Origin of the sequence: Ferroplasma acidiphilum (assembly GCF_002078355.1) — an archaeon.
Classification (GTDB): Archaea; Thermoplasmatota; Thermoplasmata; order Thermoplasmatales; family Thermoplasmataceae; genus Ferroplasma; species Ferroplasma acidiphilum.
Map to the genome: position 1 here is coordinate 1,383,081 of NZ_CP015363.1, position 57,671 is coordinate 1,440,751.

Sequence of the window (57,671 nt, forward strand, 5' to 3'; positions counted from 1 at the left end):
CAAATCTGGGAATCACAAGGCCTATTTTGTCCTTTTTATAATACTCAAATAAAAGTTTTTCTATATTATTCCTTAAAATACCTTTTTTGCCGTTTGCATTTAATGGATGCTCTTCATTTACAGGCAGATAATCAAATTTTCCATAGCCATAAACATTACCTGGAAAAACCACTGTTGAATTTGATGTTTCAGCACCCTTTAAAATATTCTCGGTTGAAATATAATAATTTTGCCAATTCTTATATGGAAAATTATTGGCTATGTATATTACTGATGCGCCTTTTAAATCCTTTATAATTTTATCCATGTTAAAAATATCTGATTTCACAATATCAACATCTTTCGGGAATAATTTTAATGCTTTTTCCTCATTTCTAACTATAGCACGCACATTTATTTTATTTTTTAAAAGTATTTTTGTTACAGCATAGCCATAGGCACCTGTTGCACCGATAACAACATGCAGGCCATTATCTATATCGTACTTATTATTCATAAAACTGAATGAATAGTTAGTATTAAAACTTATTGTTTAGAAATGATTTAATATTCTAACTTAATATATCATAATGCCTAAAGTTATTCAGGATTACAGGGAAATGGCAAAGGAAAAGATTATCGAATCTGCATCAAAGTTATTTTTTCAGATGGGATATAATAATGCAGGAATGGAAAACATAGCCAGAGACATGGGTATAACAAAAGGTACATTATATTTATATTTTAAAAATAAGGAAGAACTTTTAAATAAAACGTGTAAGGTAAATATGGATTTACTGGAAACAAATTTAAAAAAATCGGTTTCAGGGAATATGATTACAGGCATAGAAAAATTTTTTGCAGATGAAATGAAATTACCGGATTATAAAAAATTTTACTGGATATTTGCATTAAATGAAATAAATGTAAACAATAATATAAAAGAAATAATAGAAAATAGCTATAAGAGGTATGTAAAATATATATCGGATTTAATTGAAAATTTGAAACAGGATGGCACCATCTCAGAAAGCATTAATTCTACAGATCTCGCCAGAATATTAATAGCATTTCATAACGGTGTTCTCATAAGTATTATGCAGGGCCTTGATAATCCCACAGCAACATCTATTTTTAACTCTGGCATAAGAAGTTTATTTGGCAATCGCTCTTAATAATTATTTTATACTTATTAAGAATAGAATTAATTAATATTATATCGCCGTTTAATCAAACTGTTATCCGATAGGTAAGTGTTGATCTGGTGTAAATAATTGTAGCTTTCCAGCTATATCTTTCAACTATATATGACGGGGAAATCTGTGGCTAGTTACTAATAAATATATAGGTATAGAAAGAGAAAATACACCCGGTATCCCTATAGTTATTAAATTAATCATAAGCATAGAGTGCGAAATAATTTGAGGACGGTTGCCTGTGGAAGGAAGCAAAAGAGGTAAAATTAAAGAAAAAAACAAGAAAATAAAAAGTAGATAGACCCACATTGCAAGATTATGCCTCACAGAGTTATGGCTTAATTTATCTCTTAAATATTCTAGATAAAAAATAATATCTATACCTACAAATCCTATGATTGCGACAGGGAATATACCTGTATAAAAGTTATATTTAGCACTTATAATATTACCTATAGAGCCAAGGTATGCTAATCTGTAAAACATAATAATAAATAAAAAAGTAAGGACTACAATAGAAATTATTATGTAATTACTTATTTTTTTAACATTTTTTGTATTATTATTCATATTATATCACCATGGAGGAGATAGGGTTGGCCAAACGCTGCTATGTGGCAATAGACTTGGTACCTGTAGATCAGGGGGAGCCGTTGTTAAAAATGGAAAATAAGCCCATTGCCCTGAATATGTTAAATTTCCATTGAAATTGTATGCACGATTTGAATGTGCACCGAGTTCCCCATATATGCCTGTATCCCAGAAATCCCACCAGTTTCCTACTGAAACATCAAACTCAACATAGGGTATAGTAGTACCCTGACTTGAAATATGATCATTTGTAAATACAGCCCATGCTGCCACAACTACTGCTTCCAACGCAACTGCAACCGCTGCTACTTCCGGTGCAGCTATAAGGGCTGTATCCGTTGCTATTCCCGCATCAGTAGTTATAAGGCCAAGCATGATATAATAATTTCTCGCACCTATGGAACCATAAAAAGTATCCGAATCATAAAACACATATGCGTTTCCCCATCCATACGATTTATGATAAGTATGCGGATCGAAAGTGATCAATCTGGCATGGCTGCCGGTAATCATATACATTGAATTATTTGGTATCCATGTATTTTGATTGCTTTTATAAATAATAGATTTTATGTATACGCTATTTCCTGTTGTTTTAATATATTCATTGTAATTAGAACCTAAAATTTCAGTAATTTTATTCGTGTACTTATGTGCTATGCTAATGTTGCTTATTGAGAGCTGTGTGTATATTTTATTATTAACGGCTGCATAACTACCAGTAACCGGTTTCCCGCTTAATGACGGGCTTTTTGCTAAATTAACTGCCTTCCAATTTAAATCACCTTTTGCAAAATTGTTTTGTTCAAAATTATTGTATGTATTACCGTTCACAGCATAATTGCCAATGGCAAGTTGTGGCGATATTTTATTAACTGCTGCATTGCCATGAACTGTATGCATATTGTCTGCTGCAGGGACAAATGCAATCATTACAAATATTAGGGCTATTAATACACCTATTATTACCTTCTTTTTATTCATAATGATATTAATACATGAATATATATATATATTTCGGTAACAATATTAATATATAATATCTAGAATTGAGTTCCTTGTATAATGATTTTATCCATAACTCCATTATGGCAATGATCAGGGAATACTGTGAGTTCTTTGTGGGTCAATCCACCGTATATAGTATGTATATCCCTTTTCATATTCAAGTATAAAAATAATGTATATTGTGCAAATGCACCGATAATAAGCAAGGCTGTTGGAATATGGAAAGGGAGAGTGTGAACTGGTCTGGAGGTTATATGATATATGTTGGAATAGATATAGCTAAAAAGAAGTTTGATTATTGCATTATAAACAGTGAAATGAATTTAATAAAAGATTGTGTCCAGAATTATGTGTGTTTATAAAGGGTACCTCCTATTGAACATTTCTTTTATTTCATCATTGCATTTATAATATCCGTTCATCTTCCTGAATGCATGCTTTGAATTGTATTCTATTGATTTATAGTAAAATACCTTCATTGCTGAATCCTCATCAGGGAATGATGATATTGTTTTTACCCTTCTCCTTACCTCTCCATTAAATCGTTCAATAGCATTGGTAGATTTCAATGATCTCCATATACTGGAAGGATAATTATAGAATCTTAATAGCTTTCCCAGATTCTTTTCAGTATTGTATATTACCTTAGGATACTTGTTCTCCCATTTGTATTTAAAATCATTGAATTTTATAATAGCTTCTTCTTTATTATCACATTTAAACATCTTATTCGCATCTATTGTTATTTCATCAATATCTTTCTCCCTTACATTTGATTTTAATCCTCTTGCATAGTGTATTGTACACAATTGAAACTCTGATCGGGGATATATTTCCATTACTTCCTCATCCAGATTCTTTATTCCATCTGCTACAATTAACAATGGCTCTTTTAATCCTCTATTATACAGGTCTTCCAGTACATCCTTATATGTATTATGTGATTCTTTAACTGTTAAATAGAATCCCAGTAACTCATATTCTCCTGTTTCTTTAATTCCTAATGCAAATATAACAGGCTCTTTATCCACATTTCCCCTTCTTAAATAGAAGAATAATCCATCTAAAAATACTGCTATATACCTTTTATCCAGTGGCCTGTTAATAAACTTATAAACCTCTTCTATGGTTAAATCTGTTATTCTTGATACTGTGGATTTAGAATATTTATTTCCTAATATATCCTCCATTATACCTGCTATTCTCCTTGTAGATATGCCATTGGAATACATTGATACTATTAGGTCCTCCATTCCTATTGATCTGTTATAGGGTTCTATTACCTGTGTATGGAAATTGCTTTCCCTGTCTCTTGGTATGTTTAACTGTTTTATTTCACCATACTTTGTCTTTAGATCTCTCTTATATTTTCCATTCTTTATTCCTGGATTATTTTCTAAATATGCATTTAACTCTATTTCCATTAATTTCTCTATTCTTTCCTTTATTGCATTTCTCAATAATTTATCTATGTCTATGTTCTCAATATCCGATATGTTTATATCTGTATTTTCCATATTTTATTACCTCCCTGAACAAAAGAGGTATCCTTCTCTGTTATTTAATGATTGAATTCATTGATAACAGAGGGGTTTATATTTACACATAATTACATACACAACCAATAAAAAGGGGAATACTGATAAACAATAACTATGGCTTCAGTGAATTTCTAAAGATAATAAAGAATTATAGAAATATAAAAATAGGAATGGAATCAACAAGTATATACCATGTGAATTTATACAATTATTTAATAGAAAACAGTCGCAGTGCAATAATATTAAACTCTCTGGAGACAAAATTATTGAAGAGTTCAAGGATAAGGAAGAATAAGACAGATAAAATAGATGCAGAAGCAATAGCAAAATATATTATCATACGTAAAAACAATATAATTACCATGGATAAAAATACTGAGAATACTTACACAAATCTTAAGGAATACGTATACACATACATAAGAATAAACAGGAAAATAACAATGGCAAAGAACCAGTTAATAGTAGATATGGATCTATTATACCCCGGATTAACCGCGGTGGCCAATGTTAATTCCAAATATTTCATGGAAATAATAAGCAACATAGATCAAATCATTGAAAATAATTATAAAATAAAATATATCAGTGACAGTAAACACAGTGAAATAAGAAATATCTTAATAAACAGCAATACTAATAATGCAGTCAAATACGACATAGATATAAACATTGAAACACTGGAATTATTGAACAAGCAGTTAATGAAAACAAAAAATATCATAGAAGATGAGTATAATAGTATGGATTCCAAAATAAAGACAATTCCAGGAATAGGGACTATAACAGGTTCTATAATATTGTCATCTATAGGAGACATAAACAGGTTTGATTCTATTATAAAGCTAAGGGCCTATTCAGGTATGGATCCAGTGGTTAAACAATCTGGGGATTATAATATTACATCAAAAATATCAAAAAGGGGAAACCCGTTAATAAGGTATGCACTGTATTTATCAACTGTATCTGCTATTAGATTTAATCCAGTAATTAAAAGATATTACACAAGGAAGAAGAATGATGGCATGAAAGGAAATAAGCTATTAATTGCGTGTTCCAACAAATTACTGAATATCATATACTCCGTATTGAAGAATAATAAGGATTTTGAAGATCCTCTGAATAATATAAATTAAAAAATAATTAAAGAAAATACGTATTTTTGAATATCAATAGCGTAAGCTATAGAAGTTATGAATATTTATATGTAAAAAGTAAAATTAATATAGTATACTATATAAACATTATAATATAGAAAAAAGAGTTAAAGAAAAGGTGAAGTTAAACAATAAAAAAATAAAATACATAATCAAACAGAAAGAAAAAGGAGAATCATCTAAGAAATTAGCAATTATTTATGGAGTAACTGTAAGGTACATAAATAAGATCTATTTCAATTATTTAGAATATGGAAAAGAAGAATTATATAAAACAGGAAGAAAGAAAAAGAATATAGACAGCAATACAGAGGAATTAATAATTAACATAAGGGATAATTATCCTTTATCAGGGCCATTGCCGATAGAGAAATACCTTAAGGATAAGGGTATACAAATATCGCATAATATTATATACAGAATACTGTTAAAATACAATATGGTAAATGAGGATATTAATAAGAAGAACCAGAGAAAATACCTGAAGTATGAGAGGGAACATTCTAATTCACTATGGCATATGGACTGGACCAAGTACAGTGATAGTGAGAAATTGATAATAATAGAGGATGATGCTTCAAGGTTCATAGTAGGAATGGGAATATACAGTGAGGAAACTATTGATAATACAATAGAAACCTTGGAAATAGCTATAGATTTATATGGAAAGCCAGAAGAGATATTGACAGACCATGGAACACAGTTCTTTTCAAATGGTAAGAATGGAATACCCGGTGATAAGAACAAGTTCCAGGAATATTTAGATAACAATAATATAAAACATATAGTTGGAAGAATAGATCATCCACAGACTAATGGGAAACTGGAAAGATTAAACTACACAATTAAAAGGCTAAGGCCTTATTTCAGTACCTGGGATGAAGTTGTATATTACTACAATTATAAGAGAAGGCATATGTCATTATCCATAGATGACAGGCCTGTTGTAACACCAGCTATGGCATATGAAGAAAAGGGAGGTAAGTTAAATGTTAAAGAACAATAAATATATAAGGGAACTAATTTCGGGATATCACAGTAACAATATTAATAAATAATTTACTATTTAATAATTTACCGGTCAATTTTTATAATTTTATTCAAAAAGAAAGGTATATTGAGCGATAGTCATAGAAAATTTTATGGTCTGCTATTATGTGCTAAATTAATCTGTTACCTAAATTTGTCTTCTAAAAAAACAAATTATGTATGAAATTGTTTTATTAGAAAACAATTTTATATTATTGTTGTATTGCATACATATGGAAGGCAGCAAATTAGCTTTCAGAAAAGTGATATCAGAATGGTTACTTGCGAGTGTACCTGAAGCACATAAAAGAAATATTAATGTGTCAATGGATTCAAATAAAATTATCACAATTATAGGCCCGAGAAGATCAGGAAAAACCTATTTTTTGTATTATTTAATCAATGAATTATTGAAAACAGAACCTAAAAACAATATATTATACATAAATTTTGAGGACGAAAGATTGATGAATGTAACAATTTCAGACATGGATAATATAATTCCTTTGTTCATTGAACTTGCAAACCCCTCAAAAGATAAAAAAATATACCTGTTCTTTGATGAGATACAGAATATAAAATTCTGGGAAAAATATATAAGAAGAGTTTATGACACATCAAAATACAAAATTTTTATCTCGGGGTCATCTTCTAAATTATTAAGCAGGGAAATTTCCACTTCATTAAGAGGGAGAAATATTGAGTATACTATAATGCCACTGAGTTTTCAGGAATATTTAGAATTTAATAGAATGGAATATTCAAATTTAGCAGGATACACCGATCAGCGAGGATATATACTGTCAGAACTCAATAATTATTTTAAATATGGAGGTTATCCCGAGGTTGCCCTTGAGAAAAATGATAATAATAAATTAATGATATTGAAATCATATTACAATACAATATTTTCCATGGATATGGCTGAACATTTTAATATCTCTGAGGTGAATGTTCTTGATGCATTTATGAAGTATTCAGTATCTATATATTCTAAATATTTCAGCATATCAAAGATTTACAATACATTTAAGTCTGTAGGTTATAAAATCAGCAAAAATAAATTACTGGAATTTTTATATGATTCCCGGGAAATATTTTTTCTGTTTAGCCTGAATATATACACCAGATCTGAAAACAAAAAAATGTCATATAACAAGAAGATATATTCAGTTGACCCTGGTATTATATACGCACTGAAAAATGAAATGTCCATAACAAGATTGATGAAAAATATAGTTTTTCTGGAACTTAATCATAGATGTATTGAAAACAATCTGGATGTTTCGTACTGGAAGGAATATGGAAAAGCAAATGGAAAAGAGGTTGATTTTGTAGTATCAGATTCCTTAAAAATTGTAGAATTAATACAGGTTACATACGCTTCAGACGCAAGTGAAATTGACAAAAGAGAAATATCTGCATTATTATCAGCTGCAAAATACTTTGAAGCGCATAAATTATCAATTATCACATGGGATTTTAAAGGCGTTATAATAGAAAACAATGAAAAAATAATATTCGTTCCTTTATGGGAATGGCTGCTTAATTTGAATTAACAATAAAATTTTTAGAATTAAAAATATTGCAAAGATAGTTAGCCAAGGTTTTAGCGGCAAAATCCAGATTTTTCCCTGATAAGGCTGAGAAACTCTTCTGTATCCATCATGCTGGTAATTGCTCCTATATCACCTGTGGAGGGACGGTCAGAATCAAGAGGTCTGACTATTTCCCTGATTTTCTTATATATTGAGAGAGTTGCCGGGGAAGGCTCATGCTTTCTGAATTCCAGTGATTGGGCTCCAAGAAGGTATTCTATTGCTATTATAGACTTCACATTTTTGTTAATTTCAATAAGTTTCAATGCTGCATTGGTTCCCATGCTTACATGGTCTTCCTGGTTGGCTGAGGTAGGAATTGTATCAGCGGAATTCGGGTGTACAAGCGTTTTGTTTACATTGCACAGGGCTGCTGCTGTGTACTGCGGGATCATATAGCCGGAATTCAGTCCATAATCCTTTACAAGAAATGGAGGCAGCCCGCTCAAATTTGTATCCACAATCCTTGCCAGGCGCCTTTCTACCATATTACCAAAATCCGTCATGGCGATTGCTACAAAATCGGAAACCATAGCTACAGGCTCCCCGTGGAAATTTCCCGTGGAAATGTATTCATTCCCCAGCAATAATGGGTTATCTGTTGCGGAATTTATTTCTGTTGTTAAAACCTTTCTGGCGTACTGGAGTGTATCCCACACGGCACCGTAAACCTGGGGAGTACACCTCAGAGAGTATGCATCCTGTACCTTGCTTTTATTTGCATTTTCTATAATCATGCTGCCATTGAATAGTTTCCTGAAGGCTTTTCCTATCATTTGCTGGCCTTCATGTGGACGGGATGCCAGTGCCCATTCTGTGAAAGCCTTATCAGTTCCGGATAAACCTTCAAATGCCAGTGCAAATGATCCAAGGGCTTCAGAAACAAGTTTCTCTGATCTTTTTATTTCCAGAGCCAGTATGCCGCATATCACAGATGTGCCATTTATCAGTGCAACGCCTTCTTTTTCACCATAACTGTATGGTTCTTTTCCAAGTGATTTGAATACCGTACCTGCATTCTGGATTTTTCCTTTGTAGAATACGTCACCTTCACCCATAAGTGCAAGGCCAATATGGGCCAGTGGTGCGAGGTCCCCACTTGCCCCCACAGAACCGTACCTGGGAACAGCGGGAATTATATTATTGTTCAACATGAATAGCAGAAAATCAATCATATTCTCCGATACACCGGAATAACCCTTCACCAGTGTGTTTGCCCTTACCAGCATAATAGCCCTTACAGTTTCAATATCCAGTGGTTCCCCTATCCCTGAAGAATGGCTACGTATAAGGTTTGTCTGAAGCTGTACTATATTTTTCCTGTCCACATTTACATTAAGGAGTGATCCGAATCCGGTATTAACACCATATACAGGCTTGCCGGAATCCAGTATTTTCATCAATGATTTTTTTGAATACTGTATCTGCTTTATTGCAGACTCAGCTATGCCTACTTTTTCGCTGCCACTTGCAACAGCATTGACATCCTCTATACTCAAATTGTTACCGTCAATGTAAATCATAATGTTTACAATGCTAAATTATATATTAAACTACGCCAGATGACGTAATAGTTAATTTATTCACTGTGGACAAGTTTCCCTTCCCCGAAAACCATTGCAGGATATGCGTCCAGTTCAAATGGGTCTTTATTCCAGATGCTAAACGATGCGAGTTTTCCGGGCTCAACTGTCCCAAGATTATCGAGCCCGAGTATTTGAGCAGGCCTTGATGAAACATATGATATGCACTGTTCCTTTGATGCACCGAATCTCATGAAATGCCTTGTTGTAAGGAAAAGGTTCCGCTGCAATATTACAGGATGATCCGAAATAAGGGCAAAACGTACACCTGACTTCTTCACCAGTTCGGCGTTTCTCCACGTTTCGTGCTTCAGTTCTACCTTATATGGATGTGAATCCAGAGGACCATATACCAGGGAAAGGTCTCTTTTCTTGATTTCCTCGAATATTTTCTCACTGTGGAAATCCATTCCATGGTTGATTATGGGCTTTATTCCAAACTGGTCAACAAGTGACATCAGGAATAATGCATCATCTTCCTTATGGAGATGGCACATTATTTTATATTCACCACTTATTAATTTTATGAAAAATTCTGTTTTCGGGTCTATTTCATCTATAGTTTTCTTTCCATTGCTCATAAGATTCGCAGCTTTCTGTGCTGCTAAAAAGTTTTCCCTTATTATGGCTGCAACGCCCATTCTTGTAGTTGGCCTTGTGCCTTTCCATTCCGTGGTGCTTCTGGGATTGTATCCAAGTGCCATCTTAACGCCTATATCACTGACAAAAGCATCCTTTGTATTCTTTTCAAAATTCCTTATCAGGGAACCCATGCCACCTAGAATGTTCCCGCTCCCGGGCAAAACAACGGAATATATCACATTGCTTTCAACAGATTCTGTGAACGCGTGATCATCCATGTATACTCCATCAATGGCCCTGGCAAGTGGAAGCATAGAATCCAGCTTATCATTTGCTTCACTCTCATATGGCGGCTCACCTGCCCTGTCCAGCCCTATATGACTGTGCGGGTCAATGAATGCAGGTGTTACAACGCCTTCACCTATGATTTCTCCATAGGGCTTTGTTTCAGTAACCTCTGTGATTGTATTGCCTTCAAAACAAACATAAACATTCTTCTGTTTTTTATTTCCATCATAAAGCACATTTGCCTTAACTGCCTTCATAGTAGAATATATGCAAATGCAATTTAAATTTAATCCATTGTTTTCATTTCATGCTTGCTCATAAATTTTAAATAACCATACCTGATATATTTTACATGAGTTTTGACCTTATACTGGATGATGGAAATGTATTTTTACATGGCGGATTAAAAAGGACATCCATAGGAATTATTAACGGAAAGATAGCAGTTATAGGCAACTTAAATGATTTCAAGGGCAATACAAAGAGAATTAACTTATCCGGAAAACTGGTTATTCCCGGTGGTGTTGACCCGCATACACACATAGAAGGCTATTCCAGTGCCGGAACAATAAAGAATGGCACAGAATCAGCAGCTATAGGCGGCACAACAACAGTGCTGGATTTTTCACAGGCAACTAAAAATGAGGATACGGTGGCTGCAGCTGCTTCTAAAATAAAGAGGTTTTCCGATAGCAGTTCACTGGATTTTACCATAAAGCCCATGATGGTAACAGAAGATTTCCAATCTATAGAGAGGCTTGAATTAATATTTTCACAGTTATCCAAACTCGGGATAATGGCTGTCAAAATTTTCACCACATACAAGAATCTCGGGAGGTACGCTAATAATTATCAGATTCTGCAGGGAATGAACACTGCTAAAAAGTATGGCATAATGGTTCAGATTCATGCAGAAAATAATGATTTCCTTGAAGGAAATATGGAAGCTCTTTTAGCGCAGGGAAAAACTGACCCTAAATACCATGCCATAAGCAAACCGCCGGTGAGCGAGGACGTTGCCGTTGCTGATTCAGCTGTGATGGCAGGAGATTCCGGTGCAAAGGTATACTGTGTCCATCTTTCAACAAAAACATCGCCTGAAATTATAGACAGTGCAAGAAAGCATGGCGTGAATATATATGGAGAGACCTGCCCTCAATATTTAATCCTGGATGATAGCTTCCTTGATAGGGAAGATGGCAATTTATACCTCTGCAGCCCCCCATTGAGAAAAAAAGAGGATATTAATGCAATGTGGAATGCCATATCATCAGGAAAAATACAGGCAGTGGGTTCAGACCATGTGCCATTCCTGGCATATCAGAAAAAGAAAGGAATACCATTTAATAAGGTGCCAAATGGCATACCAGGCATAGAAACCAGATTGCCCCTACTATTTTCCGAAGGCGTGCAGAAAGGGCGCATAACACTTGAAAAGTTTGTTGATGTAATAAGCACATCCCCAGCGAAAATTTTCAATCTGTATCCTCAAAAAGGTACTATTTCAATAGGAAGCGATGCTGATTTAACTGTAATAGATACTGAACTTGAACACAGGCTAAGGGCTGAAGACCTGCATATGGGAACTGACATTGCCATATACAGCCACATGAAGACAAAGGGATGGCCTGTACTTACAATCTCTGGCGGAGAGATAGTTGCTGAGAATGATGTGTTCACAGGGAAAGGAAAGAAAGGCCATTTTCTGGGAAAGGAGGCGATTTAAACGAATAACATGGAAAGAATTAAGAAAATGCTGATTGAACAGGGATCAATAGGCAGGGAAAACGGAAAAGCAATATCAGAATATAAAGAATTAACTATAAATGACGGGGTAACCAGGCCAGCAGGAACGGATAGTGATAAAAGTACAAGGGATTATTTTGTTGACCTGTGTAAAAAGAACGGATTCGATCCATTTGTAGATATTTTCGGGAACATATTTGTTACGTTAAATGGAAGCAATCCTGATCTGGGAAAAATAATGATGGGTTCCCATCTGGATTCCGTTGTCCAGGGTGGAATGTTCGATGGAGCCATGGGGGTTTTCAGTGCTTTTGAAGTCCTTTTGAGGTTAAAGGAATCAGGATACAGAAACAACAGGGATATTGTTGCAGCAGCATTTACCGGCGAGGAGGGATCAGCATTCCATCAGCCTATGCTGGGAAGCAATGGTTTCACGGGAAAGATCAGCAAAGCAAATCTTTGGGCTTTGAAAAATAGGGATGGAGTTGATTTTAAATCAGCCATGCAGAGAATAGAATACCTTGGTGATTCTGAGTTCCCCGGGAAACCGGAATACTATCTTGAATACCATATCGAGCAGGGGCCTGTACTGGAAGAAAAGGGAAAGGAGATAGGCGTTGTAACTTCCATAACAGGGCAATGTGTGCTTTCTGTAGAAGTTAATGGCATACAGGGACATTCCGGGACTACACCAATGGAAATGAGAAGCGATGCACTGGTAAGGGCAGCCGGGATAATTGCCATGATAGATAAAATTGCAAGGGAAGCATCTAAGAAATACAACAACCATAGTGTAGGCACCGTTGGAGAATTATCGGTGGAACCTGGAAGGTTCAATGTAATTCCAGGCCATGTAGCAATGAAAATAGATTTGAGGAGTGAACACAGCGAAAGCCTTGCGTACATGAAGAAAAAAGTCCTGGAAGAACTTGAAACTAAAAGAAATGGCGTTAATATAAAGTACAGTATAGTTGCAGAGGTAGAGCCCTCTATAATGTCAGATAAGGTAATGGATGCAATAAGGGCTTCAATAAAGTCACTGGGATTTAGCAGCATGGAGATGCCAAGTGGTGCAGGGCATGATACCATACCTATGTCTAAAATAGCTGAGGCTGGGATGATATTTGTACCCAGTATAAAGGGCTTAAGCCATACACCGCTTGAATGGACAGATTTCAAAGATGTTGAAAATGGATTGGAAGTCCTATTAGGAGCTGTTAAAAATCTGGATAAAAACTAAGCATGGATTTATTAAACATATTTTATTCATAATTATATATTAGAAAACTAAATATATTAATATGATTATAATTGTTTATGAAGTATATCAAATATCTTGGGTTTTCAGCTATTGCTGCGGCATGGATAACTATTTTTGCAGCTATTAGTGTTAATCCGTGGTTTAGAATTCAAAAAAATGCATTAAGCGACCTGGGTGGAACAAATACTATTTCAAATTTTTTTCAGCATCAGGCTCCGGCAGACCCTTATATTTATAATGTAGGATTGATGGTAACAGGGCTGCTTATTGCATTATTTGCCATTGCGGCAATTGCAAACTCCAGGAATAGCATTGAGAATACAGGGTCTGCATTCTTCATAATTGCAGGGTTGTTTCTAGCGTTAATAGGAATATACCATGAGGGTACTTATCCCCATGACTTTGTTTCCATATGGTTTTTTATAATTGCTTCTATAGCATATGCTACAATCGGAATTTCACTGTTATTTACAAAATTCAGAAAAGTAGGAATTGCAATTTTGATTATTCTTCCAGTATCATGGGTCCTGTTTATTGAAATACCATGGCAATCTGTTGCCGAGGATGAAATATTCGGAGTTATTGTGATTGACATAATGGTTTTGCTCCACATTTATACATTCCAGAAATTGAAAAATAATAGATGAATTTTATTTGAGATTTGAAACACTGTGGATAATGTACATTATTTTTTGTAAATTGTAAATAGCCTTACTGACTGTTGATTTCCTCCATATTAATATATTTTCTTCCTGTTACATACTCTTCATTTGTGTCTATCATTATTGAGCCTGCCAATCTCATTGCAGAATCATCAGATGGAAATGCACCTATTTTCTTAGTCCTTCTTTTTATTTCTTCATTTAGCCTCTCTATAGTATTGGATACCCTTAGCCTTCTAAGTCCCTGTATATTCGTATTGAATGTTCTGTAGTTATACAATGAATCATAGTATCTGTCAAACATACTGGAACATTTATCTAATCCTCTATCAAAAAGCTTATCCTGCAGTACAGGGAGTATATCAGGATTATCAAGTGCCTGCTTTATAAGCAATGATATATCATTCCATTGCTGCTTTCCCATTAATTTCCTTAAGTTCCTCATAAAGTGTACATGGCAGTATTGCCATGATGATCCTGGAAATGATTGTTTAACTGCTTCCCTTATACCCTTATTGCCATCTGATATTACCAGTTCAACACCATTTAATCCCCTATCCTCAAGATCATCAAAGAATAGTTCCCACTCTATTTCAGTTTCAGAATCATATATACTTGCTCCTAATATCTCCCTATATCCATCACTGTTAATTCCTACACAGATATATATGGCCTTATTCCTGTATCTTCCATTATCCCTTATTTTAAGGTATGTTCCATCTATGTATATGAATTTATAAACTCCATCTATCTTCCTTTCAAGGAATTCATTAACTGTTTTGTCAAGCCATGAGGATAATGATGACACATAGGATGGTGATACCTGCACATCTAAGGATTTTATTACTTTATTAACGCTTCTTGTAGAAACTCCACTTAAGTATGATTCCAGTATTATGGATTCTACAGCTCTCTCTACCCTTGAATAATTGTCAAATACAGCTGTATGGAATGATGTTTCCCTGAACTGTGGCTTGTCTAATATAACCTTTCCATCTGTTGTCAATAATGATCTCTGTTTATACCCATTTCTATAGTCTTTCCTGTTACTATTTCTCTCATACCTGGATGCGTTGATCTGTTCCTCTGCTTCTTCATTCATGAGGTCATTAAGGAACCATTTCTTTAAATCCCTCATATTCTCCCTGTTCAATCCATAACTTTTTATCTTTTCTTTTAATACTTCTAATTGGTCTTGCACTTTTTTCACCCCAATCTAAATTGTGCAAGGCCATTTATAATTTACAGACAATTACTTACACTATCACTGTGATTTTCTTATAATTATAATGCATTGAGAAACCGGGTATATTAACTATGAAAATAGAAGTGAGCTACCTCATGCTAAAGCATAGAGGCTTCCTGCTTCATTGACCATGCTTAACTTCACATAGGGGCTTATATTAAGCCCTTCAAAGCCAGAGGCAATAATCTCCACAGGCGTTAATTCCCTATGCTCCATAGGTACATTTATATTTATATTATATTTCTTAAAATAACTATTTAATTTTTTATTTTTAATTTTTAATAATTCATTTAATTTTATTATTCCATAATAAATCATATTCAATGAAGAATTATAATCCCTATCAATTATAAAACCACAGTTATGGCATTGATATATCCTTTCATCTAATTTTATATCATATTTATTATGGCATTTAGAGCATTCCTTTGTGGTAGGAATAAAACGATCTATAAGTATAAGTGTTGATGCCTTATGTTTAAGTGCATCTATTATTCCACCTATGCCTGTAGATTCTATTTTCTTTCCGAATAGCCTTCGCCATCCGGATATATTGTCGTTCTGTGTTATTACTATATCATAATTGGATGTTAGATAATGGACTATTTTGTTAATAGTGTCTTTTCTTTTATCTGTTGTTTTAGCTTGTTCTCTGTTTAATCTGTTTTTAGTTTTATAATAATTCCTGGATTGTTTTTTACTGAGTTTATTCTTTGAACCTTCTGCATATTTAGCTTTCCTTGACAATGACCTTTGCAATCTTATTTCTTTTTTGGATTTTGGTATATTATAGTTTAATATTGATCCATTAGAGCATGTCAACTGGTTCTTTATTCCTAAGTCAAATGATATTATTTTTTGATTATTGACAGGTTTTTCTAAAATGTATTTATTTTTATACGCTGTTATGTTGATATAATAATTATTGTTATTATTGATTAACAATGCATTTGCCGGTTCATAATAGCATTCTAAATTATCCAGGCCATTTACTTTTAACAACTGCTTTATATTCTGTATTTTAATATAATTATTATTTATTATTTTATATGTTATAGTATATTGATTCAATGGTATTGATGTTATAAATGATTTAAATTTCAATTTTCCTATCTTAAATCCCTTTTCTTTTAATTTATGAAGACCTCTTATATTGTCTATTCCCCTGTTAATAATTTCCTCCTTCATCTGTGATGATAAATATTTCAATTCCCTTGTTTCATAATGGTCTTTAACATATACATTTACATTCTTTATTTTAGAATCTATATTAAAAATATCATTGTTGAATTCTTTGTTTATAACATAATTATATAGCCATTTAGCTTCTAAAAAGATTGTGTTTAATGCCTTTATAGTATTATTATTTAATTTATCATTGTCTATTTTTAGTTTAAGAATTATTACATCCTGTGTTTTTCTTCTTTCTTTTGTTATTCTTAATGAATTTTTAATTTTGTTTCTCTTTGCTTCTATCATACTTTCTTCTATTAATTTTATTATATCAATTTAATATATAAATTATTTCCATTTATTTCTTTATTTCCAGAAATTCATCCACATCGTAAACTCAGTGGCTTTCTTTCTGGTAGAATGATTTGTAAAATAAAGGCTTAAATCAATAGTACATAATATAGATAAGGCCCTGGTAATTTTGGCCGTCGTTACAGTTTATTTATAAATTTAATCTCAACACCTTTTGTCCCTATTATTTTTAGAAATTCCAATGTGCCGGTTCCTTCTGCCAGGACGATACTTGACCCGTTGGTTAGGGAAATTGAGTAGGATGTAACAGAGATGGTGTGACTGAGTAGATATGTAAATATTGCTATAACCACCACAAAGAAAAACACACCAATTGACAATCCAATATAGCCAAATGCGAGAAATAGCAACATGAGGAGAAACCCTACAATAATCAGAATAATGCGTAGAATATTTATACTTCGAAAACCACCACGCCCGGTTATTACATTCAAACTTGCAATAGAACTATAATCGACATCTTTTTCTTCCTTGCCATTAAACAAAACAAGTTTTGTTTCAGTTGCAATAATTTTTTTATTCCCATGTATATATTCTGCTAATACATCATTATATTGACCCTGTAAATTATCTGTTCCGGGTTGCATAATTCCACAATGAGGCTTTTGGTTATAAATTTTTAGGAAATGTTTTTTAGTATACTATTCCGAGAAATTATTTGAATTCATTGACAATGGGAATTTTAATTATGTATGGTAAATTGCAAATGTGCCTAGATTTTCAAATAATAAAAATTAGAGGGTAAACTTTCCAACTTCTTCAAGCATATCCGGTTTTTTAGCCCTGTAATAAAAATAGAGCACTATAATGAACACAAAGTATATGCCAGAAATATATGAGGCGTAGTTAAGTGGTGGCGCCGGGGCAGGGTATACAACGTATACAATAGCAACTACAAGAGCTATTGCTACTGCCCAGGGTATTATTAAATGCTGTATTATTCTCAAAGTTCCTTTTCTTCTATGGTAAACCCCAAGGCCGATTCCAGCTATTGCATGGTTTGAAAAACTGAAAATTGAGTTGCTTATTATAAGGAATAAGCTGGCTGTTAGAGGGCCGAGAATGAGGCCTGATACTATTGCTATGGTTATGCTCAGCAGGCCGGTGAATATAACAAGGTTCCCTGGCACTTTGTGTTTATTAATACTGGTGAAAACTTTTGGAAATAAGATTTTATCCCTTGCATATGCATAGGATGTTCTCACAGTGCTTGTCTCGAATGCAACCCCTGATGAATTAAAACTATTAATGATAAATAAGACAAATACTGCAGCAACCGCCAGGCCAAGATATTTTGTATAAACATAAATTCCAGGATCTGATAGGTTTGCATACTGGAACATATTGGTAACGCCGTAGACAACGGACTGGGCATAGGAACTAATTATTATAACTGCCCCTATTAACCCGGCAAGTATACCCAGTGCGAGGGGTATGTTTTTCTTTGGATTTTTAGTTTCCTCTGCTACCGGTACCACAGAATTCAACCCACCAAATGTAGCGATTCCAAGAATCATTTCAATTGCAATATCGGTATAGTTGAAATGCACTGCTGCAGCTGTGAATGGTACATATGAGTTATGCGGGCCGGCAATTACTATAAGGGCTATTGATGTCCCTATAAGAAATATAAATTCAGCAAGGCCAGTATAAAGAACGTATTTTAAGGACAGTTTAACACCGAAGAAATTCAAGACTGTTGTCTCTCCAATAATTATAATTGTTAATGGTATCCAGATCCATGGATATGCTGCAGCTAGTGATGGATCCAGTGCGTAAAGGAAGGCGGTTAATCCTAACATGGCGAATCCTGTATATCCAAGGAGGTAATAGTAATAATAGGAAATACCACCATAAAAAGACAGGAATTTGCCCCTGTCCCCGAAGGCTTTCCTGTGGAATGCTGCCCATGAATATGCGGATGCAACCTCCTTTGACCATTCATATGTCACCAGAGTCATGCCACAATAAATGATAAAGGCAAGAACTATAACAAGCGTCATTGAAGAGCCAACAGCCCCGGCAATTCCTACAAAAAATAAGGCAGTAACAGCAGCCGGGCCATTGGTTCCAAGCCCCTGGGCCAGTGCCTGCCACATGCTTAATGTATGGGTAGCAAGGCCGGATTTTGAATCCAGATTGTCCATCAGAATACAACTACAATTTATATATAAATTTATCGCAATATATATGGAACATGGAACACCTCAGATATTCTGATAGAATGTTATTATCATAGAAAGTTATACCCACAGATGGATGTTTATGAAGCCATAAAAAAAAGGAGAGATGTAAGGTCGTGGTTTTCTGATAAACACATAGACAATAGCAGCCTGGGAAGAATATTGAAAGCAGGAAATTATGCACCTTCGGTGGGATTATCACAGCCATGGAACTATATTTTAATCAGGGATATAGAAACGAGAAAGAAAATTAAGGCAGTTGTAGAAGAAAAGAGAATGGATTTTTATAATTCTCTCCCGGATGAAAAAAAGATAAAATTCCAAAATATAAAAATTGAAGGAATTTTAGAATCGGATCTTAATATGGCCGTAACATGCGATGTTTCCAGAAAAGGCCCCGACATACTGGGAAGGGCTACAATGCCGGAAATGTCGGAGTATAGTGTCGTGTTGTCAATAGAGAATATGTGGCTTGCTGCCAGAGCAGAGGGGATTGGAATGGGATGGATCAGTTTCATTGACCCTGATATGGTAAAGAAAATCTTGGGTATTCCTGAAAGTATTAAGCTTGTAGGATATCTTGCAGTGGGCTACCTTTCCGAAGACCATGATATACCGGAACTGGAGGAAAAGAAATGGGAAAAAAGGCTGGATGTTTCTAATTTTGTATACATGGACAAATGGGGAGAGAAGCCTGATCCAGAAACAATTGATAAACTGAAAAATTCATGGATTTGAGGAAAAATAATCATAAAGTATGCGGTATGTTAACCCGAACACGATATAATCCCTGAATTTATATGTTTCATTTTTATGCATAAGTTCTTCCCGCGTTGCCCAGAAATACTTTGAGATTTCATTGTCCGGATGTATTGCTGTTTCAGTGGAAAAACACTCATATGCCTCTACACTCACATTTCCATTCAAAGTATGGTATATTCCCAGTGACCTTTTAACAGTGATTGGCAGTCCTACCTCTTCCATGGTTTCCCTTATTGCTGCCTGTTCACAGCTTTCATTCCTTTCCCTGTGCCCTCCAGGAAGTGCCATCTGCCCTGACCATGGGTCTCCATCCTGTTCAGCCCGTTTTATTAACAGAAATTTATCACGGTTAAATATAAGGGCTACGGCTGCCATGCATTCCATAGATTATTATGAAAAATGTATATTTAACAGTATTCAAAAGGTGGAAATGCCCGGAGTAAGCCTCCTTCTGTTAGCCTTTCGGTTGGCAACATTCGACTATGCGTCTTACCTGAATCTAGCAGCTGTAGTCAACGATTCAATTTAGACTTGCTCCCTGCAGGGAGAGTTCTCATCAGCACTCCATGAAACGTCATTTTTTCAAATCATCCTTCACATGGAACCGTTTATTTCTTGTCTCTTAACCATGCCTCTCGGCATACCGGCTTTCACCGGTTGCAGCCAGCTGTGGAGGGGGGACTTTCCTCACCTTTCGGCGTCAGTTGCCCTCGGGCTTTTCCACCAGTTTATCGCTGCAAAAGATTTAAACTTATCAGGATTGCACGCATTCGCTATCGTATGTTGCATCATTGCGATATCCGAATATTTCCCGGAATACAAACAGTGTTATTACAATTCCCGAAAAAGAAGCAATGGCCACCACCAGGGTTGAGTACCCCATCCCTATGGCTGAAAACATAATGGGAAATATGGAAATAGATAGAAATGAAGGGAGCTGGTAAATGAAATTGGAGATGCCTACAGCTTTGCCCCTCATGTCTGAATCGGCAACCAGAGCCTGTGAAGTAGTTATTGGCTCATTATTCCAGTGGTTTCCCCATACAAATATCATCATGGATACCGGCAAAACAATATATATATTAAACAGAAGTGCCAATCCTGATATGACAAGCCCGGCAAACGATAGTGCAAAACCTGAATAACTTAATTTTCTCAGACCTATTTTAGGCAAAATCTTCGGGCCTAAATAGCCAGCAGGAATTCCTATAGAATAAATGCCGATAATGATAAAACGGTCATTAATTGCACCGGAGATTCCAAATTTCAATATTATATAAGGAATGAAAAAGGCAAATGTCCCGACCTCAATCCCGCTTGCGATTCCACAGCACCAGCTATACATAGATGTTCTCCACTGTACCCGGTTATGCCTTAATTTCCGGAAGAAATCAATGTAAGTAGCTTCTTTATTGCTAGCTTTCCATATATCTGATTCCGGTATTCTTTTATAGGACAGAAGAAGGAACAGTACTGGAATTATCTGGATCAGTATGGCAATTTTCCATATTGCTGTGGCTTTTAAGCCAGAAATTAGTAGAATTACCACGCTTCCATTTAAACCCAGTATAGCCACGCTCGCCATGAGTGTGTTATAAGCCCCTGTAACCTCACGGTGCCCGGGTTTTTCTGTCTCCATAATATATGAGTAAACGTTGGCAATATCTGCACCTGCAGGAATTCCTGCAAGAAACCGGAATATAACCAGCATTGTCAAATTAATTGAAAGTGCGGATAGTATTGCAGAGATGAGGAATAAAATGAGATTGAAAAAGAACAGTTTCCTCCTGCCAAAGCGGTCTACCATATACCCTCCAAGTACTGACCCGATAGATGCTCCTCCTATAGTTGCACCTGTAACAAGACCCAGCATCGTTGTTCCAAATCTTAAGCTGTGTTCCACAAATATGCTTATCATGGGGATAGAGAATATGTTCCATTCATCGATAAAAAGTGATGTTAGCATAATTTTTGATATGCCACTATTGCCTTGTGGATATTCGGTTTCCATGAAAGCTAAGTCAATAATGTTAAAAGAAAATGTGCAAAGGTGCATTTTGTGCACCGGTAGAAAATTTTTATATCTTTATCTTCCTGTATTTTACAAAGAATATAATATCATAGGAAAGCTTCAGGGCTCCACCGGCGAAAAACATAAAGGGTGGAAATACTGTCATCACAGCACCCACAATCCCGGGTCCGGGAATCAGGGCACCATTCCGCACTGCTGAAAATATAGAATTGCTATTTACCCGGTAATTCTCTTCAATAACAGTATTTATAAGGGTATCCCGAGCCGGCACATCCATCTGGCTTGTTGTCTGCCTGAGAAACAGGAATATTTCACTGATAGCAAGTACGTGTATAACAGGCACAAGCATTAAAAATATGTTGCTCACCGAATGTGTGTATACCATGGTCCTTATAAGACCTATTTTTGATGAAATTAAGGGAGAGATCAGAATAGATATTGTGGTTATAATATTGACTGCAACAAAAATCAAACCGGCTGTGCTCAGGGATATGTGGTATACGTATTTGAAATACAGTGAAATCATTGATACTGTTACCATGCCGCCGGCAAATGAGTCCATTGCAAAGAGGTATGATAGTGAAAACACCCTCTTTTTTGTTTCTACATCCAGATCCTTTCCCTTCATCCTTTTATGCTGCGGGAACCTTATAAATAGGTACAGTACAAACTGGCATAGTGCCACAAGTGTGAGTAAAAGGAATACTATCCTGTAATCGATGTTCACATAAAAGAATAGGAATAATGAAGCTATTATTGATGCCCCATAGGAAAAAAAGTTATAGAGTGAAAATGCCATTCTCTTGCTTTTCATATCCGTTTCATAATGAGCCATAGCATACTGTTCTATTGGCTGGTTCGGGCTTATGTCCCTGCCTGAAAGGGAAATTGAGCCAAGCATTAGGGAAAAGATAAAGACATAAAAATTCATGAATATAAAATTCAACAGCAGGGCTATGGCCAGTGCGGCGGAAATTGCATACATTTTGAGCCAGTTCTTAATATTCAATGCGGGAAATACGTAAATTATCAGTGTTGAGAATGCAATGCTGAATAATACTATGATTCCAACATCAAAAACATTTACAAATTTTGACAGGTAGAAAGGGGTTATAACTGCTAGCATCGATAGTATAAATGACCTCGATGCCTTTGAAACTGAAATAAAATAACTCTGGGCCTTCATATAAATCGTTAATGGTTAGTTCAATTCACCCATACGGTTTTTATATTCGTAAACTCAAGTATTCCATATCTGGATAGTTCACGTCCGATTCCGCTTTTCTTCGTCCCGCCAAATGGCAATCTCGGGTCGGAAGCAACAATTTTATTGATTGATACTGTACCTGATTCTATGTATGGAACAAGTTTTTCTGCATTATCCGGGTCTCCCCATATTGAGCATCCGAGCCCGTATGGAGTATCATTTGCAAGTTTTATTGCTTCTTCTATATTCCTGAACCTGCTCAACATTGCAACAGGCCCGAAAACCTCTTCCCCATAATCTTTATCCATTTTTACCAGTGCTGGCCTTATTACATTTCCAAAGTTATCCCCGGTAGAGATTACAGTTCCCATAGATTTCAATTCCTTAAGTTGCTTTGTTATTATATCTTTCTGTGATACAGAGGATAGTGGGCCAATATATGTGTCTTTATCCAGCTGGTCTCCCACTTTTACCCTGCTATATTCCTCCAGCATTCTTCTGGAAAATTCATCGTATATAGAATCATTTATAAGGAATCTTTTAGAGGCAATGCAACTCTGGCCATTATTCTGCAGTCTCGCGTAAACGGAGTTTTTTACTGCTTCATCTATATTTGAAGAATCCAGGACAATATAGGGATCTGAACCACCCAGTTCCATTACAAATTTCTTTATGTTTTTTCCTGCTTCAGCAGCTATTATAGACCCTGCAGCTGTAGACCCTGTAAATGAAACACCGTCTGAGAATTTAATGGCATCATCTATTATTTTGCCTGTTGTTATTGTAGACCTAAATGTATCAAGATTAAACAACTCCTGGATTTTCAAAGAAGACCCGCTTACTATGGAAGCGTGCTTGAGAAGAACAGCGTTCCCTGCCAGCAATGCGGGAATTGCAGCTCTTGCCACCTGCCATAATGGGAAGTTCCATGGCATTATTATGATTATAACCCCAAGTGGGTCAAATCTTATATAGGATTTTTTTGCCTCTGTATGTACATATTCATTTTCCAGGGACTTTTCGCCATTTTCAATGTAATAATCAAAGAGCCTGAGTGTTTTCTGTACTTCTGCAATGCTCTGGCTTATAGGTTTTCCCATCTCGGATGACATCAATGTTGCAAGGCTTTCAGCATTTTTTTCAAAATTTTTCTTTGATTCTTTCAGCATGTCAATTCTTTTATCAATATCTACCCTCCATTTGAGCTGGTTTTCCTTTAGAGTTCTCATAGTCTCCTTAACATCTTCAATGCTAGCTACATCATACCTGCCAAGTTCTTTTTCTGTAAAAGGGTTAAATGTTGATATTTCCATATATAAAAATGGATATTGATTACTTTACCTTTTTGGTGCCGGCACATGACATTATTTTGTCGGCAGCTATATTTGATTATTACACTAAGTAATAATACTGCAAAATTAATTATAAAAGTATTTCATTACACACCATGATTGGAGCTATTCTTGCAGGAGGGTATGGCAAACGGCTGAAACCTATAACAGACCATATACCCAAGGCACTGGTGGAAATTAAGGATAATTATACCATAATGGACAGGCAGCTTTTTGATTTTAAAAATATAGGAATCACTGATGTTTATATCCTTTCCGGATACCTGAGCGAGGTTATAGAAGAACGTTATAAAAATTATAAAGATATGAATATCCATTATCTCAGGGAAGACAAACCTATGGGAACTTTATTTTCACTCTCAAACCTCATGAAAAATATAAATGAGGACGCCATAGTAAGAAATGGAGATACTGTTACCGACATAAATTTCAGGAGCTTTGTGGAGTTTTCGAAATCGAGGGCTTATGATGTAATAATGTATGTAACTAAAATGCAGAGCCCTTACGGGATAGTAGAATTTTCAGGGGACAAGGTTGACAATTTCAGGGAAAAGCCTGAACTTAACCATTATATCAATGCAGGATTATACTATATAAAAAAATCTGCATTTGAGACATTTTTCAGAAAATATATGGAAAAGGATATTGAAAAAAGTGTTTTTCCGTACCTTGTAAACAATAACAGGATGGGTGTGTACTGCGAGGACGCCCTCTGGTTTGGCATAGACAGTGAAAAGGATTTAGGAACCATAAAAGAATTATACAAAGGCAGGGAAGACACATCATATGGATATTTGAAAACATTATATTTTGATAAGAGTAAAAGTATAGTCGAGTACTATATCAGATCCGGTGAAAACGTTGAAATTCAAGCTGGAAAAATATTGAAAATAGATTCCGGGACAGGCTATATTGAGAATGACACAGATCAAAAATATTCTAAGGGGCAGGTAATAAGAACTGGGGATACCACATTATTGTATGCATATGAGAATACAATAATGGAAGAGATATCCATATAAAAATATATTAGAAATCGACCATCATACTATATAAAGTATATTCATAATATTTAATAACATGTTATTAATGATATTGGCATGACAGTTAGCAGGGAAGAATTGTTTAAAGCCATTGACAACATTTATGGTAGAAAAGGAATGTCTAAAAAAGATTCAGAAGATCTCTGCGACTTTATCCTTTCTTTTTTTGGATATGAAGATTATATAATAGACAATGTTCTTTCGGCTGCTGAAAGGGATGTTTTTTACAATCTTGAGGAATATGGAATAGTAACAACCCACAGGGAGGAAATTAATATAGTGCATGGAAAGGCATGGCGTATCAACCAGTGGTACCTGGACAAAGCCAAAATAAATAGGCTGGCAAAAGAAGAAAAAAAGGAAGATTCCGAAAAAAATATATACGATTCAATATTCAAAAACATGTAAATGGTAATTTTTATACTTTATTTTAGAGTTATTAATATAGCATTTTCTTATTGACAGCAACTTTAATATGTAAATCTATTATGTAAAATTAGTGTGAATGCTATGAAAGCCATATAAAAAATAATCTATACTAATAATCAATCTATATTTATCTATATGAAACTGAATATACATACTATATGCTATTGATTTCACACGAAGAATTCATAGTATTTTCTGATCATTGACATACTGGAATGATAGTTAACATTATTATACAAGGAACTTAATTCTCGATATGATACACTTATGACCTTAAGCAAAGTTTTAAATATAGCACAATGTTACATTTTATATGGAACCAAAATATTTAATAGGGCTTCAGAACAAAAAAAGTATGAGGGATTATGCTAATAAGAGCTTTGGATTCTTTATTCTTCTTGTACTTGTAAGTGCTTTTCCGGTTTTTGTTATGCTATTCGATGCTGTAGCATATTCTTTCGGGTCACCGTTTATAATAAGCTATTTACATGCCCCTGCATATTTCATTGGCATAATGCTTTCTTCATATGCTGGTGGAATAGCATTATTTAGCTTCATAGGTGGATACCTTTTTGATAAAATAAATGTTAAATTGGTTCTAATTATAGCTATTCTACTGTTTTCAGTATTCAGTGTAGCTACCGGGTTTGTTACAAACCTTTATGAGCTTTTCATTTTCAGGTTTCTGGTAGGTGCGGGCATCGGTACATTCCAGCCAGTTGGCATAACAATGTTAAGCGATTTATTCTATTCCACTAAAGGAAAGGCTGTTGGTGTATACACTGTCTTCTTTTCAGCAGGAGAAGTAGTAGCACCATTAGTTTTCCCTATATTTCTGCCGGCCTTTAAGATACCTTTTGAAATATCTGGTATACTATCAGCTATTGCCATAATTCTTGTTATGCTCTTCGTACCTAATGTATATAAAAAGAAAGATAGGGTAAAAGTATTTATAAAACAATTATTGAATAGAAACTCCATAATACTACTCATCGCCATGTTTGTATTTGGAATTGCGGTATTCGCGGGTTTTGATACATATTATTCCTCTTATTTAATACATTATGTACATCTCGGCAGCACATTAGCTGGAATTGTGTATGCTTTTGGGGGTGTTGGGGGGGTAATACTTTCATTTCCCATTGGCATGTTCGGCGATAGAACAAATCGTAGATTTGGTATGATATTGAGTGGTATTTTATTTGTAATAGGCTCTCTGGGCATGTTTTATTTTGCAAGGACTGCACTTACTCAAGGAATATTTGTTTTTATTTTTGGAGCGGGATTCGGGACTTTTGAGAATATAGCAGTGGCTTTTGGTCAGGATTACACCCCAGATACCACCGCAGGAATGATTGGTGGAGCGGTAATGGGTGTATACAACATAGGAGCCATAGTAGGTGGTCCTCTATTTGGATATGTTCTATCTATAGGAGGTTACCTTGAGGCAGGAGTTCTTACAGTAATTGTGCCATCTATAATACTGCTAATTGTGATTACCTTTACAAAAAGACCGGTTTACAAGAAAGATATGCCCCTAAAACCGGATTATATTAAGTAATATAATATTTATAATTATATTAAATAATTTTGTTGTAACTAATATATCATACAGAATTCTAATATTTATACCTAATAATCTGCAATTTAACATAGTGTAAATTATTTCTGCATAATAAATAATTTTTATTAATAGACTTATCCAATTGTTATCAGCAGTTTCATATTTCATATGTTCTCCTGAATATTGTATCTATTGTATTGTAATTCCTTGCATATATCTTTTGATACATTTTATGTGCTGCTGAATTTCTTATTGTATTTACAACATCATTTGAACAGCATCTCGACAAAATATGTATTTTAAACTTTTATCAGTTAACTTTACTTTTCCATTAATTCTTCTGTATATCATGGCGTTTATATTGGAACTCAATTCGTGATATGATAACAATTATAGTCTTCCTGTTGTTCCTTTCACAGCCCATCCAAGCTGGTTTTTATCGTATGGACCCATAGTATGGACTTGCATTTTTTCAATAATATCCTCATTTATTTCGAAACCAAGGCCAGGGATATTATCCACAATTTCAAAATATCCATTATTTAATCTGAAATTGCTCTTTTTTATTATAGATTTTTTCCAGTCTGGCCAGAATTTTTCAAAGCTTTCCTGTATGAGGAAATTAGGAATTGTAAAATCCAAATTTAAGGATGCCTGGTTCTGTACAGGTCCATATGCATTATGGTATGCCACTTCAACACCGAAAGTCCTTGCCATGCCGGCTGCCTGGTGACCTTCCATAAGGCCAGTGAAATTGGAAATATCGGGTTGTATTACATCCACAAGATCGTCCTTTAAGTATGTCATGAGGATGTTCTTATTAAGTATTCTCTCACCGAGAGCTACCTTGACATTTGTATGTTTTCTGAATCTTTTTAATCCTTCAATCTGATCTGGATGCACAGGCTCTTCCATGAAGAAAAGATTGTATTTTTCCAATCTATTTGCTGCTGCAATGGCAGAATTTGCATTAAACCTTCCATGGCATTCCAGCAATATATCAAGGTCTGGATATTTGCCCCTTATTTGCTTTATTATATCCTCGGCGTTATCCAGATGTTTTTTGTCAAGGTTGTCAAAGGCGTCCATGAACGGATCGAATTTAACTGCGCCAAAGCCCAGTGAATGCGTTATTTCTATTTTTTTAAAATAATCATCTGCCGTTACACAATTATCGTACCACCCATTTGCATATGCCCGTACTTTTTCATTAACTTTGCCACCAAATATTTTATACACTGGCAAATTATTAATCTTCCCAAAGATATCCCAGGATGCCATCTCTATTGCACTCAGGGCAGCAGTTGTCTGCATGGAAATAGAGAGCCAGTATTCTTCCCTGTACACACGTTCAATATTTTTACTTATATCCGTTACCTCTTCTCCTATAAATTTTCTTGCTACTTCCTTTATCTCCTCATAAACTGAAAGTGCCATCAGTTCAGTTGGAGCTTCCCCCCAGCCTTCGTAACCATCGTCCGTAACAACTTTAACTAAAAGAAGTAGAGATCCCCACGGGCTCGATGAATTGCCTGTAGGCTCTCCAATTTCTATTACTTCAATATCCTTGATTTTTGACATAAGTATATATATAGAAAATTTATTTAAATTTTCGGTGAAATTAAGGTTTGCCGTATTATTAATGGATAACTCCCCTCAATTTTAATGCGTTATATGTCCCCCTCGTTTTAAACTAATTTATGTTTTATAAAGTGTCTTATATTTTCGAAGATAGCGATTTTCATTATCTCTTTAGGTTTTTCTTTAATTCCCCTGTTTAATATTACAATAATGTTATATGCAATGGTCTTTAATCTCATTGCAGTATTATAGTTTCTGTTCCTTGTGTACCCTACATTTTCTGTGGTCTGTCCCATAGTTACATACATATTCCTGTCAATATGATTCGGTACATTCCTGTTGTAACCTTTATGACCATTCACTTCGCTTGGCTTTTTCTTAATTTTATCTCTGCATTAATTCTTTACCTCTATCGTATACTCGCATGCTTTTCCATTCTTGACACCTACATTTTCAGGATGCCTTACATTATATTAATCAAATTCTATCTTCAGCTTTTTATAACCATTTTTAATTCCATTATTGTTATTTTGCAATTTACTTACATTTTCCTGCAATTTATTGTTGTTATTTTTCAGTTCATTAGTGTCATTTTGTAATTCATTAATAATTTTATTATTATTTTCTAATTCCCACTTTAGCTCATCTATTATAGTATCCTTATCGAGACCTTTTACAGGTTCCTGTTTCACGTTATTATTATGATATAATGCTTATAGAAATATTTTCTCATTGATATTATTGTTTTATACATACTTCAAATCACTGAACTCTTACAACAATAACTACAAAATTTTGTATTTCCGAAAAACTTCAGAAACTTTCACTCCATGAAGAATTTCATCCCTGACCTTATTTTCACCATCAACTTTGTCAAGTGCTGCCTGGATGACATTTTTTTCTATTTCCCGAGGTACAACCACGACTCCGTCCACATCACCGAAAATTAAATCTCCAGAGTTTACCTTAACACCGCCGCATTCTATTGGAACATCATAATCAATGACATCATTTCTACCTAAAGAATCTGTAGGTCTGAAACCAACAGAAAAGACAGGGAAGTCTAATTTAATAATCTTTTTGGTATCTCTAGATAACCCATCTATAACTGCCCCTCTACCTCCTGCAACTTTGGTCGCAGTGGACATCAATTCTCCCCAAAATGCTGATCTTTTGGAGCCACTTACCGATGCAACAAATACATCGCCTTGGCGAATGCTGTCCAGCACTTCAATTTGTTTGAAGTAGTGTTTCTCAGGAATATGATAAACATCAGCAGCAAGAACGGTTTTCGCTCTTCCAACTACTATCATGTTCTCGTTTAAAGGGCGAATTTCTGGAGACATTGTCTGTTCCCTAAATCCAAAGGAATCTAGTGAATCAGATATAACTGCAGAATACAATTTTGATTTTAAATCCTCATAATATTTATTTGATGTATTATCCATCTATTTCAACTCCACTATAATTAAGGAGGATTTTCTCCTTATTCAAATACTGTTTCCCCGGGCTTTGCGTACTTTCTAATTGTATCTTCATTCAATGTAAGGCCAATGCCTGGCTTATCCGGAATCTTGACAAAACCATTCTGGATAATGTGTGATTCATTGACAATATCGTTCCAGAAGGGGACATCAGATGCGTGCCACTCCAGCACAAGAAAATTGGGGATTGCCGCACTGAGATGGACAGATGCCATGGTGCCGATGGGACTGGAAATGTTATGCGGGGCAACAGGCATATAATAGCTGTCTGCCATTTCCGCAATTCTCCTTGCCTCTGACAACCCACCAGTCTTTTGGAAATCGGGGGCAACAATTGATACAGCCTGTTTTTCGATTATTTCCCTAAATCCATATCGACCATACAGGTTTTCACCACTTAAAATCGGAACAGGGCTTCTGTCAGTAACGTAACGCATTGCATCAATGTTTTCTGGTGGAATTGGGTCTTCCAGCCATAACAATTTATAGGGCGCTAAAGCATTGGCAAGCCGAATAGAAGCATCGGGCGAAAATTTCCAGTGGCAGTCAGCAGCAATATCAATTCCCGACCCAACAGCATCTCTAACTCCCTTCATCAAGCTTGCCAGGTAATTGATTTCTTCATTCGACAGTGAGCTATTGTATTTGTCCCTGGAATAGGGATTGGGAACATCAAGATCGAACTTTAGTGCCGTAAATCCTTCTGCAACCATTTTCTTTGCTTTCTCAGCATATGCTTCTGGAGTATAATCGTCCAGAATTTCCGGACTGTATGTGCCTATATCCGGGCTCCACTGGCTTTTACTCCTGTCCCATGCAGGTTTGCGCGGTTGCAACAATGGGTCCAAACTCTCCAGGGCATCACCAGCATGGCAATCTGCATATATCTGTACTTTTTCCCTATAAGAACCCCCAAACAATTGCCACAGTGGTGCATCCAAATGCTTACCAATAATATCCCATAAGGCCGTTTCGATTCCTGTAATGGCATGAAAAATCAACCCTGACGAACCTGATGGGGAACCGGCATAGCGCATGTCTCGCACCAATGGTTCAATCTGCAGTGGGTCTTTGCCTATTAGAAGACTGCCGAATTCCTTAATTACTTTGGTCAACCCGGGTGAACAAAAAGCTTCGCCAATGCCTGTTAATCCAGAATCTGTTTCAACTTTAACAAATGTCCAATCAAAGTTTGCCTCTACAACAGCTGTTGTAACTTTTTTAATCTTCATCCATTACACCTCAATCCATGACAGATCAGCATTCACATTATAACATACTAGTTATCAGTATTTAACTATTATGTATGATCATATTGCGGACATTGACTGTATTAAATAAGGTTGAATATGTTATGGGGGGTATAGAAATTCTGAATTTGTAATACAATGACTCCAAATAACAATTGGCACGTACGTAAAATATATAAAAGCACAGCAATTCCCTATGTCTACATCATAACGGGGCAGGCATCCAATGTCTAGCATAAGCATGACATTATAGCAATTGTATTCTATTAGATAAATGGCTATGTTTTCTCATTCTCATTGAAGAACCTGAACTTCTTTACAGTTGTAAAAGAAATATAGAAGAGACTGCCAGATCTCTTACGGAAGGCAATAGCAGCAGAATCTTAAAAGTTTATAAACAGTGTTATGGCATACATTAACATGATAATAAGTGATAATGAAATAGTTGAAACTTACGTATAAGTTATATGATATCAATATACTTTCCAGAAAATTAGATCGGAATTAAGGGTTTCTGAAAGGGAAAAAGTCTCTGATGCTCCTGTTAATGATTATTACATACATGACCGGTACAATGCTTTCATAAGGTAGATAGAAGTATTCCTCCATGCAAAAAGGTTGTGTACAAAATTTTGTGTAAATATAAACCTCCTATTATCAATAAGTTTAATCATTAAATAACAGGAAAGGATATCTCTTTTGAGTACGGCGGTAATAACATATGGAGAATTTTTATCCCTTATTATATAATCTATTTTTCCCATTTAACTCATTCTAGGCTTATACTCATTTATTATATTTTTAGAGGGTACACATAGAAAATATTTACGGGACAATATACGCCTGAATTAAAATTTAAACCTTATATAATGGTTCTTTTCTATTTATAACATTCGATAAATTTTTAACTGCAACATATGCCATTTTATCTCTTGTTTCATATGTTGCACTTCCAAGGTGCGGGGTAACAACGATGTTGGGAAATGCAAGTAAAGGGTTTTTATTATCCACAGGCTCATTTTCAAAAACATCCAGTGCTGCACCTCCAATTATTTTTTCATTTAATGCTTTTACAAGGTCATTTTCATTGACAACTTTTCCCCTTGTGCCGTTAATTAGAAATGCGGTTTTTTTCATCTTTGATAATTTTTCATAATCCACGAAATGGAAGGTATCATTATTAAGATCTAAAGCTATTACAACATAATCTGAAAGTGAAAGTAGATCATCCAGATCAACGAAAGTTGCATTTACATCATGCCTGTGCCTGCTATAATAGATAATTTTCATATCAAAGCCTGAAGCTCTTTTTGCTATTGCTTTCCCGATTCTCCCCATGCCAATTATCCCAAGTGTTTTGCCATGTATTTCGCTTCCAAGCATAAATGTGGGATTCCATCCGGCTTTCCATTCATTTTTATGTATAAGGTTGTTCCCGGATACAATGTTTCTTGCTGCAGCAATCATGAGCCCAAATATCAGGTCCGCTGTAGCGTCTGTGAGCACTTCTGGAGTATTCGTAACAACTATTCCCTTTGATTTTGCGTATTCTACGTCTATATGGTCATAGCCAACACTGTATGTACTGATTACCTTCAGCTTTTTTGCCCTGTTTATTATCTCTTTATCTATTTTCTCATTAGATGTTATTAATATCCCATCTGCATTTTCTATATTATCTATTAGCCATTGCCTTATACTTCCATTATTGTTGTAAAATAATAATTCTATGTTCTTGTCTTTCTTCATTGTATTTAAATAGTTTCCTAGCAATTCATGCCTTACCAATACTTTATACATTTTTTTACATAAATTTATAATATATAAACTCAACGATCTGCAATTTGATAAAATACATGCAGGTTTCCAGTGTTTAACTGTTATGCATAACTATATTGCATTTAACATTATAATTTCCAGATTGTTTAACCACTGAATCCATACCTGAATATACCTTTAGCTTTATAAAAAGTTCACTGTCTATGAATGTATGCGTAAATTAAATATATGTTACTAGCATGCTATTTCAATGGTTTCTGGTAACTGGGAGAGAACTAATAAATGATATTAACCTATAAAATAAAACATGGAAGGGACTTTTCGGAAGAATTAAACAAAGCCAGGTTAATAGCAGAGTTTGCCATAAAAACAAAATCCATCACCTCCAGGGATGTAAAACAGTTCGGGTTAAAATCAGCCATTTCAAACCAGATATTAAGGAAATACTCCAGGAATTCAAAAGCAAAGGATGTACATAGTATAAAATTAACAGTGCCACATCAGGGAATAAAATGTAACCAGATAGATAGAACAATAAACATAACTCCTTTGAAGCTAACTTTAAACTATTATTTCAGGAATGATTTTGATAAAATAAGCCAGATTGAACTTGACAATAAATTTGCATATGTATCTATAAATATCCCTGATAATGATTTAATTGAACCCAATGGATACTTAGGTGTGGACAGGAATACAACAGGGCATATTGCTGTTGCTGGCAATCCTGAAACCGGGAAAATAATAAAGCTTGGAAAGGAAGCAGGGCATGTGCATAAGAAATATAAGAATATGAGGAAGAATCTGCAGAAGAAAGGGAAATACAGGAAAGCTAAGAGAATAAAGAACAGGGAAAGCAGAATAGTCAAAGATATTAACCATAAGGTAGCAAGAAAGATAGTGCAGGAAGCTAAGGATAATGGAATGGGAATAAAGCTCGAATATCTAAATGGAATAAGAAATGCAAAATCGGGCAGGAGTTTCAGGTATTCCCTGAATAGCTGGTCATTCTATGAGCTTAAAAATATGATAGAATATAAGGCCAGACTACTTGGAATACCTGTTGCCTATGTCGATCCATATAATACATCTAAAGAGTGTAGCAGATGTGGACAGATAGGCAACCGTTCAGGAAAATCATTTAAGTGCACCAATTGCGGGCACGTTGATCATGCTGATGCCAATGCTTCGTTCAACATAGCATTGCGTCCAGTATTTGAGGAAGGCATAGATCAATTGTACGTAGACAGAGATGCGTACAAAGGGAACACTGATATCCCTAAAGAGGCAACGTTAGGAACGATGGCGACCTTAGAACCCCACATGCTTTAGCTGTGGGAGTATGTCAGGTATTTATACACAGGCTGTTTTACCTTTTCCCTGCCGATTATTTTAATACTTTCAACTTTCATACGATCATGTTTATAATTATTGATAAGTATTAAACATATATCCGGATATGTTTATAGGACAATGAGGTACTAAAACTTTAGATATCCACGTATGGATATATTCCAATGCAAATATTAAATTGCATTTTTATTTTGCTCCCTTTGCAGATGATATTTATATTATTATAATATATTAATTTATGAAAGCCGTTATTATAACCATTGGAAATGAGATACTCAAAGGAAGGACAGTAAATACAAACTTTTCTGATATAGGGAAAATATTGACCTATGCCGGATATGATGTAATAAAAGGGATAATAGTGCCGGATAATCTGGAACAAATTGCAGGCGCATTCAAAGAGGCAGCCTCTATTGCAGATCTCATAGTTTCTTCCGGTGGATTGGGCCCAACCTACGATGATATGACATTAAAAGGGTTTTCCATGGCATTTAACCTGAAAATGGAGAGAAATGATAATGCAATGAATATGGTACTGAAAAAAGTACATACATTAACTCCGGAAAGGGAGAAAATGGGCATGATACCGGAAAATTCAATACCCATTGAAAACAAGGCAGGCACGGCACCGGGTATATATGAAAATATATCAGGAAAAGTATTCATTATCCTTCCAGGTGTACCCCGGGAAGTTGAAGCAATAATGAAGGAAGTGGAACAGAGGATCAGGATAAAAGATTTCCATTACGTGGACAGGTCAATAGACCTTCACGATGCAAAAGAAAGCCTTTTAGCCCCTTTGATCGCAAAACTAATGAAAGAATATGGGGATAGGGCATATATCAAGACCCACCCGAAACTGGATAATGGAAAACCGTGGGTTGAAGTAGAAGTTTCTGCCTCCGGAACTGATACTGATGAAGTGGAAAATTTTGTATCCAGAATTCTGGAAATTATAGAAAAAGAGGCTGGGAAAAATAACTATGAATAATATTTGAAATAAAATCTCCTAAAATAGAGCCGATAACTTAATCAGTGGAAATATTATTAACTATCATGAATAAAGATATGGCCAGGAAGCTTATAGCCATAGTTGCATCCAAGAAGGCAGACGGCTACAGCAAATCTGATTTTACCAACATTCTTTCATTTAAGAGAACACTGCTTCCCCCTGAGGATGTGGATAGATTTTTGCAGGTTTCCTTAGAATCCATGCTACTGGTTGAAAAAAACGGCAAATACGTGCCGAATTTCAGCACCGAAGGAGTTATAGTCCCGCTTGATTTTTCCATTGATGTTGATGAACTATTTTCTGAAGCCACTGAAAAGCCACTTATTGATAGAATGCTTGAGGCAGCGTCGGCTTCTGGAAAAATGACAAAGAAAGAGGCAATAATAAGGGCAAAAGACCTTCTATCTGGAATGCAGTTTATTGACTTTGAAACTGCAATAATTACAGTATTATCAGATAGCGGGATAGATGTAACGCCTTTTGTACAGGAAAAAGAGAACAGTTTCTGAATATTTAATAAATTATATTGAAAGCCTCAGGCACTGTGGAAGAGACCTTTATACCGGTGTTTGAGAACATTGACCTGCCACATTCAATGCCGGCATCCCTGAGCTTTAGCATACTCGATTCAATAGATTTTGTATCCTTTCCTGATATTCTTGCAAAATCCGCTATATCTGCAAAGTAAAGCGAAAGGTCATTCGTTTTGAGCCTTTCGATTGTTGAAAGAAATTGCTTATCCGGGTCTTCGGTATAATCCAGCTTTTGAGCTATATCTGAGTTGAGATTTCCAAGCCATAAAGGGCCTTCCCGGGAAGATGGATACACACCAGACAATCCGGAGTGCCTATCAAACATTCCCACCTGATCCAGCTGGGCATCTGCTTTACTGGATGAAGAAATGATCTGGAATATTATACGGTAATAATGTGAATGCCAGAGTGAGATCATGGGAATGGCTGCTTTGTCCAGGGCCGCAGCCCTCTTTACTATTTCCCCGATTAAAAGCCTTATTCCGGATTCGTGCCGGTAAATGTCGTTTATTACAAATGCTCTGTAACGCCTCAAAGTTTTGGCTGGCATGGATCCAGTAAGCGATGTGAGATCTGTTGCAGTAACCCCTATGTATCCCCTGTTTCTAATATTAATCATTGCATCATCCATGTATGGCAATACAGAACCATAGGGGTCTATATCGATATAATCAAAAAGGTAATCGTTTAATATAGCCTGGAAAGTTTTATTGTAAACCTCAACAGGTGAGTTGTTTAGTTCCCTGTTTATATTAATATATTCATATGACTTTTTATTGATTTCTGATATTACAGCTTTTATTCCTGCTTCCCTGTTTATTCTAATTCCCCTTACCCCCGTACCGCCAAAGGCATCGAGGGCTATTTTAGGCTTTACTGTTCTGAGAAATGAAATTGTGATGTCCCTGTTCAATTTCTGGTCCATGTTGTAAAATCCAGCAGTCCGTGTGCCCGGGCCCTTAATAATAAGGTTATCCGGGGCCATTAACTCTACAGCCCCCTCCCTGATTGTCTTAAATTGACTCTTCTTCTCCATTCAATACCTTTAAAATTTTAAATGGGAGTATATTCTTGTTAATCGGGGTTATATCGAAGACTCTCACACTTTCATACCCACGGAATTCCTGTAAAACCGGATTCCTGGACTTCTTATGCAGGGTAACTATTATAGATTTGTCAGATTTCATTGTCTCCTCTATTTCTGCTTTTATCTGTTTTGTTGTATTTTCAACCTTTCCAAGTTCGTCAAGTACTATAACATCAGCTTCTTCCCTTGATTTCTGGAGGCTGGGTACCAGAAGGCCTTCAAGTAATTTTGTATCCACGCCAAGCTTGTCTACCTTTACCCTTGAGATTAAATCGATCCTGGCAAATTCCACCCTTCTCTTTGTAAGAATGTCTGTTATATAATATGCAACTACCCTTCCATGCTCAATTTTTTCAGACACAAGTGTGCCTTCTATAACTTTCCCGTTGTTTTGAAGCATTTCCATAATTTTATTCAGCGCATCGGTTTTTATCGAACCGATAGGTCCTGTTATTCCTACTTTTATTCCCATTCTTATTCCTCCAAATACATCAGCGGGTAATTCAGGTCCTGCATATATTGCATTCTTGCCTTTACCTCCTGATCGTTATATCTTATAGCCAGCCTCACATCAAGCATATCCCCGGAGAGGGATACATACTGAAATGAGGTGTTTCTTTGCCCTTCAATGTTGATTTTTACCGATATGCTTTCTACAAAAGGCTGTAACTTTATACTCTTTTCTATTGCATTTTCCATATCTTTCCTGTTGCTATCGTTTACTGGCACTCCTATGAACTGATGAAATATTGCCCCCAGTTTTATTCCGGATTCAAATATTGCCCTTTCCCTGTCAGTGCAATTGAAATATTTTCTGGATGGATCATTCATTTATACACTATATTACATATAATTAATTAAAGATTGTTTTTTATTCTGACACTTTTTAAATATTCCTATGGGAACATAATAGCTATGTAGATGCATTTATATGTATGATTAGGATAACTTTAACGACATTAAAGTTAAATAAGGTGGAATATGTGAGCGTTTACAAGAACATTATGGAAATCCTGAAATATAAAAGGGTCCACATGACATTAATAGACCCTGCCGCCCAATCTCCTGACAGGTCTGTGGAACTGGCTGAAAAAGCTGATAAGGCTGGCACAGACTTTTTCCTCATAGGAGGGTCAACCGACATAGATTCCAGATTAATGGATAAAACCATAAGCGGGATTAAGGAGAAAACTGAAAAGCAGATAATTATATTCCCGGGATCAAGAAGCATGATAAGCCGTTATGCAGATGCAATTTATTACATGATGCTGATGAATTCAACCAATATAGATTATATAGTGGGCCATCAGATTGGCTCGGCGTCTATACTCAAAATGATGGGAATAGAAACAATACCTATGGGATATTTAATATTTGAGCCTGGCATGACTGTCGGGCGTGTTGGCAATGCGAGGCTTATAGGAAGGGATGATGAAAATACTGCATTGTCATATGCATTTGCTGCCGAATTTTTCGGATTCAAACTTCTTTACCTTGAAGCTGGTTCAGGGGCACCCGAACCGGTAGGATGCAATGTTATCAGGAGAATAAAGGAATCGGTAAAAATTCCTGTTATAGTTGGAGGCGGAATAAGGGATTATGGAAAAGCCAGGTCAATTATAGATGCGGGAGCAGACATTATAGTTACAGGAACAGTAATAGAGAAACATTCAAATCCCTATATGGCTTTAAAAGATATAATCAGTGCAATATGATTTTCTCTAACAATTTTTATTCTGCTTAATCCCCCTAAATTATATTAGGAAAGAAAAAATCTGGAACAATGGATAATAATAGCCTGGGTGACCCTCTTTATTTTCTTTATGCAATTCAGAGAAGCCCCTATGGTTTCAACCTTAAATGGAAACATGTCAAGCCATTAATATCATACATGTTCGGCAAAGAAGTTTTTGAAAATCTGAAAAATGATCAGGTAATAAATACATATAATGATGAAAATATACTGGAAATAATAAATATACCAGACATAAAGTACAATATTCCTGACGCAGAAAAGGAAATACTATTTCATAAATTTATAGATTTTGTATCCGGCAATAAGCTCATATCAGGAATTATGAAAATTATGTACCTCGACAGGAAAATTGCCCAGTTCATTATTGATATTTTAAACCAGAACCCTGATAAAACAATGGATGACCTTGTAGAGGCATCTGCATTCCCGATTGTCAATTTGCCGGATTTTTATTACTCAAAAGCATTTGCAGATTACTGCAAGCCATATATAGAGAATTTCAATCTGGATATGAAAGACATACTGAAATACCTTGGCAGGGAATGGTTTGTAAAGCTTGTAATTATTTTGAGGGAAGGAACATTCAACAATAACAGTTTCTCAAAATCCATGGAGAACAACTGTCATGAATTTATATCAGGGGTCAGAGAGATAATAGAAAATGACTATCTCGCTGAAATAATAGTAAATCTGGACCTGTTTCTCAGTGACAGGAGCGTAAACAGGGCAATTATGAACTATGCATCCCGGTCTGTTAAGGAAAAGTTCATTAAAAGATTTTATGACTGGCTATCCATAGCAAATGATATAATGGTAGGGCTTGAATTCGTCATAGGCAGTATATTCTTTCTGCCCAGTGAGAAACAGTATTCCACCCTGGGGGTTTACCTGTTTATAATAGGAAGTACCCAGCTATTGATAAGGCCAATGATAAACATAGCAAGGAGAATACATATATTTTTTCTCCACAAAAAAATTTAACTTTATTTTTGCCTCAAAATGCGCAACCTTTGAATTGCCTGTGATACTTCATCGGGCTTCAGGTCGTTCATATTTTTTCCGGTAAACTTTGATATGGCAGCCCTTGTAAGTATTACCGTTTCTATTCCGGTTCCAATTGCCGCAACCACAAGCACGGTAAATCCGGTGATGAATATATGCAGGTGGCGCGCTGCATAACCGGTATTGAGCGTGAAATATGTAAATATGAAAAATGATAGAATGAAAATAAGTGAGAGGGAAAAGGTGACAAGCCTCAGGCGGAAAAGCCTCACGGCTCCATTTCTATCAAGTTGTGCCATAGCTAGCTAAAACAAAAGGAAATATTAAATTTTTGCCTCTCCACAAATTATTGATTAAATATGCGTGGTCAAATTATGCCATTTCTGTCAATTTAAAAAATAGATAAATTTAATTTATTAATTAAAATACGGCTCCATGAAGGTTAAGGTTCAGATTAAATATTTGCCCAATGTAGAGGATCCGGAGGCTTTAAGCATAAAAAGAAACCTGGAATTGATCGGGTATGAAGGCATAAAGAATATTTATTCCTATAAAATTTATGAATTTGAGACTTCACTTGATAGGGAAGATAGTATCAGTGAAATCAGGGAAATTGCAGAAAAACTTCTCACAAACCCTGTTATACAGGAATACAAAATAGAAGATATAAGTGAATAATATGTATGATATAATTAAAAGCTCAAATGAAAACCTGGGTAAAATAGCAGGTGAACTGGGGCTAACATATGATGAAATAGTGATGCTGAGAAATTATTTTACCGGGCTTGGAAGGAATCCTACCGATATTGAAATTCAGGCTATCGCACAGGGATGGAGTGAACATTCCTGCTATAAATCATCCAAGCTGTATCTTAAAAAATATTTTTCAGGCCTTAAAAGCGATTATACAATACTTACAATGGAGGATGATGCAGGTGTCATATCCTTTGATGATAACTATGCCTATGTTGTGAAAATGGAAAGCCACAACCACCCGAGCGCTGTAGAACCATATGGTGGTGCAGCAACAGGAGTTGGCGGAATCATAAGGGATGTACTCTGCATGGGTGCACAGCCGGTTGCCCTCGTGGATTCCCTTTATTTTGGAGACCCTGACAATATGGATGGAAATCTCACAGAGCGCTTTATATTGAACAGGGTGGTTGCAGGCATCAGGGACTATGGAAACCGTGTGGGCATCCCCACGGTAGCTGGATCTACACATTTTAATAAAGTCTATAATGGCATGCCTCTGGTGAATGCTGGATGCATCGGAATAGTAAGAAAAGACCACGTGGTGCGCAGCAGGGTGAGCGTGGAGGGTGACCTGCTTATTGTATGTGGCGGCAGGACAGGAAAAGATGGGATCCATGGAGTTAATTTTGCATCAAAGGTCCTTGACAAAGGCAGTGAGGAAAATAGAAATGCTGTGCAACTTGGCAATCCAATTATAAAAGAACCGTTGATACATGCTATTCTCGAGGCAAATGAAGAGAGCATTATAGATGGAATGAAAGACCTGGGTGGTGGTGGGCTATCCAGTGCAGTGAGTGAAATGCTCTTTGCTGGAGGCATGTCAGGAATCATTAACCTTGATAAGGTGCTCCTGAAGGACAGCCATATGGAACCATGGGAAATATGGGTCAGTGAATCCCAAGAGAGAATGTTTCTTGCAATCAAGCCATCCAACCTCCAGAAAATAAGCAGAATTTTTGAAAAATGGGGCATTGAATATTCCATTATAGGAGAAACAGTAAAAAATGAAAACCTTGTAATTAATTTTAACGGGGAAAAAATTCTGGACATGAAGCTCTCCTTCCTAACCGGAGGGCCAATGTACGCACGGAGTTACAAAAAACCGGAGCTGGAGGAGAAAACGGTACTCGACCGTGAACCAGAAAATTACAGGGATTTTATTATTAAATTTCTTTCCAATCCAAATATTTGCTCAAGGTTCAACATAGTAAGGCAGTATGATTTCACAGTGCGCGGGAATACTATTGTAAAACCATTTGCTGGATTCCCCAATCATGAAACACATTCAGATGCACCCATCATTAAGCCGGTAGAAGAATCATATCAGGGGCTTTGCCTGACATCAGGGTCTATACCTGAAATGGTAGGGATAGAGCCATATAAGGGGACAATGCATGTTTTATCTGAGGGGTACAGGAATATACTCAGTTCCGGCGGCAAACCCCATTCAATAGTGGACGCATTGAATTTTGGAAATCCGGAAAACCCTCAAACAATGTACAGATTCATTGAATCGATTCATGCAATATCAGATTTCTGCAAAGCGACAGGATTGCCACTTGTATCTGGAAATGTCAGCTTTTACAATGAAACGGACATTGAAATTCTTCCAACCCCGAATATGCTGCTGATAGGAAAAATAGAAGATGTGAGAAAGGCAAAAACAGTAGAGGCAAAAACTCCCGGGAATCCTATTTATCTTGCAGGCTCCATTATAAATGACCTGGCAGGGAGCCAGTATTCCTCTATTATGGGCACAGTTCACACAAAATTGCCTGACCTGGATATAGATGAACTTGTCAATATTAATAAGGATTTATCTGACTCAATGGACTATATTGAGTCCATGCACGATATTTCCACAGGCGGATTGCTCATGGCAATTCTCGAAATGTCATTCGGAGGGCCATACGGGATTGATGCTGATATATCTGATATCCATGGAAGGACAAATGAGAAACTGTTCTCAGAACTTGGGACCGGCATATTGATAGAAGTAAGAAAATCGGATGAAAAAGATTTCCTTGAAGCTTTCAGCAGGTCTAATATCAGGAAAATTGGAACTGTTATAGATGGCGAGGTAAAAATCAGTGAAAATGGAAGGTATATATTATCCGCCAAAAGTGAAAAACTTCGTTCCATATGGGAAAAGGGGCTGGATAAATATATTTAATCCTTAACTCTTCATTTTTTACGTAATATGTCCAGGTCTATCCCTAATTTTGATATAAGCTCCTTTGCCTTCTTAGGTATTTCACTTACCATCTCAGTTTTCCCTGTATTGTATATTTTTATCCTTGAAAGTATCAGGAGAACATCCTTTACACTGTATTTTCCATCTATCATGTTAAGTACCTGGAAATGCAGGTACAGTGATAGTAAATTAAGGAACATGTATGCTGAAAGCATGTGGTCGTCCCTTATATATGATCTATCTGCCTCAAGATCGTTCTTGTACACATTAAAAGCGTATTCAACGTATTCACGATCTTTGTACAATCTGTATATCCTTTCTGGTTCATCATTGATATCGGAAAGGAGGTAAAGCTTTCCAAAGTCACCAGAATGGTCATAGTATGATGATTTAGGCCTTATATTGTCATGAATCCTTATGAGATAGTCCCTCTCTTCCTCTGATTTTAGAACAGGGTCCTCAAACATGTAAACACCATTCTCAGGCTTCCAGTACTTTACTGGTTTCCCATTGTACATGAATACACCAAGGAAATCATCAGTATCAGGTACAAGGGAAGAATTCCTCCTCAATGGTATTATGTAGCTCAGGTGCCTCTTCTTTAGCTTTTTAATATTGTCTGCGGAGAAGAAACCCTTGTCAGCAACTATAACGCATTTCTCAATACCTGCCATGTCTATTGTATTTGCCATAGCTGACACATCCCTTATTGACCCTGGAAGTACCCTTATAAATGTGGGTAGAGTCCTTGTTGATGAGAATAACATCATAACATTGATCTGTGGCAGGTGTATCTCCTTAGAATTATGGCCGGGTTCCAGGAATGATATATTATCCGATCTGGAGAATATGGCTGTTGAATCCATTAAAACATATTCTCCCTTCTCCGTGAGCTTCCCCATTGCATTTACCATGCCTTCCTGTGGCAGTGATGACAGCATTCCGGAAATAGACCCGGGAGACATGGATTCCCTATACATTCTTGAAAGGTATGTTTTCTCATATAAATACCTTAAAGATTTCATTGGAAGTGGCTGTATATCCCTGAGGATAACATATATTATTATCCTGTCGTACATGTATGGAAATACCTGCTTCAGTACCGGGAGTACTGTCTTCCCTGCTATTCCATACAGTAATGCAATATTTCCATATTCATAGTCTCCCCTTATGCCCGAAACATCGCTCTTCTTTATTATCCCTGCAGGTGTTACAACACCAAGGTATTTGCCTGTAACTTTCCTTGCTCTTTTGAGATCCTTGTCATACCTGCTTGACGATTCATATGCATAATACCTGTCACCGAATCTCCTTATTTCTATCCCTTTGCCCTTATGTTCCAGTACCCAGTCTGGCATATTATTCATATAACGTATATATACGTAATATGTATATAAATATTTCTCTAATCTAATGTGGTAATAAACCCCGTAAAACACTAACTCACTATTACATTGATAGAAAGAATAAAGATGATCTATAACGTAAAAAACTAATAGTTAAGGTTTAATCACAAAAATTTATAATAATAGGTCTTAATATGGAGTTATGTCCGATTACATACATGAATTAAGATTTATGGAAGAGAAGAATTTAACCCTGGAAATCAGTTACAGGCTCAATTATGAAGATAAGGCATGCGGTTCCATCAGGATCTTCGACGGCCAGATAGACCCGGAAAAGGATAATTATGAATTATATATGGAACTTTTAGAATGTGGGCTCACATCTGAACAGGTAGAGGAACGCGTAAAGAAAATGGAAGATGAAATCAACAGTGGAAAGCTAGACCTTACACTTTAACAATAATTATATAATAATTTAAAATACAAAAGTAAATGGTCAAGAAGAAAGTAATTGTTGGCATTGTGCTTATAGTAATAGGAATTTCACTTGTCATCGGTGGCGTTGCCACAATTACCGGTGAACCTTCTGACCATACAGTAAAAGAATACAGCAGCAATGTTTATACATCTACCCAGTTTAATTTTTCCACCAACAGGGTACTTTTAATGGTAACATCGGATAATTCCTCAGCAGGGCTGGTAAATTGCAGCAATATACAGGAACATGCATCCAGTTTTAATTCATCCAATATACACAATTACACGGTTGCTCCAGCTAAATACGTTGACGGTGAGCCATATTATGCTAACCTGAACGGGACTTATAAATATGTGGTCGTTACGGATAAGGCTCCAACAATGGATTATAATTTTGTTACATCCTCAGAACTTGCAAGGGTTACCGATGCAAGCTATGTAGCTGCTGCAGGTGCACTTCTAACCGGTTCAGGAATCATAATTGCAATGGTTACAATACTTTTCGGGAAAATAAATGCCCGTAAATGATACATGTTATTCCAGAACATTTATGCTTATTTAGAAACTTACACTTAAAGTTGATATTTATAGTGTTTTTTAATATCTGGCATAGCGTCGCCCTATATCGAACTGCTTGGTATTTCAAAGTTGAAACTGTGGCCTGCAGTTAAATTTGAAGCGTCTATTGTGTATATATAGGTTAAATTGCTATTATATAGTTTGTATTCTGTATCGGGTTTTAAAAAGCAATAAAAGTACCCATTTATTACGTGCATTGTTTTGTAATTGCTATTGTTGATATTTTCTATCAATAATGATGTGTTTATTTTATCTATAGATAGTGAACTGGTATTTTGCACAGTCCCATATATTGCGGTTTCCTTTATACCGGAAATATCAAATGTATTGTAGAAATTATTATTCAGCGATATACTGACAGATATGTTATAGTAATTATTATGTATATATTTGTCAATATTCCTTATTGTTATTGAAGGAATGGATATGTTATTCCCATTTATTCTATATTTAACATGGCATACGCCACTTATATAACTGGAATGTATCTCTGTTGCATTGTTTAAGGATGGATTGAATGTTGAAGGCTCTGCCTGGCTTATAATATCTACATATATGTATTTATTATTAACATTCTTTAAATGTATGTTTATGCCAAAGCATATGCATCCATAACCGTATGGAAGTACTCTGGGTTGAATTATTGTTGAATTCATATATGATAGCTTATTATGATTTACATAATATGAAGATGCAGTATAGTTATTTGTGATATATGGGAATGTGTAGCCAACACTGAAGTATTTCACATCAATAGGTTCCCCGTTGTTATTGTAAGTTACATTATTTCTTGTTATGTCATAGACTATGAATGATGAGATCAGTATTATTACGATTAATATTGCTATGAATATTTTAAAGTGCTTTTTAATATCTGGCATCAATCTCACTTCCATATATTTAAGGGAGTTGAATTACCTGCAGATGATGTTGTAATTGAGTTTAATCCAGTTATTTTATTGTTGCTGATGTGATAAAATTCGTGTAATTTACCGTTATCCATATAATATAATTTATATGTTGTATCAGGCTGTGCAAAGAAATAAAAATACCCATCTCTGATAGATACTATATGAAAATTATGTGTATTATTATTTTCTATATATAATGATGAAGTAAGATTAGGGTCACGTACCTGTGATGTGTTACTTTGACCTACACTCCCATATATTGCGGTTTCCTTTATACCGGAAATATCAAATGTATTGTAGAAATTATTATTCAGCGATATACTGACAGATATGTTATAGTAATTATTATGTATATATTTGTCAATATTCCTTATTGTTATTGAAGGAATGGATATGTTATTCCCATTTATTCTATATTTAACATGGCATACGCCACTTATATAACTGGAATGTATCTCTGTTGCATTGTTTAAGGATGGATTGAATGTTGAAGGCTCTGCCTGGCTTATAATATCTACATATATGTATTTATTATTAACATTCTTTAAATGTATGTTTATGCCAAAGCATATGCATCCATAACCGTATGGAAGTACTCTGGGTTGAATTATTGTTGAATTCATATATGATAGCTTATTATGATTTACATAATATGAAGATGCAGTATAGTTATTTGTGATATATGGGAATGTGTAGCCAACACTGAAGTATTTCACATCAATAGGTTCCCCGTTGTTATTGTAAGTTACATTATTTCTTGTTATGTCATAGACTATGAATGATGAGATCAGTATTATTACGATTAATATTGCTATGAATATTTTAAAGTGCTTTTTAATATATGGCATGGTTATCACTTCCATATATTTAAGGGAGTTGAATTACCTGCAGATGATGTTGTAATTGAGTTTAATCCAGTTATTTTATTGTTGCTGATGTGATAAAATTCGTGTAATTTACCGTTATCCATATAATATAATTTATATGTTGTATCAGGCTGTGCAAAGAATAGGAATGTACCGTTCTTTATAGTTGCATTATAAAATGTATGAGTATTTGCATTTTCTATATACAGTGATGAAGTAAGATTAGGGTCACGTACCTGTGATGTGTTACTTTGACCTACACTCCCGCATATCGCCGAAGCAGGAACAGCATTGATTGTCTGAGTTGTTGTAGCCCTTGTATCGGTAATAAGGCGAGACCCGCACTCATACTCTGTTGCGTATTTTATATCTATTTTGAAATTGCTGTTTAGCTGGCTGTTAGGCACTTTTATATTTGCTTCTATTCCCGATGCATAGACATTCTGGCCGTTCTTTACATAGGAATCTCCAGACATGCTGCCACCGGTGATGCAATATTTAATATCGGCAAGATTGTTGCCAGTAGCATAACCATTTATCGGCTTTGTGGTAACACAATGTATTAAATTATATGCAGTGCCTGCTGCCTGAGCCCCTGTTACTGCATATCCGGCAACAGGTATAAGTGAAAAGCCATCTCCTATTAGTGAAACTTCATCCTGCATTTCTGTTGCACTTTTTGAATCCATATCTGTTACATTGTATCCTACTTCTTCATTATTACAGAACTGTACACTAACGTCAGAAGGAGCACCTGATGTTTGCAAATCTGTTACTAATTTATATGGTCTGGTGCATGTGGACAGCCCTGATTTAGCATCAAAACTACATGATTGGGCACCTGCACCCACATCGGTAAGATTTAATGATATATACAGATGCTTTCCGTTATCTGATTCAATATAGGCAGTTTTACCTACAATTATACTTTTATTTGCTTCATTGTCGCCATGGTAGATTCCACTGGAATCTGTAATGTTAAAATTATGGTATATACTATAAAATAAACCTCCAGGTGCACCGCATATATTGGAAAGGTATATGCTGCCATTCCCATCATAGCCTGTTACATCTAAATATTTCTTTACGTGTATAGTGGAATCGCCAAATGTTGAATATGCATTCCTGAAGAATACCATTGGTTTAAAACCCAAACGTGCAGGGCAATCTTCCCATGCAGACTCTGAGAGGTATTCTGCATGGAAATTTATATTTCCATAGTTTAATCCAACATTCCAGTTATATGTGTATACTCCTGTACTGCTAACATCAACAGTATGGACATTCTTATAATTGACATAAAAATACATTATTGTAGGGCCTGCACATTTTGATTCTGAAAAGGATGTAACATCAATCTTCAATGTTACTGTATTTCCAATAGTTGCGGATGATGGTGCACATGTTTTGCCTGATACGGACCATTTATCGGCTGTTAAACCATAGGATAATGGTTTTATAACAGATGTGCTGATATCATTATTTTGAGAATTTTGCTGTGATGTTATTCCTGAAAATGCCATTATTATAAACATAATAACCACTATGAAAGATGTGAATACTATATATTCATGTTTCATTATAAATTAAACGTATGAATATATATAAATGTTTGTGTGATAGTGATATTATTACAGATAATTACTGAATTTTTATACTATATCGTTAGACTCCATTTTTAGATTTTATGGGATTATATATTCATAGAATATGATATTATGGTAATTAACAATGGGATATATTTCTGTAACTCATAAATATTGCAAATCCAATCATACTGATTCCTGCGCATTAATTTACAATGTAATAAGCTTGCATAGCTCCTTATTTTTTTACCTTCGTTCCTGGAGATTGACATCAATGCAACACAAAAAACTTTAAACTAATTGTAATAGGCTTATATGATCGTTTCACCACTGGATTATCGATATGGCAGGGACAATGTAAAAAACATATTTTCAGAGGAAACAAGGTTAAATATTATGCTAAATGTTGAAGCTGCAATTGCCCAGGCCGAGTCATATTACGGCATCATACCTGAAGAGGCATATGCAGACATAAGAAAAGTTGTTGATAACAATGAAGTAAAAATAGGCAGGGTAAAGGAGATAGAGGCAATCATAAACCACGATGTAATGTCAATAGTGGAAGGTTTAACGGAAAAATGCACTACTGGAAAAAATTATGTGCATTTCGGTGTTACTTCCAATGACATAAACGACTCTGCCTCTGCAGTGCAGATGAAAAGAGCCATAAGCATAATAATATCTGACCTTGAGGATCTGGGCAAAGCCCTTGTAAGCAGGATAAAAGAAAATGAAGAGACAATAATGGTTGGTAGGACCCACGGGCAACATGCATCCCCTATAACACTGGGACTAAAGTTTGCTGTGTACCTTTCAGAGATCGGCAGGCATCTGGAGAGGATCCAGGAAGCAAGAAAACGGATTATTGCAGGCAAAATCCTTGGCCCGGTTGGAACAGGCGCTGCACTTGGAAAAAATGCCCTTAAGATTCAGGAAAAAACATGCGAAATACTGGGCATAACACACGAAACGGGATCAACCCAGATAGTTGGTAGGGATAGGTATATTGAATATCTTTCAATAATAAACAATATATCGGTATCCATGGAAAAATTTGCAACCGAAATACGGAATCTTCAAAGGCCGGAAATTTATGAACTTTCAGAATATTTCGATAGTGATAAGCAGGTAGGGTCAAGCTCCATGCCATCAAAGAGAAACCCCATAGTTTCCGAGAATATAGTTAGCCTTGCAAGATTAACAAGGTCATTTATAATTCCTGAATATGAGGCGGGAGTCCAGTGGCATGAGAGAGACCTTACCAACAGTGCACTGGAGAGATTTACCATACCATATGTATCCATACTCGCAGATGATATAATAACTAAAATGACCGGTGTATTTTCACATTTGTTTATAAACCGCGAAGAGATGAAAAAAAGGGCATATGGAGATGAGTTTATTATGTCTGAAAGTGTTACCACCACCTTAACGGAAAATGGCATGCCCAGGCAGGATGCCCATGAATTTGTCAGGGAGGCTTCAATGCATGCCTATAAACAGAAAAAAACGTTAAAGGAAACTCTGGTGGATATGGGTATTCTAAACCACATCTCTGAAAAAATACTTGATCGAGCTATGGAGCCTGAAAATTTCCTCGGTGTTTCAAAAGAAATATGCGAAGATGCAATAAAAAACTTTGATAACCTTCAAAAATACCTGGCAGGTGAGATATATGATTGAAAATTTCGAGGATACAAAGAGGTATAAATTAATATTAAACGAAATTAATGGAGAAGAAAAATCCATAACGGGAATACAAAAATCACTTGAAGAAAAAGGAATAAATATGCACAGGCTTGTGCTTACAGGTTACCTGAATGCAATGGTTGAACTTGGCATATTGCGTGAAAGGGAAATAAAGCCAGCAAGGATATTTTCATTTGTAGGGCAGAATAAGCAGGACATATACAGTATAATTGGTTCAAACATGAAAAAATTTGATGAGAGCAATGCGGGATATAACTCACTGCTTGTACTCCATTATTTATTTGAAAGGCCTATATTTACCAGGGAACTGGAAAAGTGCAATGTGGTAATCCCATCAAAATCCATTAAATACGTTGATTCCCGTTACAGGGCTGATTATATTAAAAAGCTTGGGGAAGCGAATATAAAAATATCACCGTCCAGCACGCTTATAGAGCCTGTTGATGCTGATAAAATATCCATAACAAAACTTTTAAACTACATTATTTCTAATGAATATGACATAAAGAAATATACTGTGGTAAATACAAGCCAGAAAACACTTGATTAATAAAAGTTATATCCGTTAATTATATTATTAACAGATAAACTATGACAATATATATGTACGTCCTTGCTTATAAAATGAATGGCAAATTCTGGGCACTTACGGACAAAGAAAAAGAAAATGTAAACAGCAACATTATACATTTCATTAATAATTACAGAAAAAACCTTATCAGTATAAAATACTACAAATCAATAAGGCATGACAATGATATCCTTATCTGGTCAGCCTCTGACACGCCGATTAACCTTGAAGGGCTAAAGGAAGGAATAAACTCTGCCATTGGAATCTATGGAAAAAGTGAATACAGCATGTTCTCACTCTACGAGCATTCTCCATATGTAAATGCAACAAACAGCCTGGAAGATACCTTGAAAACAGAACCCAAAAAATATTTTGTGGTATACCCTATGAGCAAGGATAGGGAATGGTACCTGATCAATTATGAAGAGAGAAAAAAGATACTGGCGGGACACATAGGAACTGCCAGAAGCGACAAGGAAAGCCCGGGAATAATATCCTATACAACATACTCATTCGGATTGGGAGACCAGGAATTTGTGGTTCTTTATGAACTGGATGACCTTGCTGCATGGTCACATGTAACAGAAAAATTGAGGGAGGTTATGGCAAGAAAATGGATAATAAATGAAGCTCCGATATTTGTTGGAATATACAATGGGGATAAACTGGTGATTTAAGATGTCGATAAAAAATTATTTCAGGGGTTCTGATTATTTTAATCAGCCACAGGAACTGGAAAACCTTACGCCAGAGAAACTTACTGCCTTGAAGGAAAAATATCCTGTAATTGATGTACGCACTGGCTTTGAATACAGGCATGGGCATATAAAGGGTGCTATACCCTATAAACTTGGAAAAGAAGATGAAATAGAGAAAAAATTTCCAAAGGACGAACCTATTATTCTTATATGCAAAACCGGTCACCGTAGCCGTGCAGCGGCAAACAGGCTTGTTAGGAAAGGATATAAAAAGTTATACCACCTTGAAGGCGGTATGGATAAATGGAGAAAGGAAAATTTTCCAGTAGAAAAATAATTTATGCTAATCCAAGTTGTTCCAGTTCATTCTTTTCTTTGGATTTCTTTTTAAGTATATATCTTGTTATATAACCTGCAATGGCATTTGCAGTTTTTTTCGTTACAGTTTTCTCTATAAAACTGTGTAAAATCTCCTTATTATGGTTAAAATCCTCATTGAAAAGATCCTTGTTATTATCAACTAATTCTTCAGAAATTCTTTTTATGTTAGACGGCCTTATGCTTCCCATTAACACATTATTTTAAAACAATATATAAACAATTTCATTTATGAATCTAGTTGAACTGGAAAAATGAAAATTTATAAAAATAATTATTCCTTTGGGGGAACAACTGTAACTGGAATATTGGAGTGTGCTATAATTCCAGAACTTACAGACCCTAGTATGAGTTTACTGAAACCATGCAATTTCCTTGTGCCTGTGACTATTAAGTTAATTCCTTTCTCCTCTGCTGTTTTTAGAATGATTTTCGGTATCTCCTCTCCATTAGAACTTATCTTTATAAGTTCGTATTTAGCTTCTTCTTTATCCAGAACTTTTTTTGCTTTTTCCAGGATCTGGTCGGCAGTTTTATCCTGCCCTTCATAAACAGATTGTGGTATATAGGAATCGAAGCTCGCACTGATTCCAACTATTGTGGGTATAACATAAACAATATAATATTCATCAACAGTGCATTTTAATTCAAGGGCATATTTAAGCGCCTCTCTAGCCCCCTCTGATCCATCATATGATACTAAAACTTTCATTAGAAATAATCAGACAGAAGTATTTAAATTTATTTAATAATTATGTTGCTTGCACCGGTACACCGGATACTTATGCCCTTTGCAGCCATAAATAATGGTTTAATAATAAAATAGGTATTTATATTAAAAAATAATACCAAATATACATTTATATTTGAGGTGACATATTGAAACGAAGTTCAAGAGATTGGAAAAAGAAAGGAAACATGCGTTGGAAATGGAGAAAAAAGAAAATAAGAAGATTAAAGAGAGCCAGAAGAGCAAGCAAGCAATAATGCCATAGGTTTTTCTATGGCTGCCTTCCATTATGTTAATGCATATCATTTGTTCATTGTTAGTTAACAAATTCCTATTTTAAAAAGTTTTTATATAGAACAGTTATACTTGTATTAGAAATGAAAACTAAGGCCACCATAGGAAATTATACCGTGCTTTTAAAATCCAACCTGGCCCAGGCGATCAAGGTTCTTTATAATACAAGGAAAGTTATATATTATCCAGCAAACAGGGACTATCCAAAATTAAGTGAAGCACTGGATATATTTAAATTAAATATAAACAGCATGGAAGACAAGGGGGCCAGGGTAGCTATTGCCTTTAATGGGAATTTTATATATAAAAAACTGGACACTGACAAAAAAAATAGCCTTATACATTTTCTGGACTTCCTGCTTCTGATCCCACCTCCAAAATTTTCAATAAGGAAAGGCAAAAACACTGCAATAATTAATGAAATAACAGTCCCAAAACTATCTTCAATACTGGATTCGGTGCTTAACTTTAAATTTCCCAGATACTGGATAGATAAACAGAAAGAATATGAATCTATATCTATTGCCATAATGAGGATAATAAATGAAAGTGACAATAATCAGAGTTTGCCGGAACCACTATGGAAAATTGAGCAAAATTTAAAAGAAAAAGATGTTGAATCTATAAAGTTTTATACAGCTCAAATAAAAGAATGGATATCTATGGGATTAATTTTATGACTGCTCTTTCTTTGCTTCTGGCAATATGAGTTTAGGCACGCCATGGACATGCTTATAGGATGCTAAAGCAATTTCTTCCAGGGTTAACCCCTTTGTTTCTGGCGTAAAGAATATTGTAAATACAAAGGCCAGAACCATTAAACCGAGAAGGATAAAGAAGAACGATGATTTGCCCAGTGATGCACTTATAAGCGGAAACATGAACGCAGCAAGGAAAGAAGCTATCCTTGTTATGCCTGTAGCACCACCCATGGATGAAGACCTCAATTTTGTTGGAAGCAGTTCTATTGCGTATAATCCCATGGTATCACCGGGGCCAAGGTTGCCTATGCCATAGTCAATCACAAATGCTGCAATTCCGATAATTATCCCTATGCTTGCTATCGCACTGGATGCAATAAAGAACATAGCCATGGCTATTGCCATTCCACCGAATCCTAAAGCCTGCAAAGGCCTCCTGCCAAGCCTGTCATTAAGCATTACTGCACCGAATGCACCGAGGAATCCAACCGGCATGTTAAATATAAGGGAAAACAGTAGTGAAGAACTATGTGATATTCCCAGTGTAGTTAGTATAATTGGTGAATAAAGGCCTATACCATATCCAGCTATATCATAGAGTATCCACTGGAACCATATAATAGCCGTACGTTTTCCATATTCCCCCTTAAATAGTGCTGTGAATGAACCGGCGGCGATATTTTCTTCCTTCTCCCTTTCAGCTATTATAGCTTTTATATCCTCTTTTGTAATCCCTACCCGTTCTGCTATTGAATCCAGGTCTTTTGCGGATAATTTTGATTTGCCCGGCTCCAGTATATCCCATCTCACAGATTCTGGCATCCGTGTTCTTAACACTACTGTAACTATTGCAGGTATTGCACCTATAGCCAGTGTATATCTCCATCCCACAAGAGGGTTTATCATATAAAAAACGTATCCGATTGCAAATGCCGCTCCTGCACCGATGCTCCAGAATGTCCAGACCCAGCCATATCCTGCACCCCTCTTTTTGTCCGGGTACATTTCTGTTGTGTATACCGGACTCAAAGCGTAATCTGCTCCAACTCCCCAGCCCACGAAGAACCTGAATATTATCATTTCATATATGTTCGTGGATAACGCAGATAGTATAGCAAATACAGCGAAGAATATGAGATCGAATATATACAGATACCGCCTGCCAATATTATCGGCAAAATGCCCGAAAATAACGGCACCCACAAAGGCACCCAGAAGTGCTGCGCCGGTAACAAAAGATTCCGTAAATGGATCATAATGGAATGGCTTAAATGTAACAAGCACAAGGGTAAATACGGATATCACACTCAAATCGTAACCATCCAGAAAATACCCCATAGCGGAAAGTGTTGTAATCACTGACCTGCCGGGAATTTTAATTTGACTTCCAGTTTCGTTTTCTGTCATTCAAAAAGTATAAACCAGATGTATATAAATAATTGCATAATACTTAATAATAGCAGCAATATCAAGATGATTATATTATTATTTGTGGCATATTTGCCTGTTTCAATGAATACTGCATGGCATCTATTTATTATATTTCATGAACCAGCATACTATGTTGTATTTCAATGTTTCCATGGTCGCATAACATCCCTGAACTATATTAATGCAGTTAACCAATATTATTTCAAAAGTGTAATAAAAAGTTTTATAAATCAATACAGATAAGGTATAATGCTGGAACACGTGGACACTGGTACCCATCTCTATTTTCTCCATATGTTGCAGGATAACGGCATGGGAATCCAGTTCAAATGGAAGGAAATTAAAGATATTTCTGTTGCAATATTTGGAGATAGCATATTTGATGACATTGTTAAGAATGAAATTGTGGATACATGCTCCGATAATGAAATACTTGAAGTAACCAATCTGAATAATATAGATTCGAACCTGCCACGATCTCAACGTGAATCCCTATACAGCGCAATTATAAAGTTTCTTTCCACGGACGAAAACGTGCCAGGAATAATGGAAATAATATATGCGTCCCGTAAAATAGGGAGGGCTATAATTGATTCTATTAACATGAATATTATAATAAATAAATTAGAGGATAGGTATATAAATTTAAGAATAGCTATGGCAATGGCGTCATCCATGGACTTTTACTACTCTGTACCATTCAGGTCTTTCTGTAAAACAAGGCTGGATAAGGTTCAATTTTCTTTTGATAATTATGAAAAATATCTTGGCGACATGTGGTTTATAAAAATAGTGCTGGCTATGAAAGACAATACAGGTGAAGGCCTGGCATACGTAAAATTTCCGGAAAATTCGAGGTTAAATTATATTGAAACAATAAACGGCATGGCTGCCGGCGGGCTTCTGGCGTCATTGTTCTTGCACAGCGCAGAGTTCTTGAGTGATACCAGGGTAATTTCGGCTATAAACCGGTACGAATATAATGAAATAAAGAAGCAGAGAGCAGGCAAGTTTTATGGCTGGGTCGCTATAGGCAATGATGTGGCAATAGGCCTTGAGTTTCTAAGTGGCAGCATATTATTTTTAAGCCAGGCAGATTACTTCTATGGAGTATACCTTTTCATAGCCGCGAGCATACAGTTGCTTGTTAAGCCAGGTATTGAAATATTCCGGAGAGCAAGAGTTTCCACAATGAAGAAAAATAAATAATGTCTATATGATACAACCGTATACCGTTTTATACTATCTGCCTATTCATTATTATGGTATCTAGAAAGATGAATCCTGAAAGAAAGATTTATGGAACTTATAGCAACAGGGATTTTAATAATCCAGTGCCTGAATTTGAATTTCCGGAGGAGGGAATGGCGTCCAGGGCTGCATATGAAATGATACATGAGGAATTAAAGCTTGATGGAATTCCAGAATTAAATCTGGCAACTTTCGTTACAACATATATGGAACCGGAAGCAAAAAATCTGTATATGGAAAATGCACATAAAAATTTCATAGATAGTTTCGAATACCCCCAGATAAAAAAGGAAGAAACGAGAATTGTCAATATACTCTCGAGGCTCTACAATGCGCCGGAGGGAAAAGATTTTACCGGAACATCAACAATAGGTTCTTCTGAATCTATAATGCTGGCATTGCTGGCACACAAGTGGAACTGGAAGTCTAAAATGGAAGCCCTGAAAAAGGATACGTCAAAGCCCAACATTGTCTTTGGTGCCGATACACATGTGGTATGGGATAAATTTGCAAAATATTTTGATGTTGAAGCAAGGGTAGTCCCACTTGATGCAAACACAAAGGTGGTTGACCCCGAAAAGCTTATAGAAAATGTTGATGAGAATACAATAGCTGTTGGTGCAGTGCTTGGAACAACTTTTACAGGTGCTTTTGATGATGTTAAACGCATAAATTCACTTCTGGAAGAATTAAAATCTAAAAAAGGTTTAGATATTCCAATACACGTGGATGCTGCAAGTGCAGGTTTCATAACACCTTTCATAGAACCGG

At 35.6% G+C, this 57,671-nt stretch carries 59 protein-coding genes and 1 other RNA gene (2 of these 60 cut by a window edge); 29 read left to right on the plus strand and 31 right to left on the minus strand.

Going from position 1 to position 57,671, the window contains the following annotated elements:
• Positions 1 to 496, minus strand: partial view of an NmrA family NAD(P)-binding protein gene (locus fad_RS06825; RefSeq protein ID WP_081142872.1) — the 5' portion only. The gene continues 467 nt to the left of window position 1, outside the view; the window shows 496 of its 963 coding nt (coding positions 1-496); the start codon lies at positions 494 to 496; its stop codon lies beyond the left edge, outside the window.
• 73 nt (positions 497 to 569) lie between these two features.
• Between fad_RS06825 and fad_RS06830 the strand changes: the two genes are divergently transcribed.
• The gene (locus tag fad_RS06830) at positions 570 to 1,154 is read left to right on the plus strand and encodes a TetR/AcrR family transcriptional regulator (RefSeq protein ID WP_009886501.1); all 585 of its coding nucleotides are present in this window, start codon (positions 570 to 572) and stop codon (positions 1,152 to 1,154) included.
• A gap of 597 nt (positions 1,155 to 1,751) precedes the next feature.
• On the opposite strand, the gene fad_RS06840 is transcribed toward fad_RS06830, so the two are convergent.
• The gene (locus fad_RS06840) at positions 1,752 to 2,750 is read right to left on the minus strand and encodes a hypothetical protein (protein WP_009886503.1); all 999 of its coding nucleotides are present in this window, start codon (positions 2,748 to 2,750) and stop codon (positions 1,752 to 1,754) included.
• A 242-nt stretch (positions 2,751 to 2,992) separates the two neighbouring features.
• Between fad_RS06840 and fad_RS09340 the strand changes: the two genes are divergently transcribed.
• Positions 2,993 to 3,136: a hypothetical protein gene (locus fad_RS09340; protein ID WP_155951140.1), complete on the plus strand. Its 144-nt coding sequence runs from the start codon at positions 2,993 to 2,995 to the stop codon at positions 3,134 to 3,136.
• Here the strand turns inward: fad_RS09340 and fad_RS06845 are convergent.
• Positions 3,131 to 4,291, minus strand: coding sequence for an IS256 family transposase (locus fad_RS06845; RefSeq protein ID WP_081142046.1), 1,161 nt, complete (start codon positions 4,289 to 4,291; stop codon positions 3,131 to 3,133). The two genes, fad_RS09340 and fad_RS06845, sit on opposite strands and share 6 nt — an antisense overlap.
• A 125-nt stretch (positions 4,292 to 4,416) precedes the next feature.
• On the opposite strand from fad_RS06845, the gene fad_RS06850 reads away from it, so the two are divergent.
• The 3 genes from fad_RS06850 (at position 4,417) to fad_RS06860 (ending at position 8,060) form a co-directional block, all read left to right on the plus strand.
• Entirely contained in the window at positions 4,417 to 5,451 is a 1,035-nt protein-coding gene (locus fad_RS06850; protein WP_257788222.1) for an IS110 family RNA-guided transposase, read from the plus strand.
• 139 nt (positions 5,452 to 5,590) lie between these two features.
• A complete protein-coding gene (locus fad_RS06855; RefSeq protein ID WP_009886505.1) occupies positions 5,591 to 6,478 on the plus strand; it encodes an IS481 family transposase in 888 nt (295 codons plus the stop codon).
• A 256-nt stretch (positions 6,479 to 6,734) separates the two neighbouring features.
• Positions 6,735 to 8,060 carry an ATP-binding protein gene (locus tag fad_RS06860; protein ID WP_009886506.1) on the plus strand — a complete coding sequence of 442 codons (1,326 nt, stop codon included), beginning with the start codon at positions 6,735 to 6,737 and terminating at the stop codon, positions 8,058 to 8,060.
• 50 nt (positions 8,061 to 8,110) lie between these two features.
• On the opposite strand, the gene hutH is transcribed toward fad_RS06860, so the two are convergent.
• Both hutH and fad_RS06870 read right to left on the minus strand, forming a co-directional pair.
• Positions 8,111 to 9,622, minus strand: a complete 1,512-nt coding sequence (hutH, locus tag fad_RS06865) for a histidine ammonia-lyase (RefSeq protein WP_009886507.1) — start codon at positions 9,620 to 9,622, stop codon at positions 8,111 to 8,113.
• A gap of 56 nt (positions 9,623 to 9,678) precedes the next feature.
• Complete coding sequence (locus fad_RS06870) at positions 9,679 to 10,809, minus strand: amidohydrolase (protein ID WP_081142873.1); 1,131 nt, start codon at positions 10,807 to 10,809, stop codon at positions 9,679 to 9,681.
• 95 nt (positions 10,810 to 10,904) lie between these two features.
• On the opposite strand from fad_RS06870, the gene hydA reads away from it, so the two are divergent.
• From hydA to fad_RS06885, 3 genes are all read left to right on the plus strand, one after another.
• A complete protein-coding gene (gene hydA, locus fad_RS06875; protein WP_081142874.1) occupies positions 10,905 to 12,278 on the plus strand; it encodes a dihydropyrimidinase in 1,374 nt (457 codons plus the stop codon).
• 9 nt (positions 12,279 to 12,287) lie between these two features.
• Complete coding sequence (locus fad_RS06880; RefSeq protein ID WP_081142875.1) at positions 12,288 to 13,538, plus strand: M20 family metallo-hydrolase; 1,251 nt, start codon at positions 12,288 to 12,290, stop codon at positions 13,536 to 13,538.
• Between the two features lie 77 nt (positions 13,539 to 13,615).
• Positions 13,616 to 14,206 (plus strand): DUF998 domain-containing protein, encoded by a 591-nt coding sequence (locus tag fad_RS06885; protein WP_081142876.1) that lies wholly within the window; start codon positions 13,616 to 13,618, stop codon positions 14,204 to 14,206.
• A 64-nt stretch (positions 14,207 to 14,270) separates the two neighbouring features.
• Here the strand turns inward: fad_RS06885 and fad_RS06890 are convergent, their stop codons facing one another.
• The 4 genes from fad_RS06890 to fad_RS06905 all read right to left on the minus strand — a co-directional run bounded on the left by fad_RS06890 (position 14,271) and on the right by fad_RS06905 (position 19,159).
• Positions 14,271 to 15,422 carry an IS256 family transposase gene (locus fad_RS06890; protein ID WP_081143175.1) on the minus strand — a complete coding sequence of 384 codons (1,152 nt, stop codon included), beginning with the start codon at positions 15,420 to 15,422 and terminating at the stop codon, positions 14,271 to 14,273.
• Positions 15,423 to 15,560: 138 nt separating this feature from the next.
• Positions 15,561 to 16,946 carry an RNA-guided endonuclease InsQ/TnpB family protein gene (locus tag fad_RS06895; protein ID WP_081142877.1) on the minus strand — a complete coding sequence of 462 codons (1,386 nt, stop codon included), beginning with the start codon at positions 16,944 to 16,946 and terminating at the stop codon, positions 15,561 to 15,563.
• Between the two features lie 185 nt (positions 16,947 to 17,131).
• Positions 17,132 to 17,599 (minus strand): hypothetical protein, encoded by a 468-nt coding sequence (locus tag fad_RS06900; RefSeq protein WP_081142878.1) that lies wholly within the window; start codon positions 17,597 to 17,599, stop codon positions 17,132 to 17,134.
• A 147-nt stretch (positions 17,600 to 17,746) separates the two neighbouring features.
• Positions 17,747 to 19,159 (minus strand): APC family permease, encoded by a 1,413-nt coding sequence (locus fad_RS06905; RefSeq protein ID WP_009886514.1) that lies wholly within the window; start codon positions 19,157 to 19,159, stop codon positions 17,747 to 17,749.
• Between the two features lie 108 nt (positions 19,160 to 19,267).
• Here fad_RS06905 and bluB point away from each other — a divergent pair, with 108 nt between their 5' ends.
• Positions 19,268 to 19,933 carry a 5,6-dimethylbenzimidazole synthase gene (bluB, locus tag fad_RS06910; protein WP_081142879.1) on the plus strand — a complete coding sequence of 222 codons (666 nt, stop codon included), beginning with the start codon at positions 19,268 to 19,270 and terminating at the stop codon, positions 19,931 to 19,933.
• Here the strand turns inward: bluB and fad_RS06915 are convergent.
• From fad_RS06915 to fad_RS06935, 5 genes are all read right to left on the minus strand, one after another.
• Complete coding sequence (locus tag fad_RS06915) at positions 19,922 to 20,341, minus strand: NUDIX hydrolase (protein WP_009886516.1); 420 nt, start codon at positions 20,339 to 20,341, stop codon at positions 19,922 to 19,924. The genes bluB and fad_RS06915 overlap by 12 nt on opposite strands.
• 44 nt (positions 20,342 to 20,385) lie before the next feature.
• Positions 20,386 to 20,677: RNase P RNA component (rnpB, locus tag fad_RS06920), an RNA gene on the minus strand.
• 34 nt (positions 20,678 to 20,711) lie between these two features.
• On the minus strand, positions 20,712 to 21,968 hold the full coding sequence (locus fad_RS06925; RefSeq protein WP_236940562.1) for an MFS transporter: 1,257 nt from the start codon (positions 21,966 to 21,968) through the stop codon (positions 20,712 to 20,714).
• Between the two features lie 67 nt (positions 21,969 to 22,035).
• The gene (locus tag fad_RS06930) at positions 22,036 to 23,175 is read right to left on the minus strand and encodes an MFS transporter (RefSeq protein WP_009886518.1); all 1,140 of its coding nucleotides are present in this window, start codon (positions 23,173 to 23,175) and stop codon (positions 22,036 to 22,038) included.
• A gap of 20 nt (positions 23,176 to 23,195) precedes the next feature.
• On the minus strand, positions 23,196 to 24,509 hold the full coding sequence (locus tag fad_RS06935) for an aldehyde dehydrogenase family protein (RefSeq protein ID WP_081142882.1): 1,314 nt from the start codon (positions 24,507 to 24,509) through the stop codon (positions 23,196 to 23,198).
• A gap of 134 nt (positions 24,510 to 24,643) precedes the next feature.
• Here fad_RS06935 and fad_RS06940 point away from each other — a divergent pair, with 134 nt between their 5' ends.
• The 3 genes from fad_RS06940 to fad_RS06950 all read left to right on the plus strand — a co-directional run bounded on the left by fad_RS06940 (position 24,644) and on the right by fad_RS06950 (position 27,581).
• Positions 24,644 to 25,570 (plus strand): nucleotidyltransferase family protein, encoded by a 927-nt coding sequence (locus fad_RS06940; RefSeq protein ID WP_081142883.1) that lies wholly within the window; start codon positions 24,644 to 24,646, stop codon positions 25,568 to 25,570.
• Positions 25,571 to 25,648: 78 nt separating this feature from the next.
• Positions 25,649 to 25,999 carry a DUF6015 family protein gene (locus fad_RS06945; RefSeq protein WP_081142884.1) on the plus strand — a complete coding sequence of 117 codons (351 nt, stop codon included), beginning with the start codon at positions 25,649 to 25,651 and terminating at the stop codon, positions 25,997 to 25,999.
• A 334-nt stretch (positions 26,000 to 26,333) separates the two neighbouring features.
• Positions 26,334 to 27,581: an MFS transporter gene (locus tag fad_RS06950; RefSeq protein ID WP_081142885.1), complete on the plus strand. Its 1,248-nt coding sequence runs from the start codon at positions 26,334 to 26,336 to the stop codon at positions 27,579 to 27,581.
• Between the two features lie 393 nt (positions 27,582 to 27,974).
• Here fad_RS06950 and fad_RS06960 read toward each other — a convergent pair whose 3' ends face one another.
• The 6 genes from fad_RS06960 to fad_RS06990 all read right to left on the minus strand — a co-directional run bounded on the left by fad_RS06960 (position 27,975) and on the right by fad_RS06990 (position 33,699).
• Positions 27,975 to 29,165 carry a mandelate racemase/muconate lactonizing enzyme family protein gene (locus fad_RS06960; protein WP_081142887.1) on the minus strand — a complete coding sequence of 397 codons (1,191 nt, stop codon included), beginning with the start codon at positions 29,163 to 29,165 and terminating at the stop codon, positions 27,975 to 27,977.
• Positions 29,166 to 29,272: 107 nt separating this feature from the next.
• Entirely contained in the window at positions 29,273 to 29,461 is a 189-nt protein-coding gene (locus fad_RS06965; RefSeq protein WP_196795587.1) for a hypothetical protein, read from the minus strand.
• Between the two features lie 177 nt (positions 29,462 to 29,638).
• Positions 29,639 to 29,857 carry a hypothetical protein gene (locus fad_RS06970; RefSeq protein ID WP_081142889.1) on the minus strand — a complete coding sequence of 73 codons (219 nt, stop codon included), beginning with the start codon at positions 29,855 to 29,857 and terminating at the stop codon, positions 29,639 to 29,641.
• 93 nt (positions 29,858 to 29,950) lie between these two features.
• Positions 29,951 to 30,613 carry an RraA family protein gene (locus tag fad_RS06975; protein ID WP_081142890.1) on the minus strand — a complete coding sequence of 221 codons (663 nt, stop codon included), beginning with the start codon at positions 30,611 to 30,613 and terminating at the stop codon, positions 29,951 to 29,953.
• A gap of 38 nt (positions 30,614 to 30,651) precedes the next feature.
• Positions 30,652 to 31,881, minus strand: a complete 1,230-nt coding sequence (locus tag fad_RS06980) for a mandelate racemase/muconate lactonizing enzyme family protein (RefSeq protein WP_081142891.1) — start codon at positions 31,879 to 31,881, stop codon at positions 30,652 to 30,654.
• A gap of 873 nt (positions 31,882 to 32,754) precedes the next feature.
• Positions 32,755 to 33,699 (minus strand): 2-hydroxyacid dehydrogenase, encoded by a 945-nt coding sequence (locus fad_RS06990; RefSeq protein ID WP_081142893.1) that lies wholly within the window; start codon positions 33,697 to 33,699, stop codon positions 32,755 to 32,757.
• 261 nt (positions 33,700 to 33,960) lie between these two features.
• Here fad_RS06990 and fad_RS06995 point away from each other — a divergent pair, with 261 nt between their 5' ends.
• The 3 genes from fad_RS06995 (at position 33,961) to fad_RS07005 (ending at position 36,552) form a co-directional block, all read left to right on the plus strand.
• The gene (locus tag fad_RS06995) at positions 33,961 to 35,010 is read left to right on the plus strand and encodes an RNA-guided endonuclease InsQ/TnpB family protein (protein WP_081142894.1); all 1,050 of its coding nucleotides are present in this window, start codon (positions 33,961 to 33,963) and stop codon (positions 35,008 to 35,010) included.
• Positions 35,011 to 35,269: 259 nt separating this feature from the next.
• Entirely contained in the window at positions 35,270 to 36,022 is a 753-nt protein-coding gene (locus tag fad_RS07000) for a molybdopterin-binding protein (RefSeq protein ID WP_081142895.1), read from the plus strand.
• Positions 36,023 to 36,087: 65 nt separating this feature from the next.
• Positions 36,088 to 36,552, plus strand: a complete 465-nt coding sequence (locus fad_RS07005; protein ID WP_009886530.1) for a DUF2240 family protein — start codon at positions 36,088 to 36,090, stop codon at positions 36,550 to 36,552.
• Positions 36,553 to 36,556: 4 nt separating this feature from the next.
• Here the strand turns inward: fad_RS07005 and fad_RS07010 are convergent, their stop codons facing one another.
• Genes fad_RS07010 through fad_RS07020 form a run of 3 tightly spaced genes read right to left on the minus strand, consistent with a single transcriptional unit; the run spans position 36,557 to position 38,494 of the window.
• Positions 36,557 to 37,612, minus strand: a complete 1,056-nt coding sequence (locus fad_RS07010; RefSeq protein WP_081142896.1) for a class I SAM-dependent methyltransferase — start codon at positions 37,610 to 37,612, stop codon at positions 36,557 to 36,559.
• Positions 37,590 to 38,135: an NTPase gene (locus fad_RS07015; protein ID WP_009886532.1), complete on the minus strand. Its 546-nt coding sequence runs from the start codon at positions 38,133 to 38,135 to the stop codon at positions 37,590 to 37,592. Before fad_RS07015 ends, fad_RS07010 begins: the two co-directional genes overlap by 23 nt.
• A gap of 2 nt (positions 38,136 to 38,137) precedes the next feature.
• Complete coding sequence (locus fad_RS07020; protein ID WP_009886533.1) at positions 38,138 to 38,494, minus strand: dihydroneopterin aldolase family protein; 357 nt, start codon at positions 38,492 to 38,494, stop codon at positions 38,138 to 38,140.
• A gap of 152 nt (positions 38,495 to 38,646) precedes the next feature.
• Between fad_RS07020 and fad_RS07025 the strand changes: the two genes are divergently transcribed.
• Together fad_RS07025 and fad_RS09415 are read left to right on the plus strand one after the other, a co-directional pair.
• Positions 38,647 to 39,378 carry a geranylgeranylglyceryl/heptaprenylglyceryl phosphate synthase gene (locus fad_RS07025; RefSeq protein ID WP_196795588.1) on the plus strand — a complete coding sequence of 244 codons (732 nt, stop codon included), beginning with the start codon at positions 38,647 to 38,649 and terminating at the stop codon, positions 39,376 to 39,378.
• Between the two features lie 68 nt (positions 39,379 to 39,446).
• On the plus strand, positions 39,447 to 40,400 hold the full coding sequence (locus fad_RS09415; RefSeq protein WP_196795589.1) for a YrhK family protein: 954 nt from the start codon (positions 39,447 to 39,449) through the stop codon (positions 40,398 to 40,400).
• A 2-nt stretch (positions 40,401 to 40,402) separates the two neighbouring features.
• On the opposite strand, the gene fad_RS07035 is transcribed toward fad_RS09415, so the two are convergent.
• Complete coding sequence (locus tag fad_RS07035) at positions 40,403 to 40,720, minus strand: hypothetical protein (protein ID WP_009886536.1); 318 nt, start codon at positions 40,718 to 40,720, stop codon at positions 40,403 to 40,405.
• Positions 40,721 to 40,856: 136 nt separating this feature from the next.
• Between fad_RS07035 and purS the strand changes: the two genes are divergently transcribed.
• Positions 40,857 to 41,099, plus strand: coding sequence for a phosphoribosylformylglycinamidine synthase subunit PurS (gene purS / locus fad_RS07040; RefSeq protein ID WP_009886537.1), 243 nt, complete (start codon positions 40,857 to 40,859; stop codon positions 41,097 to 41,099).
• A 1-nt stretch (position 41,100) separates the two neighbouring features.
• A complete protein-coding gene (gene purL, locus fad_RS07045; RefSeq protein WP_081142897.1) occupies positions 41,101 to 43,350 on the plus strand; it encodes a phosphoribosylformylglycinamidine synthase subunit PurL in 2,250 nt (749 codons plus the stop codon).
• 11 nt (positions 43,351 to 43,361) lie between these two features.
• Here the strand turns inward: purL and fad_RS07050 are convergent, their stop codons facing one another.
• Complete coding sequence (locus fad_RS07050) at positions 43,362 to 44,738, minus strand: IS1634 family transposase (RefSeq protein WP_009886083.1); 1,377 nt, start codon at positions 44,736 to 44,738, stop codon at positions 43,362 to 43,364.
• A gap of 181 nt (positions 44,739 to 44,919) precedes the next feature.
• Between fad_RS07050 and fad_RS07055 the strand changes: the two genes are divergently transcribed.
• Both fad_RS07055 and fad_RS07060 read left to right on the plus strand, forming a co-directional pair.
• Positions 44,920 to 45,174, plus strand: coding sequence for a hypothetical protein (locus fad_RS07055; RefSeq protein ID WP_081142898.1), 255 nt, complete (start codon positions 44,920 to 44,922; stop codon positions 45,172 to 45,174).
• A gap of 35 nt (positions 45,175 to 45,209) precedes the next feature.
• Positions 45,210 to 45,722, plus strand: a complete 513-nt coding sequence (locus fad_RS07060) for a hypothetical protein (RefSeq protein ID WP_081142899.1) — start codon at positions 45,210 to 45,212, stop codon at positions 45,720 to 45,722.
• A 92-nt stretch (positions 45,723 to 45,814) separates the two neighbouring features.
• Here fad_RS07060 and fad_RS07065 read toward each other — a convergent pair whose 3' ends face one another.
• Genes fad_RS07065 through fad_RS07075 form a run of 3 tightly spaced genes read right to left on the minus strand, consistent with a single transcriptional unit; the run spans position 45,815 to position 49,130 of the window.
• Positions 45,815 to 46,654 (minus strand): hypothetical protein, encoded by an 840-nt coding sequence (locus fad_RS07065; protein WP_155951141.1) that lies wholly within the window; start codon positions 46,652 to 46,654, stop codon positions 45,815 to 45,817.
• 5 nt (positions 46,655 to 46,659) lie between these two features.
• The gene (locus fad_RS07070) at positions 46,660 to 47,532 is read right to left on the minus strand and encodes a hypothetical protein (protein ID WP_155951142.1); all 873 of its coding nucleotides are present in this window, start codon (positions 47,530 to 47,532) and stop codon (positions 46,660 to 46,662) included.
• A 5-nt stretch (positions 47,533 to 47,537) separates the two neighbouring features.
• Positions 47,538 to 49,130: a hypothetical protein gene (locus fad_RS07075; RefSeq protein WP_081142902.1), complete on the minus strand. Its 1,593-nt coding sequence runs from the start codon at positions 49,128 to 49,130 to the stop codon at positions 47,538 to 47,540.
• Positions 49,131 to 49,451: 321 nt separating this feature from the next.
• On the opposite strand from fad_RS07075, the gene purB reads away from it, so the two are divergent.
• From purB to fad_RS07095, 4 genes are read left to right on the plus strand one after another with little or no spacing between them, the layout of a single operon-like run.
• Entirely contained in the window at positions 49,452 to 50,819 is a 1,368-nt protein-coding gene (purB, locus tag fad_RS07080; RefSeq protein WP_081142903.1) for an adenylosuccinate lyase, read from the plus strand.
• The gene (locus fad_RS07085; protein ID WP_081142904.1) at positions 50,812 to 51,396 is read left to right on the plus strand and encodes a hypothetical protein; all 585 of its coding nucleotides are present in this window, start codon (positions 50,812 to 50,814) and stop codon (positions 51,394 to 51,396) included. The genes purB and fad_RS07085 overlap by 8 nt, the downstream gene beginning before the upstream one ends.
• Positions 51,397 to 51,437: 41 nt before the next feature.
• Entirely contained in the window at positions 51,438 to 52,094 is a 657-nt protein-coding gene (locus fad_RS07090) for a chlorite dismutase family protein (RefSeq protein WP_081142905.1), read from the plus strand.
• Position 52,095: 1 nt separating this feature from the next.
• Entirely contained in the window at positions 52,096 to 52,452 is a 357-nt protein-coding gene (locus fad_RS07095; protein WP_081142906.1) for a rhodanese-like domain-containing protein, read from the plus strand.
• A gap of 1 nt (position 52,453) precedes the next feature.
• Here the strand turns inward: fad_RS07095 and fad_RS07100 are convergent, their stop codons facing one another.
• Positions 52,454 to 52,684 carry a 30S ribosomal protein S17e gene (locus tag fad_RS07100; RefSeq protein WP_009886546.1) on the minus strand — a complete coding sequence of 77 codons (231 nt, stop codon included), beginning with the start codon at positions 52,682 to 52,684 and terminating at the stop codon, positions 52,454 to 52,456.
• A gap of 83 nt (positions 52,685 to 52,767) precedes the next feature.
• On the minus strand, positions 52,768 to 53,205 hold the full coding sequence (locus fad_RS07105) for a universal stress protein (RefSeq protein ID WP_009886547.1): 438 nt from the start codon (positions 53,203 to 53,205) through the stop codon (positions 52,768 to 52,770).
• A 167-nt stretch (positions 53,206 to 53,372) separates the two neighbouring features.
• On the opposite strand from fad_RS07105, the gene fad_RS09585 reads away from it, so the two are divergent.
• The gene (locus fad_RS09585) at positions 53,373 to 53,480 is read left to right on the plus strand and encodes a 50S ribosomal protein L41e (protein ID WP_081142907.1); all 108 of its coding nucleotides are present in this window, start codon (positions 53,373 to 53,375) and stop codon (positions 53,478 to 53,480) included.
• Positions 53,481 to 53,600: 120 nt separating this feature from the next.
• Positions 53,601 to 54,197, plus strand: coding sequence for a hypothetical protein (locus fad_RS07115; RefSeq protein WP_081142908.1), 597 nt, complete (start codon positions 53,601 to 53,603; stop codon positions 54,195 to 54,197).
• Here fad_RS07115 and fad_RS07120 read toward each other — a convergent pair.
• Positions 54,192 to 55,625 carry an MFS transporter gene (locus tag fad_RS07120; protein WP_009886550.1) on the minus strand — a complete coding sequence of 478 codons (1,434 nt, stop codon included), beginning with the start codon at positions 55,623 to 55,625 and terminating at the stop codon, positions 54,192 to 54,194. The genes fad_RS07115 and fad_RS07120 overlap by 6 nt on opposite strands.
• A gap of 273 nt (positions 55,626 to 55,898) precedes the next feature.
• On the opposite strand from fad_RS07120, the gene fad_RS07125 reads away from it, so the two are divergent.
• Together fad_RS07125 and fad_RS07130 are read left to right on the plus strand one after the other, a co-directional pair.
• The gene (locus tag fad_RS07125) at positions 55,899 to 56,858 is read left to right on the plus strand and encodes a YrhK family protein (protein WP_081142909.1); all 960 of its coding nucleotides are present in this window, start codon (positions 55,899 to 55,901) and stop codon (positions 56,856 to 56,858) included.
• 53 nt (positions 56,859 to 56,911) lie between these two features.
• Positions 56,912 to 57,671: the 5' portion of a glutamate decarboxylase gene (locus fad_RS07130; RefSeq protein WP_081142910.1), read on the plus strand. It continues 620 nt past the right edge of the window; the window shows 760 of its 1,380 coding nt (coding positions 1-760); the start codon lies at positions 56,912 to 56,914; its stop codon lies beyond the right edge, outside the window.

Bases quoted from the DNA above. Each gene is read 5' to 3' on its own strand.
- fad_RS06830 (WP_009886501.1), top strand. From the start codon at position 570: ATGCCTAAAGTTATTCAGGATTACAGGGAAATGGCAAAGGAAAAGATT.
- fad_RS06840 (WP_009886503.1), bottom strand. From the start codon at position 2,750: ATGAATAAAAAGAAGGTAATAATAGGTGTATTAATAGCCCTAATATTT.
- fad_RS09340 (WP_155951140.1), top strand. From the start codon at position 2,993: ATGGAAAGGGAGAGTGTGAACTGGTCTGGAGGTTATATGATATATGTT.
- fad_RS06845 (WP_081142046.1), bottom strand. From the start codon at position 4,291: ATGGAAAATACAGATATAAACATATCGGATATTGAGAACATAGACATA.
- fad_RS06860 (WP_009886506.1), top strand. From the start codon at position 6,735: ATGGAAGGCAGCAAATTAGCTTTCAGAAAAGTGATATCAGAATGGTTA.
- hutH (WP_009886507.1), bottom strand. From the start codon at position 9,622: ATGATTTACATTGACGGTAACAATTTGAGTATAGAGGATGTCAATGCT.
- fad_RS06870 (WP_081142873.1), bottom strand. From the start codon at position 10,809: ATGAAGGCAGTTAAGGCAAATGTGCTTTATGATGGAAATAAAAAACAG.
- hydA (WP_081142874.1), top strand. From the start codon at position 10,905: ATGAGTTTTGACCTTATACTGGATGATGGAAATGTATTTTTACATGGC.
- fad_RS06880 (WP_081142875.1), top strand. From the start codon at position 12,288: ATGGAAAGAATTAAGAAAATGCTGATTGAACAGGGATCAATAGGCAGG.
- fad_RS06885 (WP_081142876.1), top strand. From the start codon at position 13,616: ATGAAGTATATCAAATATCTTGGGTTTTCAGCTATTGCTGCGGCATGG.
- fad_RS06895 (WP_081142877.1), bottom strand. From the start codon at position 16,946: ATGATAGAAGCAAAGAGAAACAAAATTAAAAATTCATTAAGAATAACA.
- fad_RS06900 (WP_081142878.1), bottom strand. From the start codon at position 17,599: ATGCAACCCGGAACAGATAATTTACAGGGTCAATATAATGATGTATTA.
- fad_RS06905 (WP_009886514.1), bottom strand. From the start codon at position 19,159: ATGGACAATCTGGATTCAAAATCCGGCCTTGCTACCCATACATTAAGC.
- bluB (WP_081142879.1), top strand. From the start codon at position 19,268: ATGGATGTTTATGAAGCCATAAAAAAAAGGAGAGATGTAAGGTCGTGG.
- fad_RS06915 (WP_009886516.1), bottom strand. From the start codon at position 20,341: ATGGAATGCATGGCAGCCGTAGCCCTTATATTTAACCGTGATAAATTT.
- fad_RS06925 (WP_236940562.1), bottom strand. From the start codon at position 21,968: ATGGAAACCGAATATCCACAAGGCAATAGTGGCATATCAAAAATTATG.
- fad_RS06930 (WP_009886518.1), bottom strand. From the start codon at position 23,175: ATGAAGGCCCAGAGTTATTTTATTTCAGTTTCAAAGGCATCGAGGTCA.
- fad_RS06935 (WP_081142882.1), bottom strand. From the start codon at position 24,509: ATGGAAATATCAACATTTAACCCTTTTACAGAAAAAGAACTTGGCAGG.
- fad_RS06940 (WP_081142883.1), top strand. From the start codon at position 24,644: ATGATTGGAGCTATTCTTGCAGGAGGGTATGGCAAACGGCTGAAACCT.
- fad_RS06945 (WP_081142884.1), top strand. From the start codon at position 25,649: ATGACAGTTAGCAGGGAAGAATTGTTTAAAGCCATTGACAACATTTAT.
- fad_RS06950 (WP_081142885.1), top strand. From the start codon at position 26,334: ATGGAACCAAAATATTTAATAGGGCTTCAGAACAAAAAAAGTATGAGG.
- fad_RS06960 (WP_081142887.1), bottom strand. From the start codon at position 29,165: ATGTCAAAAATCAAGGATATTGAAGTAATAGAAATTGGAGAGCCTACA.
- fad_RS06965 (WP_196795587.1), bottom strand. From the start codon at position 29,461: ATGGGACAGACCACAGAAAATGTAGGGTACACAAGGAACAGAAACTAT.
- fad_RS06975 (WP_081142890.1), bottom strand. From the start codon at position 30,613: ATGGATAATACATCAAATAAATATTATGAGGATTTAAAATCAAAATTG.
- fad_RS06980 (WP_081142891.1), bottom strand. From the start codon at position 31,881: ATGAAGATTAAAAAAGTTACAACAGCTGTTGTAGAGGCAAACTTTGAT.
- fad_RS06990 (WP_081142893.1), bottom strand. From the start codon at position 33,699: ATGTATAAAGTATTGGTAAGGCATGAATTGCTAGGAAACTATTTAAAT.
- fad_RS06995 (WP_081142894.1), top strand. From the start codon at position 33,961: ATGATATTAACCTATAAAATAAAACATGGAAGGGACTTTTCGGAAGAA.
- fad_RS07000 (WP_081142895.1), top strand. From the start codon at position 35,270: ATGAAAGCCGTTATTATAACCATTGGAAATGAGATACTCAAAGGAAGG.
- fad_RS07005 (WP_009886530.1), top strand. From the start codon at position 36,088: ATGAATAAAGATATGGCCAGGAAGCTTATAGCCATAGTTGCATCCAAG.
- fad_RS07010 (WP_081142896.1), bottom strand. From the start codon at position 37,612: ATGGAGAAGAAGAGTCAATTTAAGACAATCAGGGAGGGGGCTGTAGAG.
- fad_RS07015 (WP_009886532.1), bottom strand. From the start codon at position 38,135: ATGGGAATAAAAGTAGGAATAACAGGACCTATCGGTTCGATAAAAACC.
- fad_RS07020 (WP_009886533.1), bottom strand. From the start codon at position 38,494: ATGAATGATCCATCCAGAAAATATTTCAATTGCACTGACAGGGAAAGG.
- fad_RS09415 (WP_196795589.1), top strand. From the start codon at position 39,447: ATGGATAATAATAGCCTGGGTGACCCTCTTTATTTTCTTTATGCAATT.
- fad_RS07035 (WP_009886536.1), bottom strand. From the start codon at position 40,720: ATGGCACAACTTGATAGAAATGGAGCCGTGAGGCTTTTCCGCCTGAGG.
- purS (WP_009886537.1), top strand. From the start codon at position 40,857: ATGAAGGTTAAGGTTCAGATTAAATATTTGCCCAATGTAGAGGATCCG.
- purL (WP_081142897.1), top strand. From the start codon at position 41,101: ATGTATGATATAATTAAAAGCTCAAATGAAAACCTGGGTAAAATAGCA.
- fad_RS07050 (WP_009886083.1), bottom strand. From the start codon at position 44,738: ATGAATAATATGCCAGACTGGGTACTGGAACATAAGGGCAAAGGGATA.
- fad_RS07055 (WP_081142898.1), top strand. From the start codon at position 44,920: ATGTCCGATTACATACATGAATTAAGATTTATGGAAGAGAAGAATTTA.
- fad_RS07060 (WP_081142899.1), top strand. From the start codon at position 45,210: ATGGTCAAGAAGAAAGTAATTGTTGGCATTGTGCTTATAGTAATAGGA.
- fad_RS07065 (WP_155951141.1), bottom strand. From the start codon at position 46,654: ATGCCAGATATTAAAAAGCACTTTAAAATATTCATAGCAATATTAATC.
- fad_RS07070 (WP_155951142.1), bottom strand. From the start codon at position 47,532: ATGCCATATATTAAAAAGCACTTTAAAATATTCATAGCAATATTAATC.
- fad_RS07075 (WP_081142902.1), bottom strand. From the start codon at position 49,130: ATGAAACATGAATATATAGTATTCACATCTTTCATAGTGGTTATTATG.
- purB (WP_081142903.1), top strand. From the start codon at position 49,452: ATGATCGTTTCACCACTGGATTATCGATATGGCAGGGACAATGTAAAA.
- fad_RS07085 (WP_081142904.1), top strand. From the start codon at position 50,812: ATGATTGAAAATTTCGAGGATACAAAGAGGTATAAATTAATATTAAAC.
- fad_RS07090 (WP_081142905.1), top strand. From the start codon at position 51,438: ATGACAATATATATGTACGTCCTTGCTTATAAAATGAATGGCAAATTC.
- fad_RS07095 (WP_081142906.1), top strand. From the start codon at position 52,096: ATGTCGATAAAAAATTATTTCAGGGGTTCTGATTATTTTAATCAGCCA.
- fad_RS07100 (WP_009886546.1), bottom strand. From the start codon at position 52,684: ATGGGAAGCATAAGGCCGTCTAACATAAAAAGAATTTCTGAAGAATTA.
- fad_RS07105 (WP_009886547.1), bottom strand. From the start codon at position 53,205: ATGAAAGTTTTAGTATCATATGATGGATCAGAGGGGGCTAGAGAGGCG.
- fad_RS07115 (WP_081142908.1), top strand. From the start codon at position 53,601: ATGAAAACTAAGGCCACCATAGGAAATTATACCGTGCTTTTAAAATCC.
- fad_RS07120 (WP_009886550.1), bottom strand. From the start codon at position 55,625: ATGACAGAAAACGAAACTGGAAGTCAAATTAAAATTCCCGGCAGGTCA.
- fad_RS07125 (WP_081142909.1), top strand. From the start codon at position 55,899: ATGCTGGAACACGTGGACACTGGTACCCATCTCTATTTTCTCCATATG.